This is a genomic window from Bradyrhizobium ottawaense, from assembly GCF_900099825.1.
In the GTDB taxonomy this organism is placed as follows: Bacteria; Pseudomonadota; Alphaproteobacteria; order Rhizobiales; family Xanthobacteraceae; genus Bradyrhizobium; species Bradyrhizobium ottawaense_A.
On the sequence record NZ_LT629693.1, the window covers coordinates 6,056,088 to 6,113,758 of the forward strand.

42 protein-coding genes and 8 pseudogenes (2 of these 50 cut by a window edge) are annotated in these 57,671 nt (G+C 59.6%); 28 read left to right on the forward strand and 22 right to left on the reverse strand.

Annotation, left to right across the window (positions count from 1 at the left end):
* A protein-coding gene (locus BLR13_RS28270; protein ID WP_074817127.1) for a beta strand repeat-containing protein crosses the window boundary here: on the reverse strand, positions 1 to 4,932 show its 5' portion. The gene continues 4,047 nt to the left of window position 1, outside the view; 4,932 of the gene's 8,979 nt are visible here — the first part of the coding sequence; its start codon is at positions 4,930 to 4,932; the stop codon falls past the left edge of the window.
* A gap of 33 nt (positions 4,933 to 4,965) precedes the next feature.
* Positions 4,966 to 5,331: a sulfotransferase domain-containing protein gene (locus BLR13_RS28275; RefSeq protein WP_074817126.1), complete on the reverse strand. Its 366-nt coding sequence runs from the start codon at positions 5,329 to 5,331 to the stop codon at positions 4,966 to 4,968.
* A gap of 986 nt (positions 5,332 to 6,317) precedes the next feature.
* Between BLR13_RS28275 and BLR13_RS28280 the strand changes: the two are divergent.
* A pseudogene (locus BLR13_RS28280) lies at positions 6,318 to 7,603 on the forward strand (IS701 family transposase).
* A 176-nt stretch (positions 7,604 to 7,779) separates the two neighbouring features.
* Here the strand turns inward: BLR13_RS28280 and BLR13_RS28285 are convergent.
* The 6 genes and pseudogenes from BLR13_RS28285 to BLR13_RS28305 form a co-directional block, all read right to left on the reverse strand.
* Positions 7,780 to 8,601, reverse strand: a complete 822-nt coding sequence (locus tag BLR13_RS28285) for a hypothetical protein (protein WP_074817119.1) — start codon at positions 8,599 to 8,601, stop codon at positions 7,780 to 7,782.
* The gene (locus BLR13_RS28290) at positions 8,601 to 8,888 is read right to left on the reverse strand and encodes a hypothetical protein (RefSeq protein WP_074817117.1); all 288 of its coding nucleotides are present in this window, start codon (positions 8,886 to 8,888) and stop codon (positions 8,601 to 8,603) included. Before BLR13_RS28290 ends, BLR13_RS28285 begins: the two co-directional genes overlap by 1 nt.
* Positions 8,888 to 9,337, reverse strand: a complete 450-nt coding sequence (locus BLR13_RS28295; protein ID WP_074817113.1) for a hypothetical protein — start codon at positions 9,335 to 9,337, stop codon at positions 8,888 to 8,890. The genes BLR13_RS28290 and BLR13_RS28295 overlap by 1 nt, the downstream gene beginning before the upstream one ends.
* A gap of 234 nt (positions 9,338 to 9,571) precedes the next feature.
* The gene (locus tag BLR13_RS28300; RefSeq protein WP_074817111.1) at positions 9,572 to 11,236 is read right to left on the reverse strand and encodes a hypothetical protein; all 1,665 of its coding nucleotides are present in this window, start codon (positions 11,234 to 11,236) and stop codon (positions 9,572 to 9,574) included.
* 18 nt (positions 11,237 to 11,254) lie between these two features.
* Positions 11,255 to 11,434 (reverse strand): annotated as a pseudogene (locus BLR13_RS42665) (DUF6538 domain-containing protein); the annotation flags it as partial.
* 598 nt (positions 11,435 to 12,032) lie between these two features.
* Positions 12,033 to 13,157: a helix-turn-helix transcriptional regulator gene (locus BLR13_RS28305; protein ID WP_079585710.1), complete on the reverse strand. Its 1,125-nt coding sequence runs from the start codon at positions 13,155 to 13,157 to the stop codon at positions 12,033 to 12,035.
* Positions 13,158 to 13,340: 183 nt separating this feature from the next.
* Between BLR13_RS28305 and BLR13_RS40495 the strand changes: the two genes are divergently transcribed.
* Together BLR13_RS40495 and BLR13_RS28310 are read left to right on the forward strand one after the other, a co-directional pair.
* Positions 13,341 to 13,496, forward strand: coding sequence for a hypothetical protein (locus BLR13_RS40495; protein ID WP_154070751.1), 156 nt, complete (start codon positions 13,341 to 13,343; stop codon positions 13,494 to 13,496).
* A gap of 87 nt (positions 13,497 to 13,583) precedes the next feature.
* Complete coding sequence (locus BLR13_RS28310; protein ID WP_143039640.1) at positions 13,584 to 16,412, forward strand: beta strand repeat-containing protein; 2,829 nt, start codon at positions 13,584 to 13,586, stop codon at positions 16,410 to 16,412.
* A gap of 322 nt (positions 16,413 to 16,734) precedes the next feature.
* Here BLR13_RS28310 and BLR13_RS42670 read toward each other — a convergent pair whose 3' ends face one another.
* The gene (locus tag BLR13_RS42670) at positions 16,735 to 17,043 is read right to left on the reverse strand and encodes a hypothetical protein (protein WP_157793730.1); all 309 of its coding nucleotides are present in this window, start codon (positions 17,041 to 17,043) and stop codon (positions 16,735 to 16,737) included.
* A 1,549-nt stretch (positions 17,044 to 18,592) separates the two neighbouring features.
* On the opposite strand from BLR13_RS42670, the gene BLR13_RS28325 reads away from it, so the two are divergent.
* From BLR13_RS28325 to BLR13_RS28355, 7 genes and pseudogenes are all read left to right on the forward strand, one after another.
* A complete protein-coding gene (locus tag BLR13_RS28325; RefSeq protein ID WP_074817092.1) occupies positions 18,593 to 19,918 on the forward strand; it encodes an adenylate/guanylate cyclase domain-containing protein in 1,326 nt (441 codons plus the stop codon).
* A gap of 1,275 nt (positions 19,919 to 21,193) precedes the next feature.
* A pseudogene (locus BLR13_RS42675) lies at positions 21,194 to 21,295 on the forward strand (PEPxxWA-CTERM sorting domain-containing protein); the annotation flags it as partial.
* A gap of 158 nt (positions 21,296 to 21,453) precedes the next feature.
* A pseudogene (locus BLR13_RS41930) lies at positions 21,454 to 21,914 on the forward strand (IS110 family transposase); the annotation flags it as partial.
* Positions 21,915 to 22,290: 376 nt separating this feature from the next.
* Positions 22,291 to 22,488, forward strand: a complete 198-nt coding sequence (locus tag BLR13_RS40505; protein WP_143039638.1) for a hypothetical protein — start codon at positions 22,291 to 22,293, stop codon at positions 22,486 to 22,488.
* A 32-nt stretch (positions 22,489 to 22,520) separates the two neighbouring features.
* Positions 22,521 to 22,760 (forward strand): PilZ domain-containing protein, encoded by a 240-nt coding sequence (locus BLR13_RS28345; RefSeq protein WP_074817071.1) that lies wholly within the window; start codon positions 22,521 to 22,523, stop codon positions 22,758 to 22,760.
* 244 nt (positions 22,761 to 23,004) lie between these two features.
* Positions 23,005 to 23,223 (forward strand): hypothetical protein, encoded by a 219-nt coding sequence (locus BLR13_RS28350; protein WP_074817068.1) that lies wholly within the window; start codon positions 23,005 to 23,007, stop codon positions 23,221 to 23,223.
* A gap of 426 nt (positions 23,224 to 23,649) precedes the next feature.
* Positions 23,650 to 24,774, forward strand: coding sequence for a DUF2336 domain-containing protein (locus BLR13_RS28355; RefSeq protein WP_074831011.1), 1,125 nt, complete (start codon positions 23,650 to 23,652; stop codon positions 24,772 to 24,774).
* A gap of 432 nt (positions 24,775 to 25,206) precedes the next feature.
* On the opposite strand, the gene BLR13_RS28360 is transcribed toward BLR13_RS28355, so the two are convergent.
* The 3 genes from BLR13_RS28360 to BLR13_RS40510 form a co-directional block, all read right to left on the reverse strand.
* Positions 25,207 to 29,427, reverse strand: a complete 4,221-nt coding sequence (locus tag BLR13_RS28360) for an ATP-binding protein (protein ID WP_074817065.1) — start codon at positions 29,425 to 29,427, stop codon at positions 25,207 to 25,209.
* A gap of 1 nt (position 29,428) precedes the next feature.
* Positions 29,429 to 30,115, reverse strand: a complete 687-nt coding sequence (locus BLR13_RS28365; protein WP_074817062.1) for a response regulator transcription factor — start codon at positions 30,113 to 30,115, stop codon at positions 29,429 to 29,431.
* 414 nt (positions 30,116 to 30,529) lie between these two features.
* Positions 30,530 to 31,114 (reverse strand): hypothetical protein, encoded by a 585-nt coding sequence (locus tag BLR13_RS40510; RefSeq protein ID WP_143039637.1) that lies wholly within the window; start codon positions 31,112 to 31,114, stop codon positions 30,530 to 30,532.
* A 174-nt stretch (positions 31,115 to 31,288) separates the two neighbouring features.
* Here BLR13_RS40510 and BLR13_RS28370 point away from each other — a divergent pair, with 174 nt between their 5' ends.
* The 8 genes and pseudogenes from BLR13_RS28370 (at position 31,289) to BLR13_RS28405 (ending at position 38,844) form a co-directional block, all read left to right on the forward strand.
* Complete coding sequence (locus tag BLR13_RS28370; protein WP_143039636.1) at positions 31,289 to 33,727, forward strand: hypothetical protein; 2,439 nt, start codon at positions 31,289 to 31,291, stop codon at positions 33,725 to 33,727.
* Positions 33,728 to 33,959: 232 nt separating this feature from the next.
* Positions 33,960 to 35,165: a hypothetical protein gene (locus BLR13_RS28375; RefSeq protein WP_074817056.1), complete on the forward strand. Its 1,206-nt coding sequence runs from the start codon at positions 33,960 to 33,962 to the stop codon at positions 35,163 to 35,165.
* Positions 35,166 to 35,174: 9 nt separating this feature from the next.
* Positions 35,175 to 35,483, forward strand: coding sequence for a hypothetical protein (locus BLR13_RS28380; RefSeq protein ID WP_074817054.1), 309 nt, complete (start codon positions 35,175 to 35,177; stop codon positions 35,481 to 35,483).
* A 248-nt stretch (positions 35,484 to 35,731) separates the two neighbouring features.
* Positions 35,732 to 35,917, forward strand: a pseudogene (locus BLR13_RS28385) (adenylyl-sulfate kinase); the annotation flags it as partial.
* Between the two features lie 178 nt (positions 35,918 to 36,095).
* A pseudogene (locus BLR13_RS28390) lies at positions 36,096 to 36,224 on the forward strand (IS66-like element accessory protein TnpA); the annotation flags it as partial.
* A gap of 514 nt (positions 36,225 to 36,738) precedes the next feature.
* The gene (locus BLR13_RS28395; protein WP_074817052.1) at positions 36,739 to 37,116 is read left to right on the forward strand and encodes an H-NS family nucleoid-associated regulatory protein; all 378 of its coding nucleotides are present in this window, start codon (positions 36,739 to 36,741) and stop codon (positions 37,114 to 37,116) included.
* Between the two features lie 640 nt (positions 37,117 to 37,756).
* Positions 37,757 to 37,944: pseudogene (locus tag BLR13_RS28400) on the forward strand (IS3 family transposase); the annotation flags it as partial.
* Between the two features lie 489 nt (positions 37,945 to 38,433).
* On the forward strand, positions 38,434 to 38,844 hold the full coding sequence (locus BLR13_RS28405; RefSeq protein WP_074817049.1) for a hypothetical protein: 411 nt from the start codon (positions 38,434 to 38,436) through the stop codon (positions 38,842 to 38,844).
* A gap of 675 nt (positions 38,845 to 39,519) precedes the next feature.
* Here the strand turns inward: BLR13_RS28405 and BLR13_RS40515 are convergent.
* Both BLR13_RS40515 and BLR13_RS28410 read right to left on the reverse strand, forming a co-directional pair.
* Positions 39,520 to 39,750 carry a hypothetical protein gene (locus BLR13_RS40515; RefSeq protein ID WP_143039635.1) on the reverse strand — a complete coding sequence of 77 codons (231 nt, stop codon included), beginning with the start codon at positions 39,748 to 39,750 and terminating at the stop codon, positions 39,520 to 39,522.
* Positions 39,743 to 40,375, reverse strand: coding sequence for a tyrosine-type recombinase/integrase (locus BLR13_RS28410; protein WP_074831010.1), 633 nt, complete (start codon positions 40,373 to 40,375; stop codon positions 39,743 to 39,745). Before BLR13_RS28410 ends, BLR13_RS40515 begins: the two co-directional genes overlap by 8 nt.
* Positions 40,376 to 40,591: 216 nt before the next feature.
* On the opposite strand from BLR13_RS28410, the gene BLR13_RS28415 reads away from it, so the two are divergent.
* Complete coding sequence (locus tag BLR13_RS28415; protein WP_074817046.1) at positions 40,592 to 41,383, forward strand: reverse transcriptase domain-containing protein; 792 nt, start codon at positions 40,592 to 40,594, stop codon at positions 41,381 to 41,383.
* A 685-nt stretch (positions 41,384 to 42,068) separates the two neighbouring features.
* Positions 42,069 to 42,401 (forward strand): hypothetical protein, encoded by a 333-nt coding sequence (locus BLR13_RS28420; protein WP_091976795.1) that lies wholly within the window; start codon positions 42,069 to 42,071, stop codon positions 42,399 to 42,401.
* Positions 42,402 to 42,448: 47 nt separating this feature from the next.
* Here the strand turns inward: BLR13_RS28420 and BLR13_RS28425 are convergent, their stop codons facing one another.
* Entirely contained in the window at positions 42,449 to 42,673 is a 225-nt protein-coding gene (locus tag BLR13_RS28425; RefSeq protein WP_074817040.1) for a hypothetical protein, read from the reverse strand.
* Positions 42,674 to 42,986: 313 nt separating this feature from the next.
* Here BLR13_RS28425 and BLR13_RS28430 point away from each other — a divergent pair, with 313 nt between their 5' ends.
* From BLR13_RS28430 to BLR13_RS28470, 8 genes and pseudogenes are all read left to right on the forward strand, one after another.
* A complete protein-coding gene (locus BLR13_RS28430; protein ID WP_074817037.1) occupies positions 42,987 to 43,217 on the forward strand; it encodes a DUF2934 domain-containing protein in 231 nt (76 codons plus the stop codon).
* Positions 43,218 to 43,648: 431 nt separating this feature from the next.
* Positions 43,649 to 43,879 carry a DUF6894 family protein gene (locus BLR13_RS28435; RefSeq protein WP_074817034.1) on the forward strand — a complete coding sequence of 77 codons (231 nt, stop codon included), beginning with the start codon at positions 43,649 to 43,651 and terminating at the stop codon, positions 43,877 to 43,879.
* A 28-nt stretch (positions 43,880 to 43,907) separates the two neighbouring features.
* Positions 43,908 to 44,066, forward strand: a pseudogene (locus BLR13_RS42680) (transposase); the annotation flags it as partial.
* A gap of 333 nt (positions 44,067 to 44,399) precedes the next feature.
* Positions 44,400 to 44,627 (forward strand): hypothetical protein, encoded by a 228-nt coding sequence (locus BLR13_RS28445; RefSeq protein ID WP_074817032.1) that lies wholly within the window; start codon positions 44,400 to 44,402, stop codon positions 44,625 to 44,627.
* A 587-nt stretch (positions 44,628 to 45,214) separates the two neighbouring features.
* Positions 45,215 to 46,546: a group II intron reverse transcriptase/maturase gene (gene ltrA / locus BLR13_RS28450; protein ID WP_143039567.1), complete on the forward strand. Its 1,332-nt coding sequence runs from the start codon at positions 45,215 to 45,217 to the stop codon at positions 46,544 to 46,546.
* Between the two features lie 547 nt (positions 46,547 to 47,093).
* Positions 47,094 to 48,626, forward strand: coding sequence for a group II intron reverse transcriptase/maturase (ltrA, locus tag BLR13_RS28460; protein ID WP_171944925.1), 1,533 nt, complete (start codon positions 47,094 to 47,096; stop codon positions 48,624 to 48,626).
* A gap of 134 nt (positions 48,627 to 48,760) precedes the next feature.
* Positions 48,761 to 49,648 carry a dienelactone hydrolase family protein gene (locus BLR13_RS28465; protein ID WP_074817029.1) on the forward strand — a complete coding sequence of 296 codons (888 nt, stop codon included), beginning with the start codon at positions 48,761 to 48,763 and terminating at the stop codon, positions 49,646 to 49,648.
* Positions 49,649 to 49,754: 106 nt separating this feature from the next.
* Positions 49,755 to 50,327: an invasion associated locus B family protein gene (locus BLR13_RS28470; protein ID WP_157793731.1), complete on the forward strand. Its 573-nt coding sequence runs from the start codon at positions 49,755 to 49,757 to the stop codon at positions 50,325 to 50,327.
* A gap of 413 nt (positions 50,328 to 50,740) precedes the next feature.
* On the opposite strand, the gene BLR13_RS28475 is transcribed toward BLR13_RS28470, so the two are convergent.
* The 7 genes from BLR13_RS28475 to BLR13_RS28505 form a co-directional block, all read right to left on the reverse strand.
* Entirely contained in the window at positions 50,741 to 51,796 is a 1,056-nt protein-coding gene (locus tag BLR13_RS28475) for an IS110 family transposase (RefSeq protein ID WP_074831007.1), read from the reverse strand.
* Between the two features lie 444 nt (positions 51,797 to 52,240).
* Positions 52,241 to 53,482, reverse strand: a complete 1,242-nt coding sequence (locus tag BLR13_RS28480; protein WP_074817023.1) for a CaiB/BaiF CoA transferase family protein — start codon at positions 53,480 to 53,482, stop codon at positions 52,241 to 52,243.
* A 9-nt stretch (positions 53,483 to 53,491) separates the two neighbouring features.
* Positions 53,492 to 54,535, reverse strand: coding sequence for a TRAP transporter substrate-binding protein DctP (dctP, locus tag BLR13_RS28485; RefSeq protein ID WP_074817020.1), 1,044 nt, complete (start codon positions 54,533 to 54,535; stop codon positions 53,492 to 53,494).
* A 42-nt stretch (positions 54,536 to 54,577) separates the two neighbouring features.
* Complete coding sequence (locus BLR13_RS28490; RefSeq protein WP_074817016.1) at positions 54,578 to 55,867, reverse strand: TRAP transporter large permease; 1,290 nt, start codon at positions 55,865 to 55,867, stop codon at positions 54,578 to 54,580.
* On the reverse strand, positions 55,864 to 56,421 hold the full coding sequence (locus tag BLR13_RS28495) for a TRAP transporter small permease (RefSeq protein ID WP_091976797.1): 558 nt from the start codon (positions 56,419 to 56,421) through the stop codon (positions 55,864 to 55,866). Before BLR13_RS28495 ends, BLR13_RS28490 begins: the two co-directional genes overlap by 4 nt.
* 55 nt (positions 56,422 to 56,476) lie before the next feature.
* Positions 56,477 to 57,508 carry a TRAP transporter substrate-binding protein DctP gene (gene dctP, locus BLR13_RS28500; RefSeq protein ID WP_074817014.1) on the reverse strand — a complete coding sequence of 344 codons (1,032 nt, stop codon included), beginning with the start codon at positions 57,506 to 57,508 and terminating at the stop codon, positions 56,477 to 56,479.
* A gap of 130 nt (positions 57,509 to 57,638) precedes the next feature.
* Positions 57,639 to 57,671, reverse strand: the final stretch of a protein-coding gene (locus BLR13_RS28505; protein ID WP_074817011.1) for a LysR family transcriptional regulator. It continues 897 nt past the right edge of the window; only the last 33 of its 930 coding nucleotides appear in the window; its start codon lies beyond the right edge, outside the window — the gene reads right to left on this strand; the stop codon is at positions 57,639 to 57,641.

Genomic DNA, 57,671 nt, shown 5'->3' on the forward strand with positions numbered 1-57,671 from the left:
GGTGACGCTGGTCGACCAGCTGCCATCGGCCTGGACCGTCGCCGTGCCGGCTGCGATCGTGCCGTCGAGCACGGTGACCGTCGTTCCGGCTACGCCGCCATCGGCGTCGGTAACCGTTCCGGCCACCGTCTGCGTCGCCTGATTAACCAAGCCGCCCGCGCTGGTGATCGCCACAGCCGGCGTCGTGGTGTCGATCTGCAAGATGCCGGCCGGGTTGTAATTGGTCGCGCCCGACAGATCGGCGTTGTTGGTCGCCGCGTCCTTGATCGTCGCGCCGTTCAGATTGAGCGAGGACACGACGAGGTCGGAGGTGTTTTGGCCCGTCGCGACCGTGTAGCTGAAGGTCAGGGCTGAGGTGCCGGAACCGCCGACATAGGCCGCAGTCCCGCTATCGTTGAGCGCGAGCGTCGGCGAGCCGCCTGCGGTATTGACCGTCACGGGCGCGCTGAAATTGACGGTCAAGGTCACCGCCTTGCTGGCGTTCAGGTCGCCATTGCCGTTGGTGATCCCAGTGCCCGAGGTCACGATCGAGCTCACCGAGGGCGCGGTCGTGTTGAGCGTGTAGGTCACGGGGCTGCTCACGCCGGTATTGCCGGCCGGATCCGAGTCCTGCGCGGTCAGCGTGTTGGTGCCGTTGGTCAAGGTGACGCTGGTCGACCAGCTGCCATCGGCCTGGACCGTCGCCGTGCCGGCTGCGATCGTGCCGTCGAGCACGGTGACCGTCGTTCCGGCTACGCCGCCATCGGCGTCGGTAACCGTTCCGGCCACCGTCTGCGTCGCCTGATTAACCAAGCCGCCCGCGCTGGTGATCGCCACAGCCGGCGTCGTGGTGTCGATCTGCAAGATGCCGGCCGGGTTGTAATTGGTCGCGCCCGACAGATCGGCGTTGTTGGTCGCCGCGTCCTTGATCGTCGCGCCGTTCAGATTGAGCGAGGACACGACGAGGTCGGAGGTGTTTTGGCCCGTCGCGACCGTGTAGCTGAAGGTCAGGGCTGAGGTGCCGGAACCGCCGACATAGGCCGCAGTCCCGCTATCGTTGAGCGCGAGCGTCGGCGAGCCGCCTGCGGTATTGACCGTCACGGGCGCGCTGAAATTGACGGTCAAGGTCACCGCCTTGCTGGCGTTCAGGTCGCCATTGCCGTTGGTGATCCCAGTGCCCGAGGTCACGATCGAGCTCACCGAGGGCGCGGTCGTGTTGAGCGTGTAGGTCACGGGGCTGCTCACGCCGGTATTGCCGGCCGGATCCGAGTCCTGCGCGGTCAGCGTGTTGGTGCCGTTGGTCAAGGTGACGCTGGTCGACCAGCTGCCATCGGCCTGGACCGTCGCCGTGCCGGCTGCGATCGTGCCGTCGAGCACGGTGACCGTCGTTCCGGCTACGCCGCCATCGGCGTCGGTAACCGTTCCGGCCACCGTCTGCGTCGCCTGATTAACCAAGCCGCCCGCGCTGGTGATCGCCACAGCCGGCGTCGTGGTGTCGATCTGCAAGATGCCGGCCGGGTTGTAATTGGTCGCGCCCGACAGATCGGCGTTGTTGGTCGCCGCGTCCTTGATCGTCGCGCCGTTCAGATTGAGCGAGGACACGACGAGGTCGGAGGTGTTTTGGCCCGTCGCGACCGTGTAGCTGAAGGTCAGGGCTGAGGTGCCGGAACCGCCGACATAGGCCGCAGTCCCGCTATCGTTGAGCGCGAGCGTCGGCGAGCCGCCTGCGGTATTGACCGTCACGGGCGCGCTGAAATTGACGGTCAAGGTCACCGCCTTGCTGGCGTTCAGGTCGCCATTGCCGTTGGTGATCCCAGTGCCCGAGGTCACGATCGAGCTCACCGAGGGCGCGGTCGTGTTGAGCGTGTAGGTCACGGGGCTGCTCACGCCGGTATTGCCGGCCGGATCCGAGTCCTGCGCGGTCAGCGTGTTGGTGCCGTTGGTCAAGGTGACGCTGGTCGACCAGCTGCCATCGGCCTGGACCGTCGCCGTGCCGGCTGCGATCGTGCCGTCGAGCACGGTGACCGTCGTTCCGGCTACGCCGCCATCGGCGTCGGTAACCGTTCCGGCCACCGTCTGCGTCGCCTGATTAACCAAGCCGCCCGCGCTGGTGATCGCCACAGCCGGCGTCGTGGTGTCGATCTGCAAGATGCCGGCCGGGTTGTAATTGGTCGCGCCCGACAGATCGGCGTTGTTGGTCGCCGCGTCCTTGATCGTCGCGCCGTTCAGATTGAGCGAGGACACGACGAGGTCGGAGGTGTTTTGGCCCGTCGCGACCGTGTAGCTGAAGGTCAGGGCTGAGGTGCCGGAACCGCCGACATAGGCCGCAGTCCCGCTATCGTTGAGCGCGAGCGTCGGCGAGCCGCCTGCGGTATTGACCGTCACGGGCGCGCTGAAATTGACGGTCAAGGTCACCGCCTTGCTGGCGTTCAGGTCGCCATTGCCGTTGGTGATCCCAGTGCCCGAGGTCACGATCGAGCTCACCGAGGGCGCGGCCGATGGCGCTGTGGTTATGAAGATGCCGGTCGCTCCGTCCCCGGTGGCCTGGAAGGTCGTGCTGCCGAGGCTGGAGGTCTGGAAGTCCAGGCTCGCCACCTGGTTGGCGCTGTTCGACACCTGCAGGACGCCCGTCGACGCGTTGTAGTTGAGCGTCACACCTGCCGAGGAAAAGGTCTTGAGATCGATCGTGTCCCCAAGGACGAAGTGTTGCAGCTGCGGTCCCGCATAGGATGCGGTGCCGACATTGGTGCCGAACGATGCGGCATTGTCGATGATCAGTTCGCTGTTGCTCAGGAAATTGACTTGCGTAGTCGCGCCGGTGGCCGCGGCAACTTCAAGCGTGGCGCCGCTGCCGAGTTTGAAAAGACCGGTACTGCTTGCATCAATAGCCGTCGACACGTCGAGCGAACCGGCGATGCTGATCGTACCGTTGTCCAGAACGCTTGGGGCAATATTCGCACCGCTGAGCGTCCAGAGCGCGCCGGCATCGACAGCAAGGACCTGGAAGTGATTGAACGAGCCGGTGCCCACTCCGCCGATCGAACCTGTGCCGCTGGCGAGTTCCAGCGTGCTCGAGCCGCTGCCGCCGGTCACCCCGCCCACGAACACGGCGCCGGGGTCGACCACGAGCCGATTGGTGGCGCTCCCAGCGAAGTCGATGGCATAACTCCCGCCGGAAATCGTGCCGGCGTTCGTCACGGTGGCGGAACCGCCAGTGAGGAAGATGCCGAAGGCGCTACCCGCGATGGTCGTGCCGGCGAGGTTTGTGATGCTGCCGCCGGCCTCGATATCGGCGCCGGCGCCGGCCGTCGCGCTGATGCTGCCGGCATTGCTGAGCGTCGCAGCAGCTCCCTGCGAAAAGACGCCGGCGGACTGGCCGGAGATCGAGCCGAAGTTGGCGATGCTACCGCCGGCCTCGAGACCGACACCGTGAGCGCCCGAGATGCTGCCGCTGTTGTTCAGCGTTGCGAGAACTCCGGTGGTGAAGACACCGAACGCGGCGCCCGAGATCGATCCGCCCGAATTATTCGTGATGTTGCCGCCACCCGCAAGAGCGACACCCGCACCACCGGCATTCGCCGCACTGATGGTGCCGCTGTTGGTGACAGTCCCTGACCCTCCCGCCGTGACATAGACACCACTAGTGCCACCCTTGATCGATGCGCCCGCGTTGTTGGTGACGCTGCCACCTTTCACGAGCTCGACGGCGCCGTATTTCGCACTCGCGATTTGGCCAGTGTTCGTGACGGTGCCGCCGGCACCGGTAACGAAGACCCCGAAGTTATTGCCCGACACCGACCCGGTCGAATTGTTCGTGACCTTGCCGCCATCGGCAAGATCGATGCCGGCGCCGCCGGTTCCGGTGGCGCTGATGCTGCCGCTGTTGGTGACCGTGCCCGCCGCCCGGTACTTGATGTAGACGCCGCCATTGAGGCCCGAAATGGAAGCGCCGGCAGCGTTGGTGACTGTACCGCCAAGCCCGAGGACGGCCCCGTCATAGGTCGCCCCCGAAATGCTGCCATAGTTCGCAAGCGTGTTGTTGCCGCCCTCCAGAAAGGCGCCGAACTTGTGACCCGTGATGGTCCCGGTTGAGGTGTTGGTGGCGCTGCCGCCGTTCTCCAGATAGACGCCGGTTCCTTGCGTTCCTGTCCCGGTAATAAAGCCGGCGTTCGTAACCGTGCCTGGATTGGTCTCGAAAAAGACGCCGACACCCAGGGCCGAAATGGACCCGGACGCAGCGTTCGAAAGACTGCCGCCGCCAGCAATCAGCACCCCATGATGGGTAAGTCCTGCGATGCTGCCCGCATTCGTGACCGTGCCGGCGCCGCCGGTGATGAAAATGCCGGCCCCACCAGCGCCTGAAATGGAAGCGCCTGAGGCGTTCGTCACGCTACCGCCTTTGAAGAGAGCGACGCCGTCGTCGACCGTCGCGGTGATCTTGCCGAAGTTCGCGATCGTCCCGATGGCGCCTTGGACGATGGCGCCATCCTCGCCACCCGTGATCGAACTGGTGTTGGTTACGAGGCCCCCGGCTCCGAAGCCGACGCCATAGGCCACGCCGGAGATCGTGCTGTGGTTCGTCACCGTGCCCGCAGCGCCCGTGATGTAGACGCCCGCGCCGAAACCCAATCCAGCCCCGAGGGCGCCGAGGCCCGAGATGGACCCACCGACGTCGTTCGTCACGCTGCCGCCCGCGCGGAGCACGAGGGCATCCTTGCCCGAAATCGAGCCGGTGTTGCCGACGATGCCGCTGCTGGCCAGCGACACACCATTGCCGCTGGAAGCGGAGACCACGCCCGCATTCGAAATCGTCCAGGTGGTGCCGGTTCCCCCGTCGATGCCATCGGCAGAACCCGTCGAGGTCACCGTGCCCGTGCTGGTGATGGAAAGAGGACTGTCGGCCGTGCCCAGAACTACCGGACCGGTCGTGCTGCTGCTGATCGTACGTGACATCGATCTCTCAATTGTTGGCCGGTGAAGGGTGCATTAATTCAAAATGTAGCCGAGCCGGTCCATTACGGGCTTGAGGATAGAGATAACCGGTTCCAGATGCCTCCGATAATGGCGATAACGGAACCGAGATCGGTCATACAAGTTCTGCTTCACCTGCGCGTAGCTTGGGGTGTGCGGCAGACGTCGATTGTCCTGGAAATTGACGCAACGCTGGTCGAAGCGCTCGCCGACGAAGTCCAGCATACGACGCACGCTGCCTGGCATATCCTCCACCATGTCCTCATAGCGAATTGGCAAGTACCGCAGTGCCATTTGCGCTCGATAGTGATGGACGAGGTCCATGACCAACATCGCACCATGCGCAACCACCCCTTCCGTCGCTACGCGCGCGGCCATCATGTGATGAATTCCTTCTGGCGACGCACCAGGCCCGCCGCCAGTCGGCCGTGCCACCACGAAATCGTACGCTCCAAGCCCTCGCTCAGTTCGACCGAGGGGCGCCAGCCCGTATCCTCGGTCTCGAAGCGAGGAAGGCCGATCAAGCTCAGGCGGCCGCGACCATTTCGAATGGGGACGGTTGATCGTCCCAAGTCTGTTCTCGATTTCCTCTAATGCGAGTTGGCGGGAGGAGACGGAAACAACGCTATACCGTTTTGACGATATTACCGTTTGACGATATTCGGCTTGGCAAATGCGGAGTACGGCCGTCTGCAGGGGGAGTTTGCGGTACTCAGAAATGGGTAGCGCTTCGATTCGCCCGACGCCGCCCGCCTCGTCCCCGAGAATCCTTTGCTCAGGACGAGCCCAGGGCAGAAGAGTACGGGGCAGAAGAGTACGGGGGCCTGCAGGTAGTTTTTTTGACAAGCGATGCGGGCGTCCGCCGCGCAGCCAAAGCAGGGCGCTTGTCCGCGGACCAGATCGCGACGTATCCGAAAATCCATGTGCTCATGATCGCCGGAAAGCAGGCATCCTACACCTTGAACGAGACAGACTGCGTGCGGGTCCTCTACGCTGGGCTACGTGGATAAGGTTCGACCCCAGTTCCTCTCCCTCCGCCACCCGCCCGAGCGTTCAGGCTTCTGCGGCAACGAATAAGCCAAAAATCCCCGAGCAAAAGTGGGATTTTCGAGGATCATGGCTGTACTGGAGATTGCCGATTTTTGGCACAATTGGTCTGGAGAATGCATTTTTCTCCAAAGCTTCGTACTTCGTCGGTTTAGTACGGTTTAGAAAAGCGAAACGCCAGAGGCACAACTTGAAATCAAAATCGGCCTCGGTTCGAGTCTCCGTTGGATGGGCGAGAGTAACTGAGTCTCTAGACTAGCACTACTTTGGCAGATTCTGGGAGTTGATCGGCGGGACTGGATTCCCGAATCACGTTTTCAATGATTCATGGGTGGTCGGCTTTTTGGAGGGCTGACCGGTGGATACGACGTCGAGGTGGGAAGATGAGCTTGGACGCTGGCTCGAGCCATTCCTGGATCGTTTAGGTCACAAGGCTCGGCGGCGGATGTGTCCGCTATATGTTTCAGGACTCATTGGGCCGGGCGACCGCAAGAGCGTCCAGCCAATGGCGGCGCGGCTGGCGCCGGGCGACTATGATCAATTGCATCATTTCATCGCTGATGGCGTCTGGGACGCGGCGCCGTTGGAAGCAGAATTGCTCGTTCAGGCCGACCGGCTCGTCGGCGGCACAGATGCAGTGCTGGTCATCGACGATACATCGATGCCGAAGAAGGGCGATCGCTCGGTTGGTGTAGCTCCGCAATATGCATCAACTCTCGGTAAAACGGCGAATTGCCAAACATTGGTGTCGCTGACGCTTGCGCGCGGTGAAGTGCCGGTAATGGTGGCGCTACGTCTCTTCCTTCCCGAGAATTGGACGAGCGATCCGGTACGTCTGAAGCGCGCCGGCGTTCCAATCGAGCATCGCGCGGCACGGTCCAAGCCGGAGATCGCGCTGGCTGAGATCGATCGCGTGATCGCAGCCGGTGTTCGCTTCGGCTGTGTGCTGGCGGACGCGGGATACGGATCGAGCGCGCCGTTCCGTCATGCTCTGAGCGAACGCGGCCTCTTATGGGCAGTTGGTATGTCGCGGCGCCAGAAAGTCTATCCGACCGATGTCACCATGATCTTTCCAACGGAGAAAGCCCGTAAGCCGCGCAAACACCATATCCCGGATATGTCGCCAGTTTCAGCCGAGACGATGCTGGTCGGCGTAAAGTGGCAGAAGATCAGCTGGCGCGGGGGTACGAAAGGCCCGCTGACATGCCTTTTCGCTGCGCGGCGCGTCCGCATCGCGGATGGCCCAAAGCACCGCGTGTTCGATAAAGGTGTCGAGCGTATGCCTGGCGATGAAGTGTGGATCCTGGGCGAACGACGATCGAGCGGAGAGCAGAAGTACTACATCTCGAATCTGCCCGCTGACGTTCCGCTTAAGACACTGGCAGCTGCCGTTAAGGCGCGTTGGATTTGTGAACAGGCGCATCAGCAATTGAAGGAAGAACTGGGGCTCGACCATTTTGAAGGCAGGTCGTGGGCCGGATTACACCGGCATGCCCTGATGACGATGATCGCCTACGCCTTCCTTCAATCCCGCCGCCTCACCGCAGCGGGACGGAAAAAAAAGAGTCTCAGGCCCACCGCCACAACCGAGCATGCCGGCCATTAGACAAGCCATCCTCAACCTCTTCGTGCGGCCCCCACCACTACGATGCACGCACTGTGAGATGCTGCTCGCAGGCAGCCTTAAGCCAAATCTGCCAAAGTAGTGCTAGGAGCTCTCAGCAATCACCGCCTAGGAATGTCCTCCATTGGCTGAGAAGCAGAGTACCGTTCAACCCTTGGTCAGGGTTTCAAGTTGCTGGTCCCACGCGGCAGGGAATTGCTTGAGGAGATCCTCAAGCTCAAGATTGGCGGGCTGGAGGCCTTCGAGAATGGCTTCGATGATGCTGGGGGAGAGCAGGGTGAAGCGCCACCGAACAAGGCAAGCTGCTCCGGCTTCACCGGCACCCAGGGTTTGGCCGCGTCGGCGGTCGGAGGGACGCGAATCGGCTCAAAGCCCTTGTGGATCAGCGAGAACAGCCGCTTCAGGTGGGCGTGGTAATAGGTGCCACCTTCGGCTCCCACCGGCATCTCGCCGGAATCGGCCAGATCGCGCAGGGCCTCCAGGCTGTAGCCGAGGCGATAGACATCGTCGTTGATCGGAAGAACACCCAGTTCGCCGCCTCGCGCCTCGGCGTAGAGGCAGAACAGAATCCGATAGACGAACACCAGCGCCTCGTGCCGCAGATGCTCGGCGGTGAGGTCTCGCTCGCCATTGGGCAAGGCGGGCTCCGCTTCGGCGAGGCGGGTGTATGAGAGCTTCTTGGCGCGCCGGCTGTCGACCCAGCCATTGCAGACCTCTTCGATCGCGCGCCGGACCGCCCCCTGTAGTTTGGTCGAAACTCCATGGGTGAACTTGTGACTCTGGCTTTCGAGCGTGTCGTGCAGGACCGTCGCGTTTTCGCCGTCAGGGCACAAAGTGTCCTTTGAGAGCAGCGCGGCCATCGCATCAAAAGCCGCAGTCTCCTTGCGTCCAAAGGCGTCGTCGAGATCGAAGCTGACCCAGCGGCCTTGCGCAAAAGTATTGCGGTCGAACAGATGGACGGTCGAGCCCGAGAGCAGCATCACCCATCGGGGGCTATCCTCCTCCCGCAGCAAGCGGCCGACGGCTTCGCCCCACGATGCTTCAAGGGTTCGGCATTCGACCGGTGCGTCGTGATGTCGTGATCCAGCGCCTGAGACTTTGCCTTGAAGTAGGTGTCGCCCAAGGCCTGCAGGCGCCTTGGCACCGATCGCGAGCCGTGGTCGCGCCAAGCCTTCAGCGGATCGGCGATGTCTTTGGCGAACTGGGCTTCGAGATAGTGGGCGGCGTAGTATTCGCCGATATTGTTGATCGCAGTGTCGAGCGGCATCAGCGGACCCCCTCGATAGCCAGAATGAGCCGGGTCGTCGGCTGGTCTGCAGCTTCGAAATGCGCAAGTCTCCAGTTCAGGCTTCGGTCCTGAACATATTTCTCGGCTTCTTCGAGCGACTGGCGGGCACGGATGGCCTGCTGGCTGGTCGGACTCAGATTGGCCAGTTGATTGTTGATCCGATCACGGCGCCGGGCGAGCCAATTCTTCAGTCGCGATTCCTCTTTTTCCAACAGCGGCCGTAACTCGGTCTGACGCTCCTGCTTGCGCGTCTGCATTCGATCCAGGCTCTGATTGACCGCGGCTGCGACAAAGCCCTTGAGCAGCGGCTCCGGCATGGCCCCGCGCCGGCCGGTATCGGCGAGATCATCGAACCGTGCTCTCGCCAGCGCCTTCTTCAACGGCAGCAAGTCAATCCGGCCGCCCTTCGCAATGAACACGGTGAGCATCGGCGATGAGCGGCGTGCCGGCTCGGGAACTGATCTGGCCGATGAAGCAGAAGCACATTTCGCCCTCGGGCAGATAGGGCGAGGCAATCATGGGCGCCTCGCCGCGTTGAACGGTGTCAGTGTGTTTTGCCCAAGCGCTCGGTGTCGATTACACTTCTTCGTTTCAGTTGGAAAAAATCTAGGCGCCGAACGCCGTCCATAAGCGGGCGCCTTTCAAAAATCACATGCGGAAGATCAGTGGCGACGCCGGGCGGCCTTCTTACTCATCTCGCGCACCGCAAGTGTAGTATAGCGTACGATTTCTTCCGCGGTGCCGGGCGCGCATACGCCGTGCTGACCGGTAAAATAAAGCTTCGACAGATCGGCGCTGATGATGATCTTGTCGATGGTCCGCTTTAGATTGGCCATGAAAATCGATTTTGTGTAACGCGCGCCTTCGCTGCGGCGAATCGGAGAGTCGTGGCCAATTAGTTCATCTACCCAGCCTGCGTTCACATCCGCAACATTGCGAAGCGCGGTTTCGACGTTTCCGCGGTAAGAGCGAAAATCAACCCCCGGCCGATAAGTTTTCGTCTTCTTCCGGTATTCGGTAAATCGGCCGCTGAATGCGCCGCTGCGGCGCGGCTCGACGCCCTGCGCAATCAATTCAGGAAACAGCGGCTCATCTGGCAGGCGGCCATAACAGCGATGTTCGAGAAAACCCAACTGCAGAATCAATTCATGCAGGGGGACATCTCGACTTGAAGAACTCGTCTTGCTGTTGCGGATTTTCAGATAGGGCAGGCGCCCGATTTCCGTATCGACCCACTCGATGTCGCCGACCAAGCGTCCGCAGATTTCGTCCTCGCGAACGCCCATCGTGCGGCCGACTAGGGGAATCCAGAACAACGCATCGCGATGGATTTCATCGCCCGGTAGGCCGCGTCGGAAAATCGACTTGCAGCCCGCGTAGACAGGTGAAGTGAAAAACGCCTCGTCGAGATCCGTCGGCCACATCGGGTGCTCGTCACGCGCGGCGCGCCCGCGCGGTTTGGCCGTGAAGTGGCCGCGGAACGGATTATCGAGGCCGCGCGGGATTTTCGCGTGCAGGGCCAGGTGGTCCCAATATTCGATCAGATTGATCACGTGCTTGTTAGCGGTCGTAGTGCTGGTCAAGCGAATTTTCGCTTTGGCTGCCTCATCGAGTTTTTGTACCGCCGCGAGCACTTGTTTGGTCGTCAACTTGTTCCACTTCTTACCGTGGAAGTGATCGAAGGGAAGCTTTAGGTACTCGAGGCGGAAGCGGCCCACGACGCTGCCATCGATCTTGGCAAATGGCAGCTCGCCGATGAGCGCTTTGAAGAGCCGAGGCGTGGCTTCAGCGCCGTCCGCGGTATCGCGCTTCCATTTGCGGTCGCTCTTCTTGGTGGCGACGAATTCGTCCCAGTGTGTGAAGAACGGAAAATTCGGCAGGATCGGTCGTTCCACCGACGCTTGCACTTGTTTTGGGATTCCGGCGATGGTCTCCCGCATTTCGTCGAGCAGAGTCGCGTGGCCACGCAATATCATTCGGGCATAGAAGCGCCCGTCAGCGGTTTCGCGGTCCACAGGCACGTCTATGGCGCGGCCGACGGCGCTGACGATCCCGTCGAAGGCATCGAAGCCGGGGCTGCCGGGACCGAGCGCGCGGGCGATTTTTGCCTTTTGCTCGTCGGCAAACATGCGTTCGCCAAAGCGCATCAACGCGTCGAGCTCGATGGCGTCCTGCCGGTCCATGGTTTTGATCTCGTCCGGCTCCAGGAAGGAAAATCCGTCGGTTTCGGCGAGGCGGGCTTCTTGACGCCAAAGGGCGGCGTCGATCCATTGCCGCACCAGTCCCTCCGCCTCGCTTTTGGTCTTGGACGGGGTAAACCGGGTCATTAGGCCCTCCAGGCCCAGCCTGAGGACGCGGGCGCGGTGCAGAGCGCACCGATAGTCACGGGTTTTCAGGCTCAAAATAAGCTCGCCCGAGATATGGCAAGCGGCAAGCGCCGCAGGCCAGCGGAAGCGAAAAAACCATGTATGACCACGCCGCCGCAGGTACCGTCCGGACGCCATTCGAGCCTCGTTGTGGACCATTGTTGTGGACCACCGCGGTTTTTCGTAAAGCTGCGGGTTAGAAGTCTTTGATCTGCAACGGGAAATTCGAGTGTGGCTGGGGAACTAGGAGTCTCACCAGCACTCAACTGCCTAGGTCGGATGCGCCCACCGCTTTCTCGATAGCAAAAACGCACCGTCGCCTGGCGCCCGGCCTTGCTCCAGTAGCCGAGCGCTTTTTTCCGTCTGCCGGCCTCGATATGGATGTCGTTCGTGATGACCGAGTGCAACCTAGGTGCCGCACAGCTTCAGTCTTTGCGGCACGCGGATGTTTTTTTATCGGCGTTCCTCATAATTGCGCCGATGGAGTGCGTCGCTGAAACGGGAGACTTTTCCTCTCACGCTTCAGTTCTGCGCGGAGGTTACTCCGGTGTAAAAATGCAGCAAGGGCGTCCGCGGTCGGAAAATGATGTTGGACGATCTATGAAGTCAGTGGGAACCAATGGGACCATCCACTTTAAACAAGGAAAGACTTTGCGCTTCGAATGAAGGATACTCTGTTGAGAAGCGCGGCGACAACTATTTGTGGTGCAAACTGCTCTAAATAAATGAAGCTTGCTAAACAAGCCGCGCGGCCAGATCATCTAATCCCGTCTATTGGATAGATTGCAGACATCAAAAGGCGAACAAGCTCCGACTGTCGCCGCACCCCCGTTTTATCAAAAACGCGGGCAAGATGTGTTCGGGCCGTAGCGCGAGTAATGGACAAACGATCAGCCGCCGCCTGAATTCCATCGCCATTAAGTATCTCGATGGCGAAACTAGCTTCGGCGCGAGTTAAGCCGAATTGCTCGATCAGTTGACGGGACGCCGGCTTGGGAGTTCGTTCGGGATCGTTCACAAAAATGATTGCAACGGGTTTTTTACCGATTAGCCAATCCGGCAGGGGATGAAGTATTGGGGCAATCATCAATGCCAATGGCCACCGCCCGGCACCGCGCGAAAGCGAGAGATTTCCCCCGGACGACGGAAGCGCGCCCCTCTCTCCACATTTTGCAATGAGGGCGTGAAGCGCCAAAGTCTCGGAATGCACGCTACCCTCAAGAATCCCGTCTCGCTGCCGCAATCCCGCCTCGGCCGCAAAGAGGCTCTCCGCGCTCCTGTTGGCGAGCGTGACCGAGCTATTTACATCGACAAAGAGCACTCCTTCGTTAAGCCGATCCAAAGCCTGTCTTGAAGCTGCATGATTCATTTGCATTTGGGCTGACTTCAGGTTGATTTGAACTGCGCGCTGCAAATGCGGTGAAATAAGTTTGTAAAGAGCGACGTCGTCAGCGTCGAACTGTCGGCGCCCGTGCATTGTGACCACGGTTTGCCGGCCCTCTTCAACCAGAACAACTGAATTGAGCAGGCCTGCGATCCGCTGCGGCACAAGATAGTCGTTGAAAAATTCCGTACGTTCTAATTCCCTTCTGGGCATCACCATGGTGTCAGCCTGGACGGTCCCTGCTGGCGTATTTGGAACGCGCTGCCAAATCGGATTCACTGCGTGGTAGTGTTCAACGTAGCTTTTTATGGCAGCCGGCTGGACTCCAGCACAAAAGCCCCAGCATTCAGCCGGCGTTTTGCCCTGTCTTGCCATGCCTGCGGAGGGGGCACCGAAGGCTGCTGCGATACGCCCAAGAGCATCAGGCCAAAGATTGAAGTCCGTTCCCGCTTCGTAAATCGCCGCAATCAATGCCACTAAATCGCTTTCTCTGCTCATGAATCACCCGTCGGTTGCAAAGGCAGGACCACACAAATACGAAACACCGATCGCCCGTTGAAATTTCTCGTATCGGCCGAACGGCTGATGCGCCGGATAACGAAATGAAGTCGGATCATAGTTTCAGCGGATCGCAGGTAAAATACTCACCTCCGTGCCGGCAACTCGCCGAGGGTACTAAAAATGGCCGTTATCGCCAGTGTTTTCTCACGCGCAACTCCCGAGCGTCGATCGGAAGAAGGAACCGTCGCGTTCTTGGCCTTGTTCGGCGTTGTTGGGTTGGCCGTCTCGTTGTGGGTATTTAGCCGCGGCGTCGAATTGAGCGCAGAATTTTTCTAAACAGCCCAGTCTGCCGGGATCGTCATCCTTCAGCCAGGTACCGCCGCTGTTGCATGTTTAATCGGGGAACTTTTTTGGAGGGCGGCGGTGAAAACGATCCTTGGAATTGTTGAGCAGCTTTCGAACCGACAATTGTGGGCATTGTTTACACCGCGGTGGTTCGGCATCCCGTTCGCTTCTCCGGCTGCGTGCAAAGGAAGGATCGCTGTTTCGGAATTGGCGGGGGCTTCCGCGCGACGCGCGTTGGGATTGGCGAGCGTCATCTCCCTGGCAGTTGCGTTGGTACCCACTGCGGCCTCGGCGCAGTTCGTCTGTGCCGGCAGCGCGGACGGCAACGCGCCGCTAACGGGTGCGAGCGCAACTGCAGCGGGCGCCCCGGGTAACGTCGCCTGCGGACCGACGGCTAATGCCAGCGGCGCAGTCGATCCTGGCACCTCCAACACGGCTTTCGGCAATACCTCCAACGCCAGTGGCAACTCCAGCACCAATACTGCGACGGGCTCACTTGCCAATGCCAGCGGGAACGCCGGCCGCAACTCGGCCTTTGGCCGTGAGTCCAATGCCAGCGGCGCAGGCGGCTTTAACACCGCGACTGGCTATTTGGCCAATGCCAACGGTAGCAACGCCTCTAACTCCGCAACTGGTAGCGGGGCCAACGCGAGCGGTAACAACGCTTCTAACACCGCAAACGGTAGCGGGGCCAATGCGAGCGGCCTCGGTTTCAATACTGCTATCGGAGCAAATGCAAGCGCAATTGGCGACAGAGATCCCATAACGTTCATTGGCGGCATCAACACCGGTTTAGGAGCGTTTGCCAACGCGAACGGCAACGGCAGCCTCAATACCGCTATCGGTAACACCGCGCTTGCCAACGGCGATAATGCTCAGAACGTCGCGATTGGCTCGGATGCCTATGCACGCGCCGGCACAGGCAATAGTAACACCGCGGTTGGCGGCCTAGCAGCGGCAGGCGGCACCGGTGGGCCTTCCGGAACCGGCAACTTCCTGACAAATGTGGGTGCAACGGCGATCGGCTTTCAGGCACAGGCGGGAGCGGCCGCGGCGGGACAGACCAACGCCACTGCGATCGGCTTCCAGACGCAAGCGAATGCCCTCCAGGCGACCGCGATCGGTGCCGGCGCGCAGGCGACCGGCGTCTCATCCACGGCCACCGGCGTGGTGGCCCATGCGTTCGGGCTCAGTTCGACCGCTACCGGCGTCAATTCGCTCGCGGCGACGGACTTTACGACCGCAACCGGGGTGGCCGCGAGGGCGACTGGCTTCGCTTCGACCGCGACCGGCTCGTTCTCAACCGCCGCCGGCGACTACAACACCGCCAGCGGCGTGAGTGCGCTCGCCGGGGGCACCGCGGGGAACGGCTTCACCAACGCGAACAACACCGCGCTCGGCGGGCAAGCTCAGGCCGGCGCCACCGGAGTGGGGCAGACCAATGCCACGGCGGTCGGCTTTGGCGCGCTGGCTAACGCCCAAAACTCGGTTTCGCTGGGTTTCAATGCCAATTCGACCAGCGCGGGTGCCTCTACTGCGATAGGTGCCAACGCACAGGCAACGGGGCCCAACGCGATCGCCATTGGCGGCGTCGTGACTCCGGCCAACGCTCCCGTCGCCTCCGGGACGCAATCAATCGCAATCGGTGCACAAACCGTGGCAAGCAACACAACGGCGGTTGCGATAGGATCCGAAGCCGTGGCGACCGGCTTGAGTTCCTTGGCGATTGGCGGGGACGCCACCAATGCCGCGCTCGGGGCCCGGGCGACCGCGGATTTTACGACAGCCCTCGGGCAGGCGACGGTGGCGAGTCAAAACGGGGCAACGGCAATCGGATCGACCGCTACCGCGCGCTCAGTCGCCTCGGCCGTAGACGCACTTTCCATCCAGGGCGGCGCCGCCAACGGCCAGCGGGGCATTGCGATTGGCATCAATAGCGCCGCATCGGCGGTCGATACCGTCGCATTGGGCACGGGCACCGTCGCCAATGGTGCCAATTCCGTCGCCATCGGCCATCAAGCGCAAGTCAATGGTGCCCGCTCGACGGCGGTCGGCTTCAGCAATTCCGTCACCGGCATCAACAGCGGCGCCTTCGGTACCGGCAACATCGTAACCGGCAACGGCAGCTACGCCTTCGGCGATCCGAATGTGATCAACGGCGCCAGCACGTTCGTCACCGGCAACAACAATACGATCAACGGACCGGCCGTCGCCGGCAACGGTGACAATGTGCAGGTGGTCGGCTCGAACAACACGGTTGCCGGCACAGCGAGCGCGTCTGGCGCTTCGGTGCTCGGCTCCAACAATACCGTCAACGCCTCGAACGCAGTGGCGATCGGCAACGCGACGACGGTTACAGGCGCCAACGGCATCGCGATCGGACAGGGCAGCACGGCAGGATTCGCGAATTCTACCGCGTTCGGTCCGGGCGCAACAACCGCGCGGGCAAACCAGCAAGCGTTCGGCACGGGAACGAATACCTACACGATGGCGGGCATCACCTCTGCGGCCAGCTTGGCAGCCCAAACGGGGCCCGTTAGCATCGTTACGTCGGATGGCGCGGGAAATTTGGCGATGCTCGGTTCCGGAAGCATTGCCACCACCGCTTCCGTTGCTGCGCTGGATGGCCGCGTTACCAATCTCGAAAGCAACGTCAAAAGTCTCAACTTTGATGTCCGAAAATCATTCGAAGGCGCCGCAGTCGCTATTGCGATGGGTGGTGGCGCACTCCCTGACAACAAGAAATTTGCGATCTCTGCGAACTGGGGCAATTTTAGTGGCGAAAACGCGTTTGGCGGCATGGCTCAAATGCGGATAAGCAATAATTTCGTAGCGAACGCTGCCGTGGGTGCTGGATTTGCTCGGGGGGGCGTCGGTGCCCGGGTCGGTGGGACATTGGCTTGGTAAACTTATGGGTACGACGCGTCTTAGTTTTGATTCCGCTCGTGATTGGGGCTATTCCACCGTACGGTGTTTTAGCCCAGACCCCGCAGCTTCCGCCTGCACAGGCGGCGCCAAAATCCGCACAGATCGATAGGAACGGAGTACTGATCTTAATTCGCTCAGCGCTCATAGCGCTAGATCAGGCCAATAAGACTGGTAATTACACGGTCCTTCGTGATCTCGGCGCCCCAGGATTCCAAGCGAATACGGCCGCGCGCCTTGCCGAAATTTTCGTAGCGCAGCGTCGGGATAACATTGATTTATCGGGAGTCGCGGTTCTGGATCCTCAGTTAACTGTTTTACCACAAATCGAGCCTAACGGCATGTTGCGAATGGCCGGATTTTTCCCCTCCGTTCCGACGCAAGTTAATTTTGATCTCCTATACGCGCCGGTGAGCGGGCAATGGCGCTTGTTTGGAATTTCGGTCAACCTTGGCCAGGCTGCTCCGACAGCGCCGAATGCACCCTCTCCCGGCATAGAGGCCAAGTCTGTGCCGACCACGAAAAATTCACCTCCAACAGCGGCGGGGAAGCCCACGCCAGCACCGAAGTGATCACCCGCAGATGACAGAACGGCGTAGCCAAGTTTTTTCATGATTCACTCGGGCCCGCTCACCGCTTACTTCCAACGGCGGCAGGGTTTGTCGGTGGAGTTTCCTGCCCTTGTCGATCGAGGAGGACCCGAAGCACACAAATTCGAGACACCATTGGCCGGTTGAAATTCCTCGGATGGGCCGAGCGGCCGATGCGCCGGATAGCGAAATGAAGTGGGATCGTAGCTTCAGCGGATCTTCGTGAAGATAACTCGCCGGTGGCACCAAAATGACCGTTATCGCCAGTGTTTTCTCACGCGCAACTCCCGAGCGCCAATCGGAAGAAGGATCCATCGCGACCTCGGCCTTGTTGTGCGCAGAATTTTTCTAAACAACCCAAGTCTGTTTGCGAGGATAACCTAAGACCGGCTCGCAGGTTTCAGCTTCCCTTCGGCTTATTGCGCACAAACTCGCCGGCGGCGAGCCCAATCAGGCAAAAAACAAGCGTCACAACGCTAGAAAAAAGCACGGCCCAATCAGAGGGGGTGCGACTGAACTCGATGCTCAATCGCCCTAGATTGAAGGTATCGGTCAGTAGGGCAACAAGCAGACAAGCTCTGATAAAGTACCAGTTAGCCATGGGTGAAACCTTTGTCCTCATCAAGCGGTGCACCAGATTAATGCCGAGGTTTTTAATATTAACGATGGTGCCGGCTCGTTGATTTCAGCTCACGACCAAACCACCGCTTGCAGACCCGTGAAAACCGTCGATCAGATCAAGTATAGCGGAAATCACACATCGAGATTTTTGGTCCGCTTCCGTCCATCCATCGTGCGGTCTATGTCATTGAGAGCGCGAAGCCATATCTTTTCATCAGCGGTGCGACGCTCAAGATATCGCCGGCAACCAGGCAGGGGACTCCGGAAGAGCCAATCGTACAGGCGCAACTCGATATTTTGGGCGCCATCCAGATCAATGGGGCGGGAACCATGAGGTGGTGTATTCCCCCTTAGCTGTTGCGGGCCTGCTGCTTGCGTGTGGGGTGAAGGCCGGTCTGTTGGCAACCATAGCGACCGAACTGGTCTCGGATCCCTTTGCGGATGCCGAAAAAGCGATCTGGAAGCCCAGCTGTACAGACTCAATCGACAACGCCGCCAATCGAAAGCCAATGGAAGCCTATCGGCAAATCCTGACGTGTCCCGCTTTCTTCAACTCCCGCGAGCCATATGTCCCGGCGCCAGCGTCGCCACCTCCAGTTATCGCAGCGGCACCGCCGCCCATGATCGTCGATCCCGGACTGGTTCTTGGGGGGTATGCTCCAGAGCGATACAAAGAAAGCCTACCTGTGCCTGGGCTAAAGGAAGCCGCTAGTCCAGTGTGTCACCAAGGCGGATATACCGCTCGTGACAGTGAAGGCCGCCAGCTTCGGCTTGGACGTCTTTTGCGTTTAAGGCCTGACGCCATAGAGGACTCCCGGTCAAACCGGCGCCCGATCGCACTCATCGGCTCGCCGGCCTGCCAGCGATCCCAGACCCGGAACGGAACTCGCCCTGCCATGCGGATGTTGTTATGGTGCAGCGGATATGACAAGCATGCGGGGCCACCAACCGATGAGCTATTCAAACTTGCCACTGACGCGTTACGCGGCCAGCGGGGAGGTTAACGTCGCTTACCAAGTGATGGGCGACGGCCCCTTTGATCTCATCGTGATACCGGGCATCGTCTCGCATATCGAGTTCCTGCATGAGGTGCCCGGGTATACGGCTTTCCTGCGTCGTCTTTCAAAATTTGCCCGCGTCGTCACCTTCGATAAGAGAGGGCAGGGTCTTTCCGATAGAATCTCCGGCGCACCCACACTCGAAGAGCGCATGGATGATGTTCGCGCCGTGATGGACAATATCGGTTCTCGCCGAGCAGCCCTGCTCGGTTTTTCCGAAGGCTGCGCGCTGAGCGCTATGTTCGCGGCTTCCTATCCCGAGCGCGTATCGCATCTTGTCCTGTTCGGAGGATTCATCCGGTATGCGGACCTATTTAGCGCCGGTGATCCGGAACAGATAATCTCGGAACGTATGAAATTTTGGGGTACCGGCGCCATGATCCGAGGCGTCATTGCCAGCAAGGCAGCCAATCCGGAAGCGGTTTCCCAATTTGCCAAGTTCGAGCGGCTTTCGGCGAGCCCCGGCGCTTTCAAAGCGATTCAGTTTCTGAATTTGAAGATCAACGTCCGGCCGATCCTTCCCTCAGTGCGCATTCCGACGCTCGTCCTTCATCGTGCGACTGACGCGCTGATCCCGGTCCAGAAAGGACGCGATCTGGCCGCGCTCATCCCAGGCGCCAAGTATGTCGAATATCCCGATGGCGATCACGCGTTTTGGTCTGGCGATGTGGATGCGCTGCAGGGCGACATCGAGGAGTTCATCACGGGACACCGCGAGACTTCCTCAACCGATCTTGAACGTATCCTGGCCACAGTCCTTTTCACTGATATTGTAGATTCGACCCGAAGGGCCGCGGAGATGGGCGATCAAATCTGGCGTCGGCTACTGGACAATCACGACCAACTGGCGAAACAGATTGTGGATGAGCACCGTGGGAATTTAATCAAGACCACAGGTGACGGCATTCTCGCGACCTTTGATGGACCCGGCCGGGCCGTGCGCTGCGCGCTGACATTTGCGGCAGCCGCCAAGCAGATCGGCTTGTCGTTACGCTCGGGTCTCCATACCGGAGAGATCGAGGTCAGAGGCCGCGATATCGGCGGGATCGCGGTTCACGCAGCTGCCCGCGTCATGGCAAAATCCGGGGCCCAGGAAGTGATGGTATCGCGCGTCGTCACCGATCTCGTGGCGGGCGCGGGATTGAAGTTCGATGAACGGGGAGCACATGAGCTCAAGGGACTCCCCGGCCGATGGGAGTTGTTTGCAGCAAGTGCATAGCGGCTAATTTTAGCTAGGTTTTCACGGGCAGCCGATAGAGGTCTACTTGTGGCGCTTTTGAGACATGCCGACCGTTCCTGACAAAGTCCGCTCCCGCGGGAAGACCGGAAGTCGATGATGTTCGGTCAAACCGACGCGAATGACCCCGATGCAGACATGGGATCACGCTCAAGTCCTCGGCGTTCGGCTATTTAATTTGAAATATTAGAGTGCCGATGGCTCATTTAAATTAGGTGCGATGTCGGATAACCAGTGCAATAATCTTGTGGCGGCCCTTGCGGCTCAAAATAAAACCGCGCAGGTTGGGCAAATGGGCGCGGAATTATGACGCACTCGCGTGTTGTCACAAAGCGGCCAAATACCGAAGTGGCCGCTATCCCAATAGATAACGCCCGCGCGACGGTAGGCGAGACTACCATACAACGACACGCAAACGTCCCGGATCGTCGGACTGCCCGTGCTGGCTTCAGTCGCGCAAAACTATTGGGGAATGAAATGAAGTTTGCGCCTGCCGGTCCCGCCGTGGCTAGCGGGGGCGTCGGTGACCACCTAGGAGTCTGATATAGTTAGCTGGGGTTTGTGACACTTTTGTAAAACCAATTTGTCGCATTAGGGCCTTGCTACTGCCATGGGGAAGCGCTAATTTTATTTAATTTTTTAAATAAGAGGGAGTAGCTCATGGCCAGCCTTCGCACAATGTTACTGGCTTTTGTGTTTTCGCTCACAGCCGCAGCAGGCTCTGCATCAGCTACTGTCGTCTACGACGGAGGCCCTTCCGATGGCTTAAGTGGCAACGAAGCCACACATTGGCTCCAAACGGAGAACTTTACTCTTGGTAGTTCAAACCAGATTACCGGAGCCGTCATCTATATTGGAGGATTTGGCGGAACGCCAAGCGGAATAGGTAATTGGTTGTCCAGCCCCGTGGTCAACTATAGTTTTTACTCCGATTCGTCGGGAGGCATTGGAAGCCTGCTGGTTTCCGGGTCGGGTGCGAACATCGTAACTACGGATACCGGCGCGCCCTTCGTCAGCGGCAGTGACGTATATGAGGTCGCATTTAACCTTGCTTCGCCATTCACGGCATCAGGTGGCGCCCAGTATCATTTCGGCTTCCACCTCTCAAACGAGACGTCCGGCGTCTTGCCGTTTAATTCAATTTACTGGGTAACCACGCCTTCAATAGCTTCGAACACTGGTATTGAGAGCGAAAATGCCGCTCAGAATAACTGGGCTGACAATGGTCAGAGGCATGCATTCCAGCTTACGAGTGCCGTCCCCGAACCCTCCACATGGGCTATGATGGTCCTCGGCTTCGCTGGCATCGGCTTTATGGCGTATCGCCGCAAATCGAAGCCAGCATTGATGGCTGCGTGATCCACAGTCATCAGAATTTAACTGGCCGCCTTCGGGCGGCCCTTTTATTTGATAGCCTGCATGTCCGGGTTTGATGCTGTGGACGGCTCCTCCACCGGGCACGTGAGTGCCATGGATGTGGGCGCTGCTAATGCTCCCACGATTCAGAGGAGCCCAACATGCAGACAATCACGACAATCGGTCTCGACATCGCCAAGTCGGTCTTCCAGGCGCACGGGGTTGATGCCACCGGCCAGGTGGTCATCCGCCGCCAGTTGAAGCGGCGCCACGTCCTGGCGTTCTTTCAGAAGCTGTCACTATGCCTGGTTGGCATAGAGGCTTGCGCCTCGTCGCACCATTGGTCGCGCGAGCTTCAGGGGTCACAAGGTGTGGTCGATACCGCCGGCCTTTGTGAAGCCCTACGTCAAGCGGCAGAAGAATGACGCGACTGACGCGGAGGCCATTTGCGAGGCAGTCACCAGGGCCAACAGGCGGTTCGTGCCGACCAAGACTCCTGAGCAACAGGGCGGCCTGGTGCTGCACCGCACGCGTCACCTGTTCATCCGTCAGCAGACCGCGGTGATCAATGCGATCCGGGCCCATCTTGCCGAGTTCGGGATCGTTGCACCGGTCGGGCGCCACGGGGTCGAGGAGCTGCTCAATGTCGTAGCCGATCCAAACGATAGGCGAGTTCCGGAGATGGCTCGTGCGTGTCTGTCGGCATTCGGGCTCTTCAAACGAAGCAGACAAGAACCACAAAGCCGAATCGTCGTAGCAGTAAGCGTCAGTCCGACTTTAGACTGGCGATGCTCATGCACCGACCAGTTGCAGATCTAGAAAGGGCTGAGGCTAGTCTTCGAAGCGAAGATTGGCGGTCCTTAGGACCAAACGCGATCGCCGGCCTCGGTATCAAGTTAAGGAACTGGCAATAATTGCGAGTCATCATCCGGACATTAGGGGTTAGCTGTAGGTTTCATAGTGGTCTGCTTCATTTCGCGAGGCGGAGGCTGATTTAATTGCAGGATAAGATCAATGCTTCCATTAAAGAGGGGGCGGGTCTGCTGAAAAATTCCGCAGAAAGCATTGAAGCGCAAAGTAGAACTGCCGTTGGAACTGTACCTAGCGAAGCAGCCCAAATTGCTCGAGAGCTGCGCGATGGCGCGCGTGAGATCCTGACAAGCCAGGAATATCAGAATTCAAAGATCAAGTTTTAAACCGTTGTCGTCATCCAACCGAAAAGCCCGTTATGGTCGAAACTCGTAATGCGCGCCGCTACCGTGTCGCAAAGTCCGCGAAGATCGATCATGGCGGCGATAAGATCGCCTGCATACTTCGCGACATTTCCGCAACCGGGGCAGCGATTGAGATTCTTGATCTCGTCCGAGCACCCACGGAGTTCACATTGATCGTTCCTGAAGACGGACTGAGGCTACGGTGCCGCGTTGTTTGGCGGAAAGAATATCGGATCGGCGTTACGTTCGATTAGTAAACCCAGCCAGGGCGATCATGACTAGAAGCGCTGGCCAAACACTTCAGTGGTCGAAAATGTCAAGCGGGAAGAGCGAACCGAAGGGGCTAGATAGCGACCTCTACTGCGTAAAATGTAGCTTCAAAATGCGATTTTCCTGCACCGAGCCGCATTCGGCCGGCTTTGTGCATTTTGTTTACGAATGCCGCGATTGCCGCAGCACGCAAAGCTTTGTCACGGCAGTCTGACATGGAGATTCATCATGCAGCTTATTGCGTGTCGCTCCTATCCATTTCTTGATGCCCAAACGCTTGAAGAGCGAAGCGCGCGCGACACTCTATTAAGGGCCGGTGAGAACGAATTCCTCCTGCATATGACGGCTGACGACGGGGTCGAAGAGCGGCTAGTTCGTTTTGATTGCAGGGCTGCTTTGGTTTGGATCAACCAGGAGGAGCATGAATACGGTACCAATTGGGAGTGACGTTAAGGAGCAGAACGCCGCCCTGCGCGGCAATCCGCAAAACCAGCAGGAAATCTGAGGCGCAGTTGGCGGGTGTGTTACAACGTGCGCGCACGCTGTCTATTAGAAGGCCGCGAAGTGTCAAAGTGAGTCGGCTGGTTTTCGAGCTGCAGATCAGAGTGAGTTGGGGCAACGGCCGGCTACTATCCACAGACACGTCAGCCGACATTCAATCAAGAGTAGGCCCAAGCTAGAAGGCCAGGCAGTTTGGCACCTATCACGTTCACCCAAGCATTACTTTTGGCGACTAAGCTCAAGCAAGTGATCGTAGCTGCCCGGCCTCGTCGGCGGTGCTAATACTTTTTTGAAGCGATTGTTTGCAGAAGTTTCCTCGGCTCGCTCCTCCCTGAGATTGGAACGGCCGAAGCATTTTGGATGCTTGGCCAAATGATGGAACCGGGGTCATTTCTGCAGGAGCTAGAGGAGGCCGTCTCGCGAGGATCGGCCGAGAGCCGGCTACGAGCGCTTTGGCATGCGACCGATTTGCTGATAGCCGGCCGGTATACTGAGGACGAGATTTGGATCTTCGGCGAGGTCATCGGACGGTTGGCAGACGGAATTGAAGTGGCCGCTCGAGCCCAGCTCGCCAAGCGGCTGCTCCGCACCGACAATGCCTCCATTAACATCGTCAAGAAACTTGCTTTTGACAATTCCATTGAAGTTGCTGGCCCGATGCTTCAGCACTCCACTCGGCTCGATGCCAAGACGTTGGTCTCAAATATCAGAACCAAAAGCCAGTCGCACCTTCTGGCAATCACCAAACGACATTCTCTTCCCATCGTGGTAACGGACGAACTCGTAACACGCGGCAACCGGGAAGTCGTGAACTCAGTTGCGACAAACAGCGGCGCTCGGTTTTCTGATTTCGGCTTTTTGCATATGATCAAGCGCTCAGAGGCCGATTCAATTCTCGCCGAGCAACTCGGCCTTCGGAAGGACATTCCAAGACATATTTTCCAGCAATTGATTGCAAAAGCATCGGACGATGTAAGGCGAAAACTTGAGTGGGAGCGTCCAGATCTATTGGATCAAATTCAGACCTCGGTGATCGACGTCACCGGGGCGCTCCAGTCAAAGTTCGGCCCGGCTTCGATGAGCTACTTTAATGCAAAGAAGCTCGTAGCGGCCCGGCATGGACGTGGCGATTTGAATGAAAGCAGCATTCTGGAATATGCCCGTTTCCACAAATTCGAAGAAACCACAGTTGGACTTTCAATACTATGCTCTTTGCCGGTGGACGTGGTGGAGCGAGCGCTTCTTGATAGTAGCCGAGAGATGATTATGATCCTCGGCAAAGCCCTCAACTTTGAGTGGGTGACGACGATGTCTCTTCTCTTTCTTGCTGCAAAAGATCATCGGATCTCTGCGTTAGACTTGGATCATATGCGAGAAGAGTTTTCACGCCTCAACACCGAGACGTCACGGACAGTCCTTCGTTTCTATAAATCGCGCAAGAACGCGGCGGCGGCCGATTCGGAACAGCGTCATCTGCCTCAACTTCACACACACTGAGAAATCAAGCGCGACCTTCATTCAAATGGCGGAAACTCGGATTCCTGTCATACGGGCCGGACGCTCGACAACTTTGTCGGCGCGCGGTGGGTCTTGCAGACAAGATCTTGAAGGGAGAGAAACCGGCTGAGAGTCCGCTAGAGCAGCCGACAAGATTTAATCTCATGGTAAGTCTAAACGCGGCGCAACATTGCTTGCGCTCGCAGGCTCGCCGACTTCCGGGGTCGGCACCGAGCTGACGTGGCTAGCCTTTTGGGCGACGTCCGCTTTCAGGGGCGAACTGGAAGTCGGATTTCGGACCCGTCAGGTCGCCTTTTGGACCCGAATGTATGGTCCGGCCGCGCGTTGCGAGTGGATGTTTCCGAGCTGACGGTGAGCGGTCTTGCATCAATGTATCCGGCCTTCGATTGGAGTGTGTGGTGTTCCGGGCCATCATGGATAACTCGGCTCGTTCACCATTCGAGAAAACTCCGCCACCGCATGTTCGAAGCGCTGCAAACTGGCCGGCTCGCTGACGCCGGCCATTAATTCGGCTTCCAGAAGATCGGCCGCCGACGCCACTTCCGGCGCGTCGAATTGAGCGGCGAGACCAGCGAGCCGATGGACGTCGCCAATCGATCCTTCGGTGAGCTTGTCCTGCAAAATTGCCTGGCCGCGCATCACAATTTCCGCGCGGGCCTGACGCGTCAGGTTCTGCAACTCTTCCTCGAATCCGGCGGAGCCATGCGGGTCCTGATGGGAATGCAACGAAAATACCGCTTGAATCGCGGCACGCAGTTGTTCGCTCGAAACCGGTTTGTGAAGCACGCGTGCGGCGCCCATGCCATTGGCCCGCTCCGTTATCGCAAACGCGGTTGAAGCCGTCAGGATGATGAATTGGGCCGGGCCGCCGCGAACCGACCTTTCCATGGCTTCCAGAATCTGGAAGCCGTCTATGTCTGGAAGTCCGACGTCAAGCAGAACGAGATCGAACCGGCCGGCCTTGTAAAGCGTCAGCGCGGTGCCGCCATCCTCGGCTTCGCCGACCACGTGTCCATCCCGGCGCAGCATCGTGGCGATCATCCGGCGGTTAAGCGAAACGTCTTCGACCAGCAGGATGCTGAGCGGCGCGATCGACGGCTCGGGCACATGCGAAATCGCCGCCGCTTCGGCATCGAAGACGAAGGTGAAGGCGGCGCCTTTCGAAGCCTTGTTTTCTGCCGTAAGTGTTCCACCCATTCGCTCTGCAATCCGGCGCGACAATGCCAGCCCGAGGCCAAGTCCGTCGGCGTCTTCGCGCTCGCCTCGCTCGAAGGGTTCGAAGAGACGCAGCAGTTGCGCGTCGGTCAGCCCGCTGCCGGTATCTTCCACGACGATCGAAATTTCGATCGTTCCATTCCCGGTACTCGGTCTGCACATCACACGAACATTGATCCGCCCGCGATCGGTATACTTGACGGCGTTCGACAGCAAATTGCGTACGACTTGACGGACGCGATCGCCATCTATCCTCACGATGACCGACGGCGGCTGCAGATCAACGGCAAACCCTATATTCTTGCGCTTTGCAGCGTTCGCCGCGAGCTGCGACTCCGATTCGACCAGCGCGGCGACATCGAGCGGCTTCAGATTGAGCGGCGCGCCGCCGCCCAGAGCCGCCAGATCGGTCAAATCATCGACCACGGTCTTGAGGCTGCCGAACACCTCGCGAAGTTCGCTCATGCTCACTTCCGAGGGGGCCTCGGCCGCCAGATCGAGCAGACCTTGCATGCCCTGCAGCGGTGTGCGCAATTCATGACCCACTTCGGCGAGAAAGCGGGATTTGGCGCGCTCCGAGCGATGAGCCAGGGCCGCTTTCAATTGTGCTTCGGCTATTTGCGGGGCCAGCGGCGCATCATGATCTGCGCCGCCAAGCGACTTTCCGCCGGTTTTGGCAAATGCGCCCCAGGCATTCCAGATACCCCGCGCAATAGCGTCATAGCGAGCCGCGACATCGTTTCTTCCAAAGCTGCGCGCGGCAGCCGCGGCACATTCCGCCGCGATTCCGGCTTCAAGTCGCGATGATCCCGATGAGGCGCTCTCGACGGCGGTGGCATAGGCAAGCAGGCAGCGTTCTACCGCGCCCTTCTGCCGCAACCGTTCCGCCTCCAGGATCAGCAGCTTGCGCTGGTGATCGGCGGGATTGAGTGCGGCGACGCGGCGGATGTAACGAAGGTCGCTGCGGCGCAACGGAAGACCGTGTTTCAACCGGGCGAGGTTTTCGTGCAGCCGCCAGACGGCTCCGCCCGGATGCGGGTCCACTACCGGGCGGCCGGCATCGTGCTTGTTGGCCAGCGCCAGCACGCCGGCCCAATCGCCGCGCATGGCCAGAATTTCCATCAAGATGATCGGCGGGCCCATTCCGGCAATGACGCCAAGCCTTGTCCAGGGTTCATCTTCGAGCTGATTGAAGCCGCGGGGATCCCTGAACACCCTTATCGTTTCGAGGAACGCAAGCAGACCTTGAAGGCCGATAGCGTCGCCCAACTGTTCGGCCTTTTCGATCGAATCCTTCAGAACTTCGACAAGCCCGTCAAGTGTGGGCTCGCTGCGCCACACGATCCGCGCAAAATTTCGGACGGCCTGCGCGGCATAAACGACGTCGCCTTCGGAGATCGCAACGTCGTAGACGTTCACAACATGGTCGCGCAGGGCGGTCATCGGAACAGACCAGATCAGGCCGAGATAGAATGCCCGGTACAATGTAGCCCCACGGCCGAAGGCCGTCGGCGGAATCGTGCTGTTCGCTATCGCCGTCCCCAGCTCGGCGGCCTTCCGCAAATTGCCAAATTCCCCGTAGAGAACAGCGTCCACGCTCTGGTAGTTCGCGGAACGATAACCGAAGCGACGCGCGAGGGTGGATGAATGCAACGAGCAGAGCAGCATCAGCGCCGGGTCCCGCGCATAAGCGATGAGGGCTGCAAAATTCAGGACCCGACGCAATGGCGGGATCGTCTCCGCGTTGTGGCCTGCCGGAAAAGCACGACGGGGAAGCAGCCGGCTCAAATGCCATCGGGCGACCGCCGCAAGCCGGTGGATTTTTCGCGCCTTGGCCGGCAGCCTTAGACCGAAACGGCGAAGGCCCGCGAGCGCCCATGTCCATGCCAGGTCTGGTTCGCCCGCCATCGACGCTGCAAGAATGGCGGTCTGATACGCGTCGGCAACCTGCTCGTCCGTCATCGCGAGCGCGATCATCTCTTCGACGCGACTACGCATCAGGGCGGAATCGCGTCGAGCCGCCGACGCCAGCGACGCTTCGCGAAGGATCAGCGCGTCCGCCTCGCGATCAAGGCCAGGTTCGCGCAAGCGCAGCGTCCAGGAGGCTTCAGCAAACGAATTGGCCGTGGCGTTATCGGCCGCGTTGCGCGCCAGCGATGCTTCTCTCGCAAACAGATCCCGCCAAAGACCGGGCGCCGCATCCTGCAGGCCGGCGGCGATTCGAAACCTCAATGCCGGGTTCAACAACGCAGAACCGCCATGGAGAATGCGCAGGCGCTCGGACATGGCGGAGGCAATCGGGATTTTCGCCGCCGGGCCTAACGCCTCGAGCAGACCAAGGCGCAGGCTATCATGTACGAAGCCCAGGTTGGCCTCCGAGACGTTGACGATTCCTTGACGTTGCAACTGTTGTGCCGCCCGCTCGATGTCACCAACCGGACGGTTCAGGGCTTCGGCGACACGGGCAAGTGGCGTTCGATCTCCCCAGAGGGCGAATGCCGCGCCGATTTCTAGAATGTCGCGAGGAAGCGTGTGCGCGCGCGTGACGATGGTGTCGGTGACATCGTGCCGATCGATGCTTGCCGCAGCCGCGCTGTCGACAATCCAGGCTCCATCCTTCTTCGCAATAGCCGACCGGTCGAGAAGCGCTCGCGCGGTCTCCTTCAGATCGAACGGCAATCCGCTGTTGTTTCCATCCAGCCAGGCGTCAATGACGGTGCCAGCGGCATGATCGCCGACGGCTTCGCCCAGCAACGCAATCTGATCCTCCGGGCCGAGCGGCCCGAGTTCGATGAGTTGGGCATGCGCCCGCTTCGCGCTGGACAATTCCGTTTCGCCGCTTCGCTCGGCGAAGATAACCGTGCAAAGCCGCAGCGATTGATCGCGGGTGACGAGGATGACCAGCACGTGCGCATCCTGCGGGGCGCGTTGCCAGTCATCGATAAAAAGGACGACCGGCGTGCCAAATCCATAGAGCCAGCGGATCAATCGCGCGATGGCGTCAATGATACGCGCCCTGCCTTCCCCGCCGTGGAGGGCCGGCGAAGGCATTCGTTTCGGTGACGACAGAACATCGATCGGTTCGAAGCCGGCACTTTCAAGAAGGGATAACTGACTGCCGATTGCCTTAAGGAGCGAGTCAGCGCCGGCGGCTGGATCGTAAAGCAGATCGAGTGCCTTGCTGACCGCTTGCGACAGCGCCAGCAGGATCGGGGCAAATCCGCTCGTGGCATCACCTTCCGCATACTTGGCGCGGCCGATCACGGTGCCTTGCTGCGCGAGGTCGGAAAGCACGGATTCGACCAGAAAGGTTTTTCCTGCGCCGGACTGGCCACGCAAGATCACGAGTCCGGTGTCCGGATCGGCGAGTGCCGTCATCAGGCGGCGCCGCTCCGCTCCGCGTCCGACCAGCTTCAAGTCACGCCTCCTCGACCGCTATTCCCAGTCGGTAGCCGAACCCCGGCGCGGTTACGATCAGATTCGGTTCGTCCGTGTCGTCGCCGAGCTTGCGCCGGAGCCGGCTTACCAGCGTATCGACGGATCGCAGGTCCGAATCCATCGGTCGCCGGCTGATGGCGGACAGCAATCCTTCACGGCTGACGATCTTCGAATTGGCCTCGATCAGGCACGTTATGATTTCGAATTCGCCGCGCGTCAGGCTGGCGGTCAAGTCGCCCGAGACCGCGCTGCGCGCTTCAAGGTCGACCAGCCAGCGGCCGAGGCGCTTGCGCTTGCCACGCATCGGAGAGCACCGTCGCATCACGCTCCGAATTCGCGCTGCCAGTTCGCCATGATGCACAGGCTTGACCAGATAATCGTCCGCACCGAGATCGAGCGCCTCGATGCGGGCTTCAGGGGTGCCTCGCCGCGTCACGATCAGGATCGCAAGGTCGGTCTGTTCGCGAAGTTCCTTGACCAGGCTCAGACCGTTAAGCCCGGGCAGGCCGACGTCAAGGACGATGGCTTCGACGCGTTGCCCACGCAGCAAGGCCTTGCAGGCAAGGGCGTCCGCCGCTTCCAGAACCTCGAAGTTCTGTTCCCGCAGTCCCAACGCGATCGCGCGCCGCGTGAGCGTCTCATCCTCGACGACAATGACCCTGATCATCCCAACCCCGGACCACAGACTAGCTGACGGGTGATGGCTCCGTAAAGGCGAACGACCGGACTAGACAGGGATTCTCACCTCCGTTGACAACACGTTCACATGGGAACTCGAAAGACGCGCTCTCTTTCGAGCCGGGCATTTGCAACGAAACATTTAAGGGCTTGGCGCCGTGGCGATTACAGCTGGCGCGTCCTGAGGGACGTTGCTGTGATCACTCGAGTTCGCCTCGCAGCGTGTTCCAGCGGTGGAACCGTCTCTTCTCGTGCAAATCCCAACAAAATCGAACCCATTCACATGCCGTTCACAGCAGCGGCGCGGCGCGTGTCCTAGAAAAAGTGCGGCCATGCGCTTTGCCTGGCCGCCTTAAATTTTTTGTCCGGCCAAATTTACTGGGGCGCGAAAATGAAAACGAAATTATTGCTCGCGACTGTTTTCGCTGCCAGTGCCGCGGCATTTGTAACGGAAACGCCTGCGAATGCCGCGGGCTGCGGTGGCTATGTCAATATCATGCAGTGGGGCTGCGCCCCCTGGGACAACAATCCACCAAAGAAAGGCGTGACCCCGGGTTATCCAGCCATCGCACCGAAAATAACGGTGCAGCCGCCAGCGTCGGTCATCTCGAATGATGGCGGCAGTCTCGCCAAGGCAGGAGCGCCTGTCATCTCGAATGACGGCGGCAGTGTCATTTCGAATGATGGCGGCAGCGCCGTCGCCAAGAACACCGCCGGTCTCGTCGGCAATGCGGGCGGCACTTTTGTCGGGAACAACGGCAGCGCAGTCCTTCAGAAGTCGGGCAACGGCCTCGTTTCCGACAACGGGCTCGGTCTTGTCGCGACGGGAGGCGGTAACGCAATTTCCGACAACGGCGCTGGTATCATCAGCCGTGATGGCGCCGGCCTCCTTGGCCAAGACGGTAGCAGCCTTGTCCGTAATGGTGCTGCTCTCCTTGGCCAGGACGGTAGCAGTCTTGTCCGTAATGGTTCCGGTCTCCTCGGCCAAGACGGTAGCAGTCTTATCAGCCAAGACGGAGCGGGCTTAAACCTCAAAGGCCCGACGGCCTACAAAGCCGCGGCGCCAACGGAAAACCAGCTTCAGGCCCAAAAAGCGGCAGCGGATACCCAGAAAGCCGCGAATGACCTCATTGCCGCCAGCGATCTCGTGAAGCGGGATGGCGTGGCGCTCCAGAATGCAAAAACTGCAAACGACCTGAACCTGGTCGGCCAGCTCCAGACCAAGATCGATGCCGATAACAAGGCGGTGGTGACGGCCGGCGCCATCATGCTGGCCACCTCCACGCTGGTTCCGCCGACCGAAGCCGACACGGTGAAGAAGGTCGCGAACCTTCTCAACGACAGCATCAATGCTGCCAAGACCAATGTCGATACCGGGAATGCCTCGGCCAACGCCGCGCCGGCAAAGCCGCAGCCGTCGCAATTGCAGATCGACACCACGAATGCCGCCGCCGCAACGGCAGCCACCGCCGCGAAGGCTGCGGTCGACGCCAATAGCCAGGTTCTCGCGCTCACCGCCACGCTCGGCAATCGTCCCACCAATCCCGACGATCTCAAAAACGTGAATCGGACCATGGCGGAGTCCGCGGTCGTCACCGCCAAGGCCAATCTGGCCAAGGCGCAGTCCGATCTGGTGGCAATGTCCGCAAAGGGTGCCAGCGCCTATGACATCCAGGGCCAAAAGGACCTCATTGCAAAAGCCCAGACCAACGTGACTTACCAGACAGCCATGGTCGCGAATGACTATGCCGGAAAGGCCGTCAACGCCGACACCGCTAGGGCTGATCTGGCGACGGCCAAGGCCGTTGTCGATGGGTTGACGAAGGCCTATGGCAGCAACCGTCCTGCGGATCCGCAGCAGCTCACGACGATCAATACGGCGATGGTCGTTCAAGCCCTAGCCCAGGACAAGGCCGATATGGCCCTTGCCGACGCGACCGCGGTGCGGTTGGCCGCGAATGGCGCCAGCAAGAGCGACGTCCAGACTCAAACGGACCTGGTCGCGACCAAGCAAAAGGACATGGCTAATATCCTCAAGGTCAATCCGCAAATCGTGGCGGCGGCGGGCGTGGCAGCCAACACCGATCCCGCGATCGTGGCGAAGGCGCTCGCTGGTCTGGTCGCAGTAGCGGCGACCCAAACGTCCACAACGGTGCAACTCACCAATGCGCAGGTGCAGTCGGCTCTGGCGGCCGTGCAGCAGTTAAAGACTGCGGCGAATGCGACCCGCCCGGCGGGGACGACTTCCGCCAGCGCCGCGGAAGCCTCGGCGATGTTGAATACCCTGACCAAGGCCGCCGCGACCTATTCACTCAAGTCATTGGATACGCCGGTGGCCGCAACCGCGGCTTCATCTGGATCGGTTGTCACACAGCCGGCATCAGCCACGCAGGCCGCAACGGCCAAGATCGTGGCTACGACGCAGACGGCACCTGTCGTCGACAAGTCCGAACTTACGCCCGCCGTCGTGCAGATGCTGGTGCAGTCCGGTCCCGCGACCATCCAGGCCATGCAATCCGCGCAGCAGGCGGCGCTGGCCAAGGGCGACAAGGCACTCGCGGACGGATTGGGCAAGGACATCGTCAATCTGCAGGCCCAGGTTGCCGCGGCAAAGGCGATGCCGCCAGTCGAGACAGCGAAAACAGTTGCCGCCACGACGGCCGCGACCACGGCGCCCGCCGTCGGAGCCGCGGTTGCCGTGAAGCCGGCATCGTCGCCCGCTGTGATGGCGAACGCTTCCCCGGCCGTCACGGCGCCCGCGGGCGCTTCGGCGACAACAACGACCAAGCCCGGTGAATCGTCGGCGCCGGCCAAGATTTCCGATGATCAGAGCAAGGCGGTGCATCAGGCGCTGCAGACGATTCCGGGCGATCTGACCAAGGCCGAGCAGAAGAGTTTCGCGGCGCTGTCGGCGATGGTGGACCGCGCCACGGCCAAGGGATTGACCGCCGAGGAAGCGACCTATCTGAAGGAAGGGATCGAAGCCCTCGCGGAGAAGCATCCGAAAGCTGAAAAGCAGAACGGGCTGACAAGGATCGCCAACACGGTCGCCACTCAAAAGCCTGCGGTTGCGACGGCAGCTCCGGTCGGAACAGCCGCGGCACCGCCGGTTACTGCGGCCGCGCCTGCAGCGAGTGCCATGCCGTCGGTAGCGCAGCCCGCGCAGTCGCGTGCCCCTGAGCAGGTCATGAGCAAGCCGGAAGCACCGAAGTCGGCTTCCGCGACACCTGCAATAACGGTGCAGCCGACGACGCCAAAGACGGAGATGCGCAACGAACCCAAGGCGGCCGTCGCATCGACGACGCCGGCCGCGATCTCACCGCCTACGCCGGCAAAACCTTCGCCGACGCACGAGGTGCATGTCGAACCCCATCCGGCTGTTGCATCGAGAGCTGTGCCTGCCGCCACTCCGGCTCCGGTGGCACGTGTGGAACCGGCAAAGATGGCGACGCCTGCCGTGAGAGCTGCACCTCCGGCGGTCGCCGCGCCGAGGCCGCCGGCCGTTGCAGCGGCCAAGCCGCCGGCACCGCCAGCGGCGAAGCCCCAGAGCTGCTCACCCAACATGGTGAACGGAAAGATGATGGGCATGACATGCCATTGAGTTCGCCGCGGTACGTCAGGCCGACTGCGGCGATGCATATTTGTATCACGAAAAAATTTTCCGCACTGACAACAGCGTTTGCGTCGGATCGCTTTGACATCAAGACGCGAAACACATGTGTTGAATTCTCCAAGAAAAAAGCGGGGCTACTGTGCGTTCAAGCAAATTGATTTTCGGTGCCATTGTTGTGGGCGCATGTGGAACCGGAATCGTCCCTTCATCCGCGGCAGACATGCAGGTGAAGGCCATCGCGCAGTCGCTCGATCAGACGTGGAACATCAGCTACAACAGTGAAATCCGCTATTTCAGTTGGCAGAATTCGCGCGGCTTTCCCGCTTCGGTGCCGCCGCTGTCCGGCACGGGACACGGCACGCAGGTCTACGCGCCGATGTCGCTTTCGTTGACGGGCAACACCAGTCCCAACTGGAAATTCGAGTTCGTCGTGCGCGGAGGTTTCGTATCGTCGTCGCAAACGACGTCCGGCGAGCGCGGCTCGGTCGACACGCCGGTTGATACGCAGCTATCCGGCACGGTCACCTATAATGGTCTCACCGGCATCCAGCCGTATTTCTCGATGCTGATCAATTCACCGACGGGCAAATCCGCACTCTACGGTGCCGCGCGTTTCGCGCGCATGGACGGCGATCTCGTCGATCAGGGCACCTATGGCGAAGGCTGGAATTTTGGCCCGACCGCCGGCGTCAACATTCCGCTGTCGCAGTCGCTGATCCTCACGCTGTCGGGCGGCTACACCCAGCGCAACCCCTATGCCAAGGAATCGCAGAACCCGTTCACCGGACTGGTGACTGACACGGTCAGCGTCAAGAATGGTGACGAGGCGACGGCGACGGCGGCGCTCGGGTATGCCCAGGGTCCGCTCTCGCTGCAGGGCTCGGCGTCGTATTCCTACGACCAGGTTTCTCAATCCAGCCAGTTCGGGCTGCAGGATTACAATCTTTACCGGGTCGGCCCGCGCACCACGATTTCCGGCAGCGGATCCTATGCCTTCAACGAAATGTGGTCGGTGTTCGCCAACGGCTTCTGGACCCACACTGAAAAGAACAATGTGCTGGACAATAACGGCCTTGCACTCATAACGGAGCCGTTCAATTCCAACAGCAATCTGTACCGCATAAATACCGGTTTGAATTATCGCTTCGCCAACGGCTTCACCGTCGGCCCGACCGCCAGCCATCTCTATCGTGACCACGACGGTTACGATCCGACGACGTTCAGCTTCGTGCCGGCGAAATCGCGCTACGCGGTCGGAGCCGCCGCCAACTACAACGTCACCAACAAGATCAATATCAACGGCAAGGTCGAACGGGTCTGGATCCGGGAAAATGAAAACCCGGGGCCGCCGCCTTTCGTGCCTGTCGTCCCGTTCCTGTCGGGCGACGCATGGGTCGTGGCCGGCGGCGCCACCGTGAACTTTTGAGAGGGTAACATGAGCAAATACGTCAACATTCCGCTGTTCGCTCTCGCTCTCGCCGCGACTATTTGCACCGGCCCGGTCGAGGCGGGTCAACTCGCCTGCGCGCCAGGGCTCGAAAACGTTGCAGGTACCTGCGTGACCGCGGGCCTTGCCGCATCGACGCAGCTTCGCGGCACGCTGATGAGCCAGCTCAAGATCGGCTACAACCTGCCGATCCCGCCGCGCAAGGATACGATGTATCCGCGGAACTTCGACGTCAGCCGGTTCGAGTTCAGTCAGCCGGGCAACTTCAGCGTCGAGACATTCCCGCCATCGCCGTAGAGTCGCGTCGGCTGCCTGCCAGTCGCTTAGGCGTCGTTGACGTTGTGCCGTTGAGAATCGTAACATCGCGCTCGACGCTGATGTCCGGGCAGCGGCTGGAACATCATCCGCGCGTCAGATGGAAGAAGGGAGGTGGTCCGTGACCCCGATCGATTTGTCGTGCGGGATTTGCCGCTTCCGGATGCGGATTTTCATTGCCACTTCTGCAGTCTTCCGGGTCTGTTTATGGTTCGTGAGAACTCTCTCGCGACCTCGGGTTTAGCCACGAGGATCGTATCGAACATGCGCGTCGCATGGGGTGGATGTGCGATCGGGTCGTGGAAGCTGGCGGGACGGCGATCGCCGACTTCGTTTGTCCGACACCGGATAACCTCGGCCAACATCTTGCTTGCTGCGGGTTGCGTGAGGTTCAGCGATGCTGCTGCCGCCCGTAACGAACTTGATCGGCAAGCAGTACCAGCAACTGGAAGTGCCTTATTCGCAACGACACGAACGTTCGCAGCCATGATCTCGTCGGATGTTTAAAAGTAAAAAGCGGATGACTTATATCTTCGTCTCCCTCCGGTGTGGGCCGCCTTGTTGGGTTAGGTTGATTGCGCTGTAACAGTCCTTATGGACGTCCATAAGCACAGTACTCAGACTGAACGGTTAGAGGTCGTCGAGACGGGCCGGCGGCGGCGTTGGTCCGACGATGAGAAGCTTCGGATCGTGTTGGAGAGCTTGGAGACGCCGCGTGCGATCTCGTCGACAGCGAGGCGTCATGGCATTTCGCGCTCATTGCTGATGACGTGGCGGCGCGCCTTGCCGTGGACCTGAAAAACGCTCTTGGCCAAGTCGAGGCCGATCGTGGTAATCTGCATAGCGGATGGCTCCCATTTTGCTCGTGAACGCCTGATGGCCTTCACACTTTGGCACCCAGATGCCGTGAGCGGGAGCCATCCACCTCATCTGTTGATCGGGGTAGAGCAGAAGTCTCGTTTCGGGGCCGTCAGGACCGTTGTTGACCCTCAGCGGAAATGAGTTGGTCAAAGTTGGCGAGCAATAATTGGCAATCCAGAGGTCGGCTTGGTTGACCATCGTCTAACGAACGGATTTTCGCACTTTCGTTGGTGATCAATCCGTTGGGGGTAGTTCATTCGGCTAATGGTCTAACTCAATTGAGCTATTGACCGGGCCGTGCTCCGGAAGCTGTTATATTAGGCCTAGACAGATAAATCCGCGCCACCTTGCTTGACCAGCTATTCTTGGTGCGAACATGAAACTCACCGATTTCGAATTGATGTCTATCGACGAGCTTTGGGCTCTTCACCTCGAAATAGATGTGGTTCTGACGCGCAAGATATCTGCGAAAACAAATCAACTTGGCCGGCGACTGCGACTATTGGAGTCAGGTGCATCTGAAGCAAAAATTGAGCGAGAACGGCGTCCCTATCCAAGAGTGCTCCCTAAGTACCAAAACCCGGAAAAACCGTCGGAAACTTGGGCGGGCCGTGGTAAGCAGCCGCGGTGGCTAACTGCTCAACTCAGATCCGGGAAAACGCTCGAGGACTTCCAGATTCGACCTAAGCGTCTCATCGGAAAGTCGCGCACGCGAAGTCGCCGGAAGTCCAAGCCGGCATTGATGGCCGCTTGATCGGACAATCGTGCTCATCCTAGGAGCTTGATGGTAAATTAGCCGTCAAAGCGCCTGTTAAGCCTAGACTTATGAGCCTACAGGATGATGGTTGTTTCACGTCGGAAGAATTGATTTCCAAGAAGTATGTCGGTGCTGAATCGGCACTTGTGATCGAGGGGACTAACGAGCAGCATCTCTACAATTGTAGGAGGAACGTGACCGCAACATTGAAGAGAAATTTCAAATACAGAGCGTTGTTTAGTGACTTAGCTTCAATCGGACATAGAGACGAGTGTGCGGGAGATTCAGGACCGCACTTCTGTTGGAACCTCAGGAAATCCGAGACTCCCGAAAACAGGCAATCCAAAATTATCGAAATAAAATGCGCCAAAGGAAAGAATTGCATTTCGTATTCGATAGAAGCCGAAAGTTGTTCGCAGGACCCCAGTGAAGGCAGCCTTGATGCTATTGAGAATGGCAAGTGCCGCCACTTCGTAACTTCATCTCAAAAAGTGCTTTCCTCAATGACCTTAATCCTCGCCGATGGGGAAAAGATTTTGTTCGCTCAGAAAGCTCTGGAGGGCTTGATTGCGAGCCGACCCGCAGTGTCAACCGGATTCTTAGCTTCCCCCGCTCAGCCTTCAGGACGCCGATAGGCAAGTTCGGTGGCCAAGACTTCTCCGAAGCGAGGCGGCTGAAGCAGCTTGAGGGGAAGCTGTTGGCTGACTCGATGCTGGATACTCCGCGTTGAAGGATCTGCTGTAAAAAATGGCGACGCCCGCTGTCAAGCGAGAGGCCGTCGCCCATCTTCGGCAAGCGCACGATATGAGTGAGCGGCGGGCGTGTCCGGCACTAAGTTTGAGTTGGTCAATCAACCTCAAAACGACAAAGACACTTGGTTTGTCGATCTGAGTCAGAGGGCCGACGAGGTGATCTGAGTAACGGCAGCTTTGCTGCGGCGCATGAGTCCGGAATTGGCACTTTTCGGACCACCAGCGATGTCTGGCATCATCCGACCATCGCCGGGCGTCGATCACGAGCGAATGGGCGCACCGGTAGTCGCCGCAGTAGACGAGAAGCCGGCGGTGGCCGGACGCCCGCATTTCCCCGAGAGTGATTTTCTGTTCACGCGTGCCAAGTTCAGGCCCGTTGGAGCACGGCCTATCAAAGCGCGGCCCGGGGCGGTTAGGGCCTCTGGGGCTCGCCGAATTAATGTTTCTTAGGTCGACTCCCGGACGGATGGGGAATCTACTGATCCCCATCACCGCACCTCGCAACCAAATCGGTTTGCGAAGGTTCGTGATTTGGGGGTGACGGTTAATAGGAGGCGCATCCATGTGCGATTACAGCTTACATGCGGTCGCGACACGTCCCGCTGAGGTCGCGGAAACCTTGGTCTCGACCAACTTTTCTACCGGGACTCACGGCTTTGCGAGCCCTGACGATCCGAAAGTCGCGGTCTGCCTTCGTCCTGGGACCGAGATCGCATTCGAGAATGACGTTCAAACTGACGGCATGATGTTTCGCAAGAACATCGGCGTTCGATTAGCGCGGTTTCGCCAAATAAACCTCAAGCAGCCATATCAACATCACGACGCGCTGGAATTCTCAAACGGTGCAATCGTTCTTGTCACTGACCTCGCTGCGGGGCAAAGGGCTACGGTACTGCAATTGCCTGCGAGCCCAATCGAAGAAAGGCCTCAGGCGTCCCAACCTGCGGCCCGGCATGAGACCGCCAACGTCTGATGGACAAAAAAAGCCCCCGGAGCGATCCGGGGACTTGGGCCTTACAAGTGGGTGCATGCGGATCGGAGGCGGCGATCGCGCCTGACGATCGCCGCCACACGTTGAACGGTTAGCCCGCCGGTTCACGCCGGCGGCATTCTTACGATGTAGTGCGTGACAGACCTAAGCTGTTGCCGCGCGGTTTTAATAAGGAGTGGCGACGTGGCGACGGGCACCTGTGGCCCTGCAGCCACTAAACCTTTGTTCCTGCAACGGAACCGCGCATTTCGATTTACAGCGGACCTAACGAGTCCTTAGCTCTGGTCACCCGGCTGGGTACATTGTTTTAACGTTCAAATTTTTCAAAACCCGGGCGAGCCGCAGCGCGAAAATGCCTGCGGCTTTTGCTTTGAGACACGCGCAATCGCCTCACGAGGTGGCACATCCGGACGAGGAGAGGTGAGGGCGGCCGGTTACCCGAGCTGTCTCGCCGCACTGTCTGTCCCAGCCCCGTCGGCGCTGGAACAGGTCAGAGGGAGGAGGTCAGGATGTTAAGTCGAACAATTCGGCAGGCCACCGAAGTTAATCGTCTATGATCACTAGGCGAGCCCTGAACCTTGGTCGGGTCCCGGAAACGCTTCGATCGTAGCTTGGACCGGTGGGTTTTGTCGGCCTGAGTTGAAAAATTAAATTTGTTCAACGGTTGTTTGGAGGAGCGGTGATCCGCAGCTTGCACCCAACACAAGTGATGGAGGGGTGTCCTGTCAACCACATTGATTTTGTTTGTTTTTTCGCGGTCGAGATAACCAAACCCACGGTCTCGCCTACGGCATTGAAAGTCATGCCGTCGCGCAGGTCAGTTAGACCCAACCCCGGCGGTCGGACGCCGGGCAGAGCATTTCCGCTCTGCCCAAGCAGCTCAGACATCAACCTGTTCCGCACTTGCCAGCGCGTCATCAACCTCGATGCCGAGATAACGAACCGTACTTTCGATCTTGGTGTGTCCGAGCAAGAGTTGGACGGCCCTGAGGTTGCCTGTTCGTCGATAGATCAAGGTAGCTTTTGTGCGGCGCAGTGAATGCGTCCCAAACAGTCTCGGATCCAGTCCTATGCTGCCGATCCACTCCGAGACGAGGCGGGAGTATTGGCGGGTTGTCATACTGCGCTCGGGACCGCGATGACCGGTAAACAAGAACTCGCCAGGCCGTTTGCCGGTCGCCCGCAGATAGTCATCGACCGCCTGCCGGGTCTGTTCGCTCAATTCAAATCTGACAGGCCGCCCGGTTTTCTTTTGCCGGACAGTTGCGCGATCGGCGGTATATCCGCCTGCGGCGATATCCTCGACGCGGATTGCGACGACATCACAGCCACGAAGCTTGCTGTCGATTGCCAGATTGAACATTGCCAGATCCCGAACGCGGCCCTCGATCTGAAGCTTTGTCCGGATCGACCAGACGTGTTTTGGTCGCAGCGGGGGCTTGGCCCCAGTCAGCTTTCCCTTGTTCCACGGGACTCGCTTGGGTGCGGGGGCAGCATTCACTTGATCCTGCATGGCCATACTCCTCGGCTCAGTTACAGAGGCGAGTAGCATGTGCCACCAGATTAGGGATTAGGGTTGGTATCAGGCCGGTTTTCGGACCACCGGCCGGGCGGAAAACGCCCTTTGACGTTTACCCCTCTGGCCATGTCCGCTCCTGAGGGGGATAACAGACACCTCCGTTACCACGGGCGACTTCCGAGTCTGTGAAGGTTTGCGGATGGCGGCCCCATGGAAGACGGAATCGTGACGGTCAGTGACAAGGGGACCGGGCAGGGATCGGTGATCTCACCGCTTCTGGCCAATCTCTACTTACACTACGTTTTCGATCTCTGGGCCGAGCGCTGGCGACGGCGTGAGGCAGCGGGCAATATGATCATCGTGCGCTACGCCGACGACCTCATTGTTGGCTTCGAGCACGAGACCGACGCCCGTCGCTTCCTCGACGAGATGCGTAAGCGGTTACAGGAGTTTGCACTGTCGCTTCATTCGGAGAAGACCCGGCTGATCGAGTTTGGACGCTTCGCGGTGGAAAACCGCAAGCGGCGCGGGCTCGGCAAACCGGAGACCTTCACCTTCCTGGGCTTCACCTTTATCTGCAGCAAAACTCGTCGGGGCAAATTCCAAATCAAACGAAAGTCCCGGCGCGATCGCATGCAGGCAAAGTTGCAAGCCATCAAACAGGAACTGCGACGGAGCATGCATCAGCCGATTCCCCAGCAGGGAAGATGGTTGCAGCAGGTCGTCACCGGTTACTTCAACTACCACGCGGTGCCGACAAACAGTTCGTCACTGTCCGCGTTCCTATTCCACGTTACCAATCTCTGGCGGCGAACGCTGCAGTGGCGGAGCCAAAAAGATGGGATGACCTGGGAGCGGATCAAGCGGTTGGCCGACCACTGGCTCCCGAAACCGCGAATCCTTCATCCGTGGCCAGAGAGTCGCTTCGCCGTCAGACACCCAAGGTGGGAGCCGTATGCCCGAATTGGGCCCGTACGGATCTGTGCGGGGGGCGCGAGGTAACTCGCGTCCCTACCGCGAAAGTGGTCTGCCGACGGCTAAACTGACGCGATTGACCCGACTCGGACCTCCCGGCATGTCCGCTTTTCCGCCGCTTGTGCGGACTAAGCTTTAGAAATTCATCGGGTGATAGCTTCGCTTGGCCTTGATATCGCGCAGCGCCCAGTGAGACGGTCGCCGTGTCTAGATCTAAGTCCCCAGCGGTGAGGTGGGTGCTCTGCCATCGTCGCTGCGCAAGAACGATGTCATTGCTATCAAGCACGGCAAGAGACGTTCAACCCCCATCAAAGCTCCGCAGTGCGGTTTGCGGCGTGAGTCTGGCCGAGGGACTACGCCAAGGTGCCAGGAGATCAGATTTTGTCCGAACGCTTGCCGCAATACCGGCACATTGAGGACTGTTGCTGAAACTTGTAGGTGGAGGGGTGGCCTTGGGCGCGCGTCGCGACTCTACCACTGCTCGGCTATTAGCGTCGCAGCTGGGGATTGTCGGATGTACACTCTCTTCGGCGGCGGACGCGGCCGGTCTTGGAGGGGTTGCTGAATTTAGAAGGCAATTCCCTTCAAGACCGCGCGTCTATCGGTCAAGGTGCGCGCCTTCACGTTCCAAATGCTGGGAAAGAATCGGCATATCCCCGAGTCAGTGGTTGAGATTGATTTTTGGGGTGGGTGAGGCGCCCGGGTCTGGTGCATGATGAAACGATTTTTATTTGCGGCGATCGTCTCTGCCGTTCCGGTGTGCCTGATCTCAGCGCAGGATGCCAAGGTTTCTGTCGATATGATCGGCATAGGGGGCATGAATTGCACTCACTGGCGGTCGACGAAAGAGCATCTTCTGGAGGGTACCGTCTGGATTTACGGTTTCTGGACCGGACTCAATTACGTTGCTGCGGCGCGTGGTCAATCACCAGCGAAAATCAATATGTCGGCGATTGTGGTCGAAGTCGAAAAAACATGCGCTCAGCAAACATCGCAAACATTAGCCAGCGCCGTATGGACGACGTATCTTGGGTCTAAAAAGTAGCTATCCCGCGACCCTAAAATGCGAGAAACGCCCCGCCACGCACGATTTCAGCCACGCGGGATAAGGTTGACCGGAGTACGATAGAACTCCTTACTGTCTGCGTCAGTAACTCGCACGGCACATCTCCTCGAACGCAGCTCAGGACGGACGATGCAAAGCTCGCTCGCGAGACTATCAGCCTTATCGATCGCGATTTCTGTGTCTTCGAGGATCATGCCACCCTGGTTTTTGAAATCTTCGCCGATGACGAGATCAAAATTGAAGTAGGGCATTGGAACCACCTGCCAAGTTTTCAACTGTCGAAAACTAACGTGAGTCGGTTGGTTCCCTCATTACAACTCTACTCTTCGCATCTGATTGTGGTCGCGTGTTGCGTTTTGGCATCGCGACCGCATGATAGCGTGCACATCGCTCGGGGTCTGTTTCGGTTTATTCATCGGCGGGCTGTCGTTGGTCTTTCTTTTTTCTTTCAACGTCCCCAGTGATGGTCATATGTGCACGCAGCCGCAGCCGCAGCCGCAGCCGTTAAGATTTTGTTAACCTTGCCGTAGCAAGACTTCGCGCGTCATCGAAAGGAGGACTGTCATGTCAAACGTGGAAGAGAAAATTCGCGAACGTGCCTACCACCTCTGGATCGCCGATGGTCAACCTCAGGGCCAAGCGGACATTTATTGGCTGAATGCTCAGCGGGAAATTCTGACAACGTCACTTGAGGGTTCAAATACCGCGCATATGGATTTGGTATCGGCCACGCCGAAGCCCGTAAAAAAGGTGAACGTCACCCGCTCCGGAAAAAGCAAAACCCGCGCTGCATAGTTCCGCCCGAGCCACGGGACAAAAGCGTAACTTTAACGCCATGTGCACCCGCGGGCGGGATTCTTCCTTGGTCAATTTCCAGGTTTTTAGCGCTGTAGCAGCCTAGGGCAGTGCCGCGGGGCATGGGTCCGGTCGTGGCACAAAGCGTCAGTTTGCGCGGTGCAGCGGCATGTCCGGAGTTGGGGGTAAAGCCGACCTGCCGGTTGAACGCCCGGACTTCTCAGTTTGACCCCATAGGCGACATCGAGAGACCAAATCACCGCTGGCATGTTGGCTTCTGGGCAGGGCTAAGTGTTATCGGCCGGATGAATTGGACCGGTCTTGCGGGTCCCGCCCTATTATTAAGTTAACTTTTTTTGTTGGGAACGAAAACTCGCGTTCCGCGTGGAGTCCTGAAAGGAAGCGGCAGGCAGAACTCGGGAGAGTTCCAGATGCCCAGATTCTATTTCCATAAGCACTTAAATGGGCAAACGGTGCCGGACCGTCGAGGCATTTCGTTTCGCAACGAAAACGAAGCATGCGCCCACGCCGTTCGCTTCACGCCTTTGGCTCTCAGGAAATCGGTCAGCGGCGGGAAGAATACCTACCTTGCCTGGGAGGTGTCGGACGGCGAACGCACGATTTATATTGTGAGAGGAAACGTCGTCATAGAGAAGCGCTAAGGCCCCACCTCGGTCGCCTCACTTGACGCAAAAGCGGTTCGCCCGGTTGACCAATGGCTTCTCAAAGAACACCCATCACGCCGCAGCGGTCAGCCTGTACGTGACCCACTACAACCTTTGCCGTGTCCACGAGGCCCTGCGGACCACCCCGGGCGTTGCTCTTGGTGTGTCCGATAGGGTGTGGTCCTAATTCCAAGGTCGCGGGTGTCAGAATCAAAAAGGGCCGCATTAGCGCGACCCTACCGGTAGAAATTTGCTGGTGATGAAAAGCAGCCCCCGGCAAGAGCAAGCTTAGGGTTTTTCCACAAATGTTAGTATCCGTATCAGTACGGTGTTCAATTACCGGAACCCACGAGTGTCCTAATCTGCCGTCTCGGGTGTCCTAATTAGGACAGCCCCCGGGACTGGGTACTGGCCCCTTTCCATCCAATGACTTGATTAGTGGTCCCTTTTAGAGTGGCCCCTTTTGGGACGCCGCCCAAAACCCCATGTTCTGAACGGGGCGCTTTGGAGAGTTCATATGCGCACCGAAAAACAGAATTTTCGCGGCTACGAAATCCAGGTCACGAACAACCCCGCCCTTTGGCAGGCAGCGATTTATCGGACAAGCCCGACACTGCCGGAGATTGATTGGGTGGCCTTGAACATTCGAGCCGCTAGCGCTTCACCAGCATTTCAGGAGGCAAAGCAGGTGATCAACCGTGTCTTGTCGCCTATCAGGGGGAAAATAACGAGCGAAAAGGCATAAGGCCGCCTCAGTTGACGGCCTCTTTCATTTTGTTGATGTGAGATCATGTCGCTTGTTGGCACGAAACAGACATGGCCAGATGTCCGTCTTGAGTGTGCGCCGTGGAAAGGCGGCGCTTTCCAGTGGGTGTAAGTCCCACCCGGCAACCGCTCCAGCCGGAAGCAACCGGAGCAGTCATGGAGGTAACAAAGTGGCTGAAGCCTTCGGTATGCGTGTCACGAATTGGTGACAGCGCGAGTGTGCAGGCCGTAACGCGAGTAAACGCCGAGCAAACCTCGAAAAGGACGATGCGCAGGCCGACCCGACCACTCTTTCGGGGAAGGCTGATACGGTTGGGTGCAAGAGCGAATTAATACTCCCAGCCGCTGCGCCGGGGTAGTGGCGACGGCATGTACACAAGGAAAGCGTACGCAACACGGGAAGCCCCATGGCGTGGCCAGCGATGACCAACCGAACGCCCGCGAGGGACAGGTCGGGCGCCTTGGGGTGGCGGAGAGGTTCGCAGTACCGCTGAAGCCGGGTAACGCCGGTGGAGGGAAGGGACCTCAGTTCAAGACAGACGCAACAAGTAGTGAGGGATTTGGAGATTGGGTAACCTATCAACTCCGAAAACTGTTCAGAAACTGCAGAAGGCGTTGCACGCGAAAGCGAAGGCAGAAGCCGGCTATCGGTTCTATGCCCTGTACGACAAGATCAGCCGCGAGGACATTCTGGCCCATGCCTATGCCCAGTGCCGCTCCAACAAGGGCGCACCGGGTGTGGACGGTCAAGACTTTGCGGATATCGATGCGTATGGCGTAGGGCGATGGCTTGGCGAACTGGCGCTTGCGCTCCGGGAGGAAAGCTACCGACCGGATCCTATCAGAAGAGTGTTCATCCCGAAGGCCAACGGCAAGCTCAGGCCGCTGGGCATCTCGACCGTGCGGGATCGGGTCTGCATGACGGCAGCGATGCTGGTGCTGGAACCGATCTTCGAAGCCGACCTTCCACCCGAACAGTACGCGTACCGTCCTGGGCGAAATGCCCAGCAGGCGGTAATTGAGGTGGACCGGCTGCTGTTCCGAGGCCATCCGGAAGTCGTTGACGCCGACCTCGCGGACTACTTCGGGAGCATCCCCCATGCCGAACTACTAAAGTCGGTAGCGCGCCGGATTGTTGATCGGCGCGTGCTGCATCTGATCAAGATGTGGCTGGAATGCCCCGTAGAAGAAACCGATGATCGAGGAAGGAAGACACGCACGACCGAAGCCCGGGACAACCGGCGAGGCATCCCGCAAGGGTCACCCATCTCCCCACTACTGGCGAATATTTACATGCGCCGGTTTGTGCTGGGATGGAATATGCTCGGGTTGGAGCAAAGCCTCGGCTCTCGTATCGTGACCTACGCCGACGATCTCGTGATCCTGTGTCGGAGAGGCAAAGCCGAAGAAGCCTTGCAGCAACTGCGCAAGATCATGAGCAAGCTGAAGCTCACGGTCAACGAGGAGAAGACACGAATCTGCAGGGTTCCGGAAGGTGAGTTCGACTTCTTGGGCTACACGTTCGGACGGATGTTCTCAGAGAGAACCGGCCAGGCGCGCCTGGGATACCGGCCATCGAAGAAGAGCATCAAGCGCATGGTTGAGAAAATCCACGCACTGACAGACCGAACGGGGACATGGCAAGAAACCACAAAGCTGGTGGGCAAGGTGAACCGCACGCTGCGCGGATGGTCGAACTACTTCCAAGTAGGCACTGTCAGCAAGGCGTATCGGGCACTCGATAGCTACACCGCGATGCGGTTGCGCCGGTGGTTGCGCATCAAGCACAAGGTCAGGCGACGCAAGGGCGGGACCTATCCACTCCCGCATCTCTACGGGCACTTCGGGCTCGTACGGCTGAGCATGCTTGGGCACGACGTGCCGTGGGTGAAGGCGTGACGTTTTGTCCGAGAGCCGGATGCGGGAAATCCGCCTGTCCGGTTCGATGAGCGGAGTGTGAAAACGGGGGCCATGGTCGAACCAGTAAGGCACCGCCAAACGAAAGGGGCGGAAACAGATATGTTCGAACCTAAAACTACCGCGTCACACTTCGACTCTACCCGCTTTTGGGGGGTATAGCGGAGTGCGCCGGGAGACCGGCAAGGAGTAGATGGTGGAAGTCCATCACGATGAAGGAGTAGCGAACCGCATCGACCCCGAGTCATGCGCAGATGCCCGCGAGGGCCTCGGCGAAGCGTTGACAGGGGAGCGCATAGGCCAGCCATTGAGCCGCGAAAGTACCCTCATTCTGGGTGCCGACGTCGTTCCGGTGACGGAAGGCAACACGGATGGGCGCGATAACGCGAGCGCCCAGACGGCCCGGCGTGGTCTTAGACACTGGCATGTGCGCACGCTCTTTGCTTGGGAACCGGGAGATCTCATGGTCGGCCAGCACCAGTATGCGTGCTGCACTGGCCCGCGTCGGGAAGGCGAGGAGCCGTAGCCGATGATGTACGATCATGAGAAGTCTGACCCCGCCATAGTAGCTGTGAAGCCAACGAACAAAGCCGGGCAACCGGCTGTGGAGTTGGGGGAGCCAAGGGCGGGGGCCGAGGGGAATGTGCGTCAGCAAAGCACGGGCCGGGCACAGTACCGGGGAACCGTGTCACAGGCGCTGGAGCGCATACGGCAAGCCGCAAGGCAAAGGAAGAAGGAGAAGTTCACCGCGCTCTTCCATCACGTCAGTATTGACCATCTCGCAGAGGCATTCTCTGAACTCAAGGGGAATGCTGCAGCTGGAGTGGATGGGCTGACATGTCGGGATTACGAGCAGCACCTTGAGCGCAATCTTGAGGACCTGCATGCTCGCGTCCATCGGGGAGCGTATCGGGCACTACCGTCGCGGCGGGTTTACATACCCAAACCGGATGGTCGGCAACGCCCGATCGCGGTCGCCGCCCTTGAGGACAAGATCGTCCAGAGGGCCACGGCTGCGGTGCTGAGCGCGATCTACGAGGAGGATTTCCTCGGGTTCTCGTATGGGTTCCGACCCGAACGCAGCACGCACGATGCGATGGATGCGCTCATGGTCGGGATCACCAGCACAAAGGTGAACTGGATACTGGACGCTGACATCCGCTCGTTCTTCGACACGGTGAGCCAGGAGTGGCTCATCAGGTTTGTAGAACATCGCGTCGGCGACCGACGTATCATCCGCCTGATCCAGAAATGGCTCAAGGCAGGCGTCCTGGAAGACGGAATCGTGACGGTCAGTGACAAGGGGACCGGGCAGGGATCGGTGATCTCACCGCTTCTGGCCAATCTCTACTTACACTACGTTTTCGATCTCTGGGCCGAGCGCTGGCGACGGCGTGAGGCAGCGGGCAATATGATCATCGTGCGCTACGCCGACGACCTCATTGTTGGCTTCGAGCACGAGACCGACGCCCGTCGCTTCCTCGACGAGATGCGTAAGCGGTTACAGGAGTTTGCACTGTCGCTTCATTCGGAGAAGACCCGGCTGATCGAGTTTGGACGCTTCGCGGTGGAAAACCGCAAGCGGCGCGGGCTCGGCAAACCGGAGACCTTCACCTTCCTGGGCTTCACCTTTATCTGCAGCAAAACTCGTCGGGGCAAATTCCAAATCAAACGAAAGTCCCGGCGCGATCGCATGCAGGCAAAGTTGCAAGCCATCAAACAGGAACTGCGACGGAGCATGCATCAGCCGATTCCCCAGCAGGGAAGATGGTTGCAGCAGGTCGTCACCGGTTACTTCAACTACCACGCGGTGCCGACAAACAGTTCGTCACTGTCCGCGTTCCTATTCCACGTTACCAATCTCTGGCGGCGAACGCTGCAGTGGCGGAGCCAAAAAGATGGGATGACCTGGGAGCGGATCAAGCGGTTGGCCGACCACTGGCTCCCGAAACCGCGAATCCTTCATCCGTGGCCAGAGAGTCGCTTCGCCGTCAGACACCCAAGGTGGGAGCCGTATGCCCGAATTGGGCCCGTACGGATCTGTGCGGGGGGCGCGAGGTAACTCGCGTCCCTACCGCGAAAGGCGGACTTCGGGGCCGTCAGGGCAGCTTTTGCCACCCAACGCGGACATTCGACGCTTGGACCTCTCCCTTAAAGGTTCTACGCTGTAGTGATACACAGCAGGGGCACGCACCGATGCGACGGCGGCACCTCATTGCAATAATTGCTGGCATTGCGGCTTTGCCGCTCGCGGCGCTCGCGCAGCAGGCTGTTCCCTCGATCGCGCCGCAGGTTCACGAGGAGATGTGGGCGATTCCCTCCTCGCCTGTCCCGATGCTCGCCTATTTGATGCGACCCATTGGGGGCGGTCCATTTCCACTCGTCGTGATGAACCATGGAGTTTCGCTTGACGCGACGGGGCGAAGCTACTTTCCCGTGATCGAATTTCGTGACGCCGCGCTTTGGTTTGCGCGACAGGGCTACGTGGTGGTCGCACCTGTACGCCCTGGATACGGTGCTACTGCGATCGAAATCCCCGAGCGAGGTCTGTTCGGACTGTTTTTCTCGGGCGTGGGAAAATGTTCGGATGCTGAGTTTCGTGAAGCGGGGCTTGCCGTCGCGTCGATTGACAAGTGGATCATCGACTACATGTCAACTCAGTCATTTATCAAGCGCGATGAGGTCATCATTGTCGGCCAATCGGGGGGTGGTTGGGGGTCGATTGCGCTTGGCAGTCAAAATCCGGAGTCGGTGCGGGCGATCATCGGCTTTGCAGCCGGCCGCGGTGGTCATCTCAATGGCAAACCTAACAACAACTGCGCCCCTAATCAGCTAGTCGATGCCGTTGCCGAATTTGGCCGCACGGCGCGCGTTCCAATGTTATGGATCTACACCCATAACGACAGTTATTTTGGACCCGATCTCTCAAAGCGGATGGTGGAAGCGTTTCGGGCCGCAGGCGGCAATGTCGAATATCATCTGTTATCCGATTTTGGAGAGGACGGCCATTTTTTGATAGATTCGGCGGAGGCCGTTCAACTCTGGGCGCCTCTTGTCAGCGAATTCCTAGCCAAACATCGATGAAAGGCATTGGTTTATGGGCAATCGGCTACTGTACCCATCTGCAAGATCAGCCCGGTATCGATTTCTGGTAGCTGGATCACTTGTGGTGTTCCTGGCGACCCCAGTGATGAGGCTCGACGCGCAACAACTGGTGCCATTCGGCGACGTACCGGCGATCGAGAATTTTTCTGAGGCAGAGATCGCTACTCGGGGACGACAGCCAGATCGCCCGCTGACGTACGCGCCGTGGCGCAAGGTGTGTTTCAAGGCCACCCAAGAGGCCGGGTCGAAAATGGTTTGTCGCACGACCATCAACGGTAAATGGGACACGGGTCAGATCGCACTCAGAGTCGATCTGATCGAACGAGAGGGCGATCCTGTTGCTCGTCTACAGATGTTCGTGCCCCCTGGATCCTTCTTACAGCCGGGCATCAAGTTGACTGTTGACCAGGGTTCGCCCTTGCAAATTCCCTATGTCATTTGTCTCACCAATGGTTGCGTAGCCGGAAGCGTGGCAAATGCTGGCTTAATCCATGAGCTGGAGTCAGGTCAGATGCTGGTCTTAGAGACCGTTAATTCCAATGTTGTGGGTGTAACCACCTCGCTTCCTCTCAAGGAGTTTGCCAAAGTTCACCAGGGGGCACCGGCGCAAGTGTTTGAGCAGAGGCTTGAAGGAGATTGGGAGCAATTGGGTCGATGAAGCGTGCCACGTTCAAGTTGCACCGGGCTTCGGCTTAGTCGTCGGCTTGATCGACCGATCCACCGGCCGAACATCTAACAGGCGCGGCTGTAGCCGCGAGAGTCCGCAAGTGGCACATCTGTATGGACCGGCCGTGCGTTGCAAGCTGGATTTGATGATCTGGAGATGATTGGTCTTGCGCTTCTGTATCCGGCCCTTGAACGGAGCGTTTGTGCTCCAGGCCATCATGGATATCCGCGCACACCCGATCTCATTCTCGGAAAGGCCCTGAAAGGCCGCTAGTGCCACCAGATCACGGATGCGACGGCGAGACCGTTTCTCCATTTCCTCAATCCAACTCGCAGACCTCGGCAGGTATCTTTCTGCTTGGCTTGGTGGTGCTAGGGATCAGCCCTTAGGTTGAACCCGAGCGCTTACGCTGTTCTCGGCTCGACGCGTGCTTCGTAGCTGCGACCTTGCGCCAAAACGGTCCAGGTAATCCGCGCCAGCTTGTTGGCCAGTGCAGTTGCCAGAACATTGTGATGCAGGCGTTTTGCGGCAGCCGTGAGCCATACTCCGAAGCTGTGCTTTTGCCAGTTTTCCGGTCTGAGCAGAATAACGCGAGCACCCTGCATGAACAGCATGCGAAGATAGCGGTTTCCACGCTTGGTGATGCGGCCAAGGATGGTACGATCACCCGTGGACATCTGCTTCGGCACCAGGCCGAGCCACGCCGCAAAGTCGCGTCCTTTTACAAAGGCGGTGCCGTTGCCGATCGCAGCCACCATTGCGCCTGCGATGATCGGGCCGATGCCCGGGACCGTCATCAACTGCCGGCAGCTCGCGTCGCCGCGCGCCAGGGCCTCGATCTCATCCGTCACATTTTCGATTCGCTCATCGAGATGAGACCAGTCGCCAGCGAGGTCCTCAACAATCCTGACCATGCGGGGCGACAATACGTCGGTACGCGTAGCCAAAATGTCTGGAAGTTGATGTCGCAGGAAGCGAAGTCCTTGCCGCACAGGCATGCCGCGCTCGAGAAGAAAACTGCGGATTTGGTTGATCACAGCTGTACGATCGCTGATGAGGCGAGACCGAACGCGGTGGAGCGCCTGGAGATCTAATTGATTGTCGGTTTTTACTGGAACACAGCGTGTCGAGGGACGCTGCACGGCTTCGGCGACTGCGTAGGCATCCCGGAAGTCGTTCTTGTAGCTTTGCCGGAACGGTTTGGCATAAGCGGGCGGTACCTGCTTTACGTCATGGCCGAGCGCACTTAGCTCGCGAGCCACATAGTGCGTCGACATGCCAGCTTCGATTCCGATCAGGCACCGCGGCACATTGGCGAGCCGGGCTGCGATCCGGCCGCGGGCAATCTTCTCCCGCAAAACGATTGCCCCCTGGTCGTCGAGGCCGATCAAATGCATGATGTTCTTGCCTGTATCGATGCCAATGGTGTGAGCGACTGTAGCGGCTGTCTTATGGGACATGGCCATGTGCTCCTCGTGCTTCTAAGCCCCCCGCGGGCTCTGAGAGCCGTTAGGGGCGGGAGCACGGCCGGTCCATCCCATTCTCGGACCCGAGACGATGTACGCGTTGAGTCTTCTGTGGATGGCTGCCGCGTTGCAAGAGATAAATTGAGGCAGTGGCATTGGTCGGGTGCAGTCTTCTGTCCGGCCTATTGATGCAGTCGGTTGACTGCTGGCCCTGATGGAGTCCGCGAACAACGTCCCATTCTGCTTATCAGGCTATGACGCCTTAGATTCAACTTAGGTTGTCCCTGTTCCCGGTCTGGCCGGTCTGCCATGGGACAGTTTCGTGCTCCCATCGTGAGATCCGCCGCGTCTTTTTCCATTGCGGCACGATGGATTGCTTCACGGAGCCTGTCATCGGGCGGCGCTTCGCGCCGACCCGTTGGCTCGCAATGACGCGGGCTACGAATCCGCCTCGGTCAGCCCGCCCTCAGCGATCAACCCGCCGATCTCGTCTTCCGAAAATCCGGCTTCTCGCAAAATCTCGCCGCCGTGTTCGCCGAGGCGCGGTGGATGCCGCCGGATCGAGGGCGGGGTCTTGCTCCAGGTCGCGGCGGGGCCGGCGACGCGCAGGGTGCCTTCGGTCGGGTGCTCCATCGTATGAAGCAGTCCGACGGCTGCGAGATGCGGGTCGTCGATCAGGCTGTCGAGGTCGTGCAGCGGCGCATGCGGAATGTCGGCCTCGTTGAAGAACGCCATCCATTCGGCCGTGGTGCGGGTCTTCATCATCTGCGAGAACCAATCGTAGACGAAGTCGTAATTCCGCGTGCGCGCGTCGATGCTGTTCAGGCGCGGGTCGCGGTCGGCTTCGTTGTCGAGGCCGATCAGGCGAAAGAACGCGGTCCACTGCTTGTCGGAATAGACCAGCGCGCAGACATAGCCGTCGCTGGTCTGGTAGGGGCGGCGATCGGGCGACAGCAGCCGCGAATAGCCTGCTGGTCCGATCGGCGGTTCAAAGCTGCGGCCGGACATGTGGTCGCCGAGCACGAACTGCGCCATGGTCTCGAACATCGGAATTTCGATGGCCTGTCCCTCGCCGCTGCGCTCGCGGTGAAACAGCGCCGCCAGGATGGCGTGGACGGCATTCAGTCCGACGATCCGGTCGGCCATCGTAGCCGGCGAATAGCGCGGCTCGCCGGTGATCGTTCCGGTCAGCGCCGGCAATGCGGTCAGGCCCTGGATCAGGTCGTCATAAGCGGGCCGTCCGGCATAGGGGCCGGTCTCGCCAAATCCGTGCAGGCTGGCATAGACCAGCCGCGGGTTGATCGCGAGCAGATCGTGGGCGCCGAGCTTGAGCCGGCCCATCGCCGCCGGCCGCACATTGTGGACGAAGACATCGGCGGTCGCGGCCAGCCGGAGCAGGGCTGCGCGGCCACTTGGCTTCTTGAGGTCGAGCACGATGGAGCGCTTGTTGCGATTGCCCTGCAGATACATCGCGCCCATCTTGGGATGACGCATCGGTGCGGCGAAGCGCATGACGTCGCCGTCGGGGCTTTCGACCTTGATGACGTCGGCACCGTAATCGCCGAGGATCATGGTCGCGTAGGGACCCATCATCACGCTGGTGAGATCGATGATCCTGACGCCGGCGAGCGGTCCCGCCGGCGCGCCAATCGCCGGCGCGGGGGTGTTGGCGCTAGTCACGGCGCGCGATCAATGGCCCGCGGCCAAGGCGTCGGTGAAGGCCTTGAAGGTCTCCGTGCCCGGCTTGCCACGCTTGTCGAGATCCTTCACCCAGTCCTCGGCGACCGCCTTGAACGCCGCGTCGAACACCTTCTTGTCGTCGGGACCGAATTCGATGACCTTCATGCCCTGCGACTTGATCTTGTCGGTTGCGGCCAACTCGCCGTTCTCGAAGCGCTTGCAGCCCTCGCGCGTCGTCTGTTCGCCGGCTTCGACCAGCGCCTTGCGGACGTTCTCGGGCAGGCTTTTGAATTTGCTCTCACCCATCGAGTAAGTGAAGATCGCAGTGCCGAAATTCTGGCCTTCGGTACCGGATTTCAGTAGCTTGCCGAACTCGTAGGATACCGAGCTCTGATAGGAAAAGATCATGCCGTCGAGCGTGCCGCGCGTCAGCGACTCATAGATTTCCGGAGCTGCCATGCGAACCGGGATACCGCCGATCGAGCGCATCATCAGGTCCATGGCGCCGCCGGTGGTGCGGATCTTCAGACCTTCGAGGTCCTTGGCCGATTTGATGACGCGGCCGGTGGCGAGCTGGATCTGGTAAGCCGGCAGCGCGATGGTGACCAGCGGCCGCAACTGGTTGGGGCCGAACTCCTTGGTCTCCAGAACGCCGCCATTGTGCGAAATCTTGTAGAAGGCAAGCGAGCCCTGACATTCGGTTTCGAAAATGCCGGGCAGTTCGCCGACTGCGGTCAGCGGGAATTTATCCGACGAATAGGACGGCACGATATAAGCGAGGTCCATCACGCCGAGCGCGGTGAGCTGCGCCATGTCCTTGGCCTTGCCGAGCTGCTCCGAGGGAAAGTGCTGGAAGGTCACTTGCCCGTTGGTCGCCTTGGTGACCAGCTCCATGAACGGTTTGGCGACGAGTTCATGGATGACATGGCCGGCCGGCAGGCTGTCGGCGAGGCGCAGCGTAATCTTCTCCTGTGCAAAGCAGGCAGACGCCGAGCCGGCGAGAAGAAGTGCCGCGAGGCCGGCGCGCTTGAGCAACCGAGGTTCGATATTCATGTTGGGTCTCCCAGGGATCGGCCGCCTGCTGCGACGGCTTCTTCAGTGTTGCATGTGGTTTGGCAGCCAGAGAATGATGTCCGGAAATGCCACGAAAATCGCAATCGCGATCAGATGAGCGATGAAGTGCGGGAACGTGCCGTGGAATACTTCGCTGACGGGTCGTCCGGCATAGCGGGCCACGATAAAGCAGTTCAGCCCGATCGGCGGCGTGATCATGCCGACCTCGGCGGTGACGATCTTGATGACGCCGAACCAGATCGGATCGAAGCCGAGCGACTTGATCAGCGGCAGCACGATCGGAACCGTAAGCACCAGGATAGCGATCTGGTCCATGAACGAGCCCAGCACGATATAGCCGCACAGGATCAGCGTGATGATCACCCACCGCGACACGTCGAGCCCGCCGACCCATCCGACGATATTCTGCGTGACCTGCGTCAGGGTGAAGAAGTAGCCGAAGATATGCGCGCACATGATGATCAGCACGATCATGCAGGTGCCCTGCGCCGCGTGCCGCAACGTCACGTACAGCGACGTCATGTTGATCTTGCGCTTCCAGCAGGCGAGGCAGAACGCTCCGAACGCGCCGAATGCCGAGGCTTCGGTCGGCGTCGCGACGCCGAGATAGATGGTCCCGGTCACGATGGAAAACAGCACGACCATCGGGCTGACCTGCCAGAGCAGGCCGAACCGCTCCGACCACGATACCGCCGTTACGGTCGGCGCGCGCGAAGGATCGAGCCACACCAGAAGGTAGATCGTTCCCATGATGATCATCGTGACAATGATCGCGGGGATGATGCCGCTGATCAGCAGCTTGCCGATGTTGACTTCGGCCAGCAGCCCGAAGATCACCAGGGCGACGCTGGTCGGCAGCAGCATCGCCAGCGTGCCCGAAATCGCGACGACGCCGGCTGCCATTCTCGGCTCATAGCCCTGGCGGATCATCGCGGGCAGGCTGGTCGAGGCCAGCGTCGCGGCCGACGCGGTACTGGTGCCGCAGATCGAACCGAAGCCCGCGCCTGCGAGCGCGGTCGCCATGCCGAGGCCGCCGGGGATGCGGCCGACCCAGGCCGCGGCGGTCTTGAACAGGTCGTCGGCGACGCCCGACAGCAGGACCAGATCGGCCATCAGCAGAAACATCGGGATCGTGATCAGCTCATAGGAAGTCACGGCCGACAGCGGCGTCGTCTGCAGGACGCCGAGCAGGATCGGCAGGCCGCCGACCAGATAGAGGCCGAGCCCGCCGGAAAACGCCATCGCGAACGCGACCGGTACGCCAATCGCCAGCAGGAAGAACAGCAGCCCGAGGATGAAAGCGGAAATCATTCGAAGCCTGCCTTTTCAGCGCCATGTCCGGCTATCGCCGGAAGCGGCAACAGGTCTTCACCGGTCAACAGGCTTGCGATATTGGCGACCAGATGGACGGCGAGCCGCAGCGCGAGAATGCCGGCCCCGATCGGGACCAGGCCTGCGGACGCCCATGTCGGCCAGGGAATAGCGCCGGCCATCACGTCGCTGGAGCTGAAATTATCGAGTGCACGCTGGTAGCCCAGCAAGGTGATCGGAATGAAGATCGCAAGCCCAACCAGGTTCGAGATGATGATGCAGAGGCGCTGGATCGCGGCCGAAAAGCGCGGCAGCAGGATGTCGACGCTGATATGGCCGTTGACGGCATAGGTGCCGGACAGCGACAGGAAGAATACGCCGGCCATGATGTAGAGCGAGATCAGGTCGTAGGCCCAGGAGAACGGGCGGTTGAAGACGTAGCGCATCACGACGTCACTGAAGACGATGATCATGATCGCAAACATGAAGCATGCGGCGATCGCCGATGTTACCTTTTCGATGGCGGTCAAAGCCCTCAGGCTTGCCTTGATCACGTTGGTCTCCGTTGTTGCGCTTGGGAAGCGGCTTGAGGCTTCGGTGTCGTCCGGGTTACTTGGCGGGAATGGCCGCGACGGCTGCGTCGAATTCCTTCAGCGCATCGCTGCCGCGCTTGGTGCGCGCATCGAGCCCCTCGGACCAGGTCTTGGCGACGCCCTTCATGAGGTCCTTGAATTTGACGGTCACCTCGGGCGGCAGGGTCTCGAAATGCATGCCCGCGGCTTCGAGCGACTTCTTGGTATCGTCGTCCGACTTCTGCACCGACTTGCAGGCGGCCGGAATGATCTCGTCGGCGACGTCGACCATCGCCTTCTGAACCTCCGGCGTCAGCTTCTTCCAGGCGCTGTCGCTGATCGAATAGGAAACGATGAAGCTGCCGAAGCCGAGCCCGTCGGTGGAATATTTCACGAGCTTGTCGGCGCCGTAAGCGACCACGCTCTCAAGCGGAAACAGCAGTCCGTCCATGGTGCCGCGCGACAGCGATTCATAGGCGTCGGGGGCGGCCATGCGCACCGGGATCGAGCCGATCGCGCGCAGGGTGAGGTCCTGCGCGCCACCGGTGGAGCGCAATTTGAGGCCGGTGACGTCGCCGACGTCCTTCACCGGATGCTTGACGGTGAAGATGCGGTATTGCGGCAGGCTCACGGCGAGCAGCAGGCGGATATTGTTGGCGGTATAATCCTGCTCCGCGATCACGCCGTTCCGCGCCAGCTTCCAGTAGGCGAGGGTGCCCTGGCAGGAATGCTCGAACGCTCCCGGCAGCATCGCGACTTCCGAGACCGGCATCTTGTCCGACGTATAGGCCGGGGCGACATAGCCGATGTCGGCGACGCCGGTCTGCGTCAGCTTCAGCATGTCGGTCGCCTTGCCGAGCTGCTGGGCCGGATAGTGCTCGAAGGTCACCGCGCCGTTGGTGCGCTTGGTAACCTCTTCCATCCAGGGTTCGAGGAACAGCTTGACCAGATAGTGGCCCTTCGGAAACGAGTCGGCCACGCGCAGTTTCACCGGGTCCGCGGCCTGTGCCAGAACGGTCGTTGCAATCAGAAGGCCGGAACCGGCAAGGGCTCGCAGTAACGCGACCATATCTCCCCCCAAGGGACATGTTGTTGTTTGAAATAGCTGCGCATAAAGGAAATTGATCGTCAAGCACGGCGCTCCGGCTGAAGATGATGGGCCTCACAACCGGGGGACGCAGCGCCTGACGCCGAACGCGTCAGCCGGCTGCGGACCGCTTCAGGCGCGTTGC

What these genes read in the sequence shown, in the direction of transcription:
- BLR13_RS42670 (WP_157793730.1), bottom strand. Translation starts at nt 17,043, where the DNA reads ATGAAAAAACTTGGCTACGCCGTTCTGTCATCTGCGGGTGATCACTTC.
- BLR13_RS28410 (WP_074831010.1), bottom strand. Translation starts at nt 40,375, where the DNA reads ATGCAGGATCAAGTGAATGCTGCCCCCGCACCCAAGCGAGTCCCGTGG.
- BLR13_RS28365 (WP_074817062.1), bottom strand. Translation starts at nt 30,115, where the DNA reads ATGATCAGGGTCATTGTCGTCGAGGATGAGACGCTCACGCGGCGCGCG.
- BLR13_RS28295 (WP_074817113.1), bottom strand. Translation starts at nt 9,337, where the DNA reads ATGCTCACCGTGTTCATTGCGAAGGGCGGCCGGATTGACTTGCTGCCG.
- BLR13_RS28325 (WP_074817092.1), top strand. Translation starts at nt 18,593, where the DNA reads ATGAGCTATTCAAACTTGCCACTGACGCGTTACGCGGCCAGCGGGGAG.
- BLR13_RS28420 (WP_091976795.1), top strand. Translation starts at nt 42,069, where the DNA reads ATGATGAAACGATTTTTATTTGCGGCGATCGTCTCTGCCGTTCCGGTG.
- BLR13_RS28470 (WP_157793731.1), top strand. Translation starts at nt 49,755, where the DNA reads ATGAGGCTCGACGCGCAACAACTGGTGCCATTCGGCGACGTACCGGCG.
- BLR13_RS28300 (WP_074817111.1), bottom strand. Translation starts at nt 11,236, where the DNA reads ATGACCCGGTTTACCCCGTCCAAGACCAAAAGCGAGGCGGAGGGACTG.
- BLR13_RS28345 (WP_074817071.1), top strand. Translation starts at nt 22,521, where the DNA reads ATGGTCGAAACTCGTAATGCGCGCCGCTACCGTGTCGCAAAGTCCGCG.
- ltrA (WP_171944925.1), top strand. Translation starts at nt 47,094, where the DNA reads ATGATGTACGATCATGAGAAGTCTGACCCCGCCATAGTAGCTGTGAAG.
- BLR13_RS28275 (WP_074817126.1), bottom strand. Translation starts at nt 5,331, where the DNA reads ATGATGGCCGCGCGCGTAGCGACGGAAGGGGTGGTTGCGCATGGTGCG.
- BLR13_RS28405 (WP_074817049.1), top strand. Translation starts at nt 38,434, where the DNA reads ATGTGCGATTACAGCTTACATGCGGTCGCGACACGTCCCGCTGAGGTC.
- BLR13_RS28375 (WP_074817056.1), top strand. Translation starts at nt 33,960, where the DNA reads ATGCAGGTGAAGGCCATCGCGCAGTCGCTCGATCAGACGTGGAACATC.
- BLR13_RS28430 (WP_074817037.1), top strand. Translation starts at nt 42,987, where the DNA reads ATGTCAAACGTGGAAGAGAAAATTCGCGAACGTGCCTACCACCTCTGG.
- BLR13_RS28380 (WP_074817054.1), top strand. Translation starts at nt 35,175, where the DNA reads ATGAGCAAATACGTCAACATTCCGCTGTTCGCTCTCGCTCTCGCCGCG.
- BLR13_RS40495 (WP_154070751.1), top strand. Translation starts at nt 13,341, where the DNA reads ATGGCCGTTATCGCCAGTGTTTTCTCACGCGCAACTCCCGAGCGTCGA.
- BLR13_RS28445 (WP_074817032.1), top strand. Translation starts at nt 44,400, where the DNA reads ATGCGCACCGAAAAACAGAATTTTCGCGGCTACGAAATCCAGGTCACG.
- BLR13_RS40515 (WP_143039635.1), bottom strand. Translation starts at nt 39,750, where the DNA reads ATGTCTGAGCTGCTTGGGCAGAGCGGAAATGCTCTGCCCGGCGTCCGA.
- BLR13_RS28395 (WP_074817052.1), top strand. Translation starts at nt 36,739, where the DNA reads ATGAAACTCACCGATTTCGAATTGATGTCTATCGACGAGCTTTGGGCT.
- BLR13_RS28350 (WP_074817068.1), top strand. Translation starts at nt 23,005, where the DNA reads ATGCAGCTTATTGCGTGTCGCTCCTATCCATTTCTTGATGCCCAAACG.
- BLR13_RS28290 (WP_074817117.1), bottom strand. Translation starts at nt 8,888, where the DNA reads ATGCCGCTCGACACTGCGATCAACAATATCGGCGAATACTACGCCGCC.
- BLR13_RS28305 (WP_079585710.1), bottom strand. Translation starts at nt 13,157, where the DNA reads ATGAGCAGAGAAAGCGATTTAGTGGCATTGATTGCGGCGATTTACGAA.
- BLR13_RS28425 (WP_074817040.1), bottom strand. Translation starts at nt 42,673, where the DNA reads ATGCCCTACTTCAATTTTGATCTCGTCATCGGCGAAGATTTCAAAAAC.
- BLR13_RS28285 (WP_074817119.1), bottom strand. Translation starts at nt 8,601, where the DNA reads ATGCTGCTCTCGGGCTCGACCGTCCATCTGTTCGACCGCAATACTTTT.
- dctP (WP_074817020.1), bottom strand. Translation starts at nt 54,535, where the DNA reads ATGAATATCGAACCTCGGTTGCTCAAGCGCGCCGGCCTCGCGGCACTT.
- dctP (WP_074817014.1), bottom strand. Translation starts at nt 57,508, where the DNA reads ATGGTCGCGTTACTGCGAGCCCTTGCCGGTTCCGGCCTTCTGATTGCA.
- BLR13_RS28355 (WP_074831011.1), top strand. Translation starts at nt 23,650, where the DNA reads ATGATGGAACCGGGGTCATTTCTGCAGGAGCTAGAGGAGGCCGTCTCG.
- BLR13_RS28465 (WP_074817029.1), top strand. Translation starts at nt 48,761, where the DNA reads ATGCGACGGCGGCACCTCATTGCAATAATTGCTGGCATTGCGGCTTTG.
- BLR13_RS28415 (WP_074817046.1), top strand. Translation starts at nt 40,592, where the DNA reads ATGGAAGACGGAATCGTGACGGTCAGTGACAAGGGGACCGGGCAGGGA.
- BLR13_RS28475 (WP_074831007.1), bottom strand. Translation starts at nt 51,796, where the DNA reads ATGTCCCATAAGACAGCCGCTACAGTCGCTCACACCATTGGCATCGAT.
- BLR13_RS28490 (WP_074817016.1), bottom strand. Translation starts at nt 55,867, where the DNA reads ATGATTTCCGCTTTCATCCTCGGGCTGCTGTTCTTCCTGCTGGCGATT.
- BLR13_RS28435 (WP_074817034.1), top strand. Translation starts at nt 43,649, where the DNA reads ATGCCCAGATTCTATTTCCATAAGCACTTAAATGGGCAAACGGTGCCG.